This window comes from Pseudomonas lopnurensis (assembly GCF_015070855.1).
GTDB lineage: Bacteria > Pseudomonadota > Gammaproteobacteria > Pseudomonadales > Pseudomonadaceae > Stutzerimonas > Stutzerimonas lopnurensis.
This window is the reverse complement of sequence record NZ_JADDIX010000088.1, coordinates 1-48,780: the sequence shown is the minus strand read 5'-3', so window position 1 is coordinate 48,780 and position 48,780 is coordinate 1. Positions and strand designations below refer to the sequence as shown.

Below are 48,780 nucleotides of genomic sequence, written 5' to 3'. Positions count from 1 at the left end.
TTCGAACGTAACAAACCGCACGTCAACGTCGGCACCATTGGTCACGTCGACCATGGCAAGACCACTCTGACTGCCGCTCTGACTCGCGTGTGTTCCGAAGTGTTCGGTTCCGCTCGTGTCGACTTCGACAAGATCGATAGCGCTCCGGAAGAGAAGGCTCGCGGTATCACCATCAACACCGCCCACGTAGAGTACGACTCCAATGTCCGTCACTACGCGCACGTTGACTGCCCGGGTCACGCTGATTATGTGAAGAACATGATCACCGGTGCTGCCCAGATGGACGGCGCGATCCTGGTTTGCTCGGCTGCCGACGGCCCCATGCCGCAGACTCGCGAGCACATCCTGCTCTCCCGTCAGGTTGGTGTTCCTTACATCGTCGTGTTCCTGAACAAGGCCGACATGGTCGACGACGCCGAACTGCTCGAGCTGGTCGAGATGGAAGTGCGCGACCTGCTGTCCACCTATGATTTCCCGGGCGACGACACGCCGATCATCATCGGTTCCGCGCTGATGGCGCTGAACGGCGAAGATGACAACGAGCTGGGCACCACTGCGGTGAAGAAGCTGGTCGAGACTCTGGATACCTACATCCCCGAGCCGGTACGTGCCATCGACAAGCCGTTCCTGATGCCGATCGAAGACGTGTTCTCCATCTCCGGCCGCGGTACCGTGGTAACCGGTCGTGTCGAGCGCGGCATCGTCAAGGTCCAGGAAGAAATCGAGATCGTTGGTCTGCGTGATACCACCAAGACCACCTGTACCGGTGTCGAAATGTTCCGCAAGCTGCTCGACGAAGGTCGTGCCGGTGAGAACTGCGGCGTGCTGCTGCGTGGCACCAAGCGTGATGACGTCGAGCGTGGTCAGGTTCTGGCCAAGCCGGGCACCATCAAGCCGCACACCAAGTTCGAAGCCGAAGTGTACGTGCTGTCCAAGGAAGAAGGTGGTCGTCACACCCCGTTCTTCAAGGGCTACCGTCCGCAGTTCTACTTCCGTACCACTGACGTGACCGGTTCGTGCGAACTGCCGGAAGGCGTCGAGATGGTGATGCCGGGCGACAACGTGAAAATGGTCGTCACCCTGATCAAGCCGATCGCCATGGAAGATGGCCTGCGCTTCGCGATTCGCGAAGGTGGCCGTACCGTCGGTGCCGGCGTGGTTGCCAAGATCGTCGAGTAATATTTGACGATGATGAGGAAGGCCCCTTCGGGGGCCTTTTTCTATTGTTGATCATTTATTGACACCCTATGGGCGCATCCGTACAATTGCGCCTCCTTTTACCGGGGGTATTGCGCCTGGTAGGGTGGCTACTTGGAGTCTGAGGTCAAAATGCAAAACCAACAAATCCGTATTCGGTTGAAGGCTTTTGACCATCGCCTGATCGATCAATCAACCCAGGAAATCGTGGAAACCGCGAAACGTACTGGTGCTCAGGTGCGTGGTCCGATTCCGCTGCCAACCCGCAAAGAGCGGTTCACTGTGCTGGTTTCTCCGCACGTCAACAAAGACGCGCGCGATCAGTATGAAATCCGAACCCACAAGCGCGTGCTGGACATCGTTCAGCCGACCGACAAAACCGTCGATGCGCTGATGAAGCTCGATCTTGCGGCTGGTGTGGAAGTGCAGATCAGCCTCGGCTAAAACCTGAGAGTTTTAGTCGTGTAACGCTCTGAAATGGGCGGCCATAGCGGGTGAAAGCCCCGTACACTCAAGAGGTTTCAAAATGACTATTGGTGTAGTCGGTCGTAAATGCGGCATGACCCGCGTTTTCACCGAGGATGGTGTCTCTATTCCGGTTACGGTCATCGAGATCGAGCCGAATCGCGTCACTCAGTTCAAGAATGAAGAGAGCGATGGCTATCGTGCAGTGCAGGTCACTGTCGGCGAGCGTCGCGCGTCCCGTGTTACCAAGGCTCAGGCCGGTCACTTCGCCAAGGCGAACGTAGCTGCCGGTCGTAGCGTCTGGGAATTCCGCCTCGATGGCGAGGAGTTCCAGGTTGGTGACCAGATCAATGCCGAGATTTTCCAGGCGGGTCAGCTGGTGGATGTCACCGGCCAGTCCAAGGGTAAAGGCTTCGCCGGTACCATCAAGCGCTGGAACTTCCGCGGGCAGGACAATACCCACGGTAACTCCGTATCCCACCGCGTCCCGGGCTCTATCGGTCAGTGCCAGACTCCAGGTCGTGTATTCAAGGGCAAGAAGATGTCCGGGCACATGGGCGCCGAGCGCGTAACCGTGCAGTCCCTGGAAATCGTGCGTGTCGACGCAGAGCGTAACCTGCTGTTGGTGAAGGGTGCAGTGCCCGGCGCCACTGGCGGTGACGTGGTTGTGCGTCCGGCTGCCAAGGCTCGCGGTTAAGGGGGAGTTCACATGCAATTGAATGTAAATGGCGCACAGGCCATCGAAGTCTCCGAGCGCACCTTTGGCGGTGAGTTCAACGAGACGCTGGTGCACCAGGCAGTCGTCGCCTACATGGCTGGCGGTCGTCAGGGTAGCAAGCAGCAGAAGACCCGCTCCGATGTTTCCGGTGGCGGTAAGCGTCCCTGGCGTCAGAAGGGCACCGGCCGTGCTCGCGCCGGTACCTCGCGTGGTCCGATCTGGCGTGGCGGTGGCGTAACCTTCGCCGCGCGTCCGCAGAACCATGACCAGAAGCTGAACAAGAAGATGTATCGCGCCGCGTTGCGCTCCATTCTTGCCGAGCTGGTTCGCTCCGAGCGTCTGGTCGTTGTCGAGGATTTCGCCGTCGAAACCCCCAAGACCAAGATGCTTGCCAGCAAGCTGAACGGCATGGGCCTGAACGACGTGCTGATCGTTTCCGATGCTGTCGATCAGAACCTGTACCTGGCTGCGCGCAACTTGCCGCATGTCGACGTCCGCGACGTCCAGGGTTCGGATCCGGTCAGCCTGATCGCCTATGACAAGGTGTTGATCACCGTGTCGGCTGTGAAGAAATTCGAGGAGCTGCTGGGATGAACCAGGAACGCGTATTCAAAGTCCTGCTTGGTCCGCACGTCTCCGAGAAGGCTACCGTGCTGGCTGACAGCAAGAAGCAATTCGTTTTCAAGGTTGCTACTGATGCAACCAAGCTGGAAATCAAGAAGGCCGTCGAAAGCCTGTTCGGCGTGAAGGTCGCTGCCGTCAACACCCTGAACGTTCAGGGCAAGACCAAGCGTACCGCTCGCGGCCTGGGCAAGCGCAACGACTGGAAGAAGGCGTACATCGCTCTTCAGCCGGGCCAGGATCTCGATTTCTCCGGCAGTGCTGAGTAAGGAAGGGGTGCATCATGGCAATCGTTAAATGCAAACCGACTTCCGCGGGCCGCCGTTTCGTGGTCAAGGTGGTCAATCAGGAGCTGCACAAAGGCGCTCCGTACGCACCGCTGCTCGAGAAGAAGTCGAAGTCCGGTGGCCGTAACAACAACGGTCGCATCACCACTCGCCACATTGGCGGTGGTCACAAGCAGCACTATCGTCTGGTCGATTTTCGGCGCAACAAGGATGGCATTCCTGCCATCGTCGAGCGTATCGAATACGATCCGAACCGTACTGCACACATCGCGTTGCTGAAGTATGCCGACGGTGAGCGTCGCTACATCATCGCGCCGAAGGGTGTGAGTGCCGGCGATCAGCTGGTCTCGGGCATCAACGCGCCGATCAAGGCCGGCAACAGCCTGCCGCTGCGCAACATCCCGCTGGGTTCCACCGTTCACGGTGTCGAACTGAAGCCGGGCAAGGGTGCTCAGATCGCTCGCTCCGCTGGTGCCTCGGCTCAGCTGGTTGCTCGCGAGGGTTCCTACGTCACGCTGCGTCTGCGCTCCGGCGAGATGCGCAAAGTGTTGGCCGAGTGCCGCGCGACCCTGGGCGAAGTCTCGAACTCCGAGCACAGCCTGCGTTCGCTGGGTAAGGCCGGTGCCAAGCGCTGGAAGGGCATTCGTCCTACCGTTCGTGGTGTCGCGATGAACCCGGTCGACCACCCGCACGGTGGTGGTGAAGGTCGTACCTCCGGTGGTCGTCATCCGGTGTCGCCATGGGGCTTCCCGACCAAGGGCGCGAAGACCCGCACTAACAAGCGCACCGATAACATGATCGTCCGTCGTCGCAAGTAACTAGAGGGATACGACAGTGCCGCGTTCTCTGAAAAAAGGTCCTTTTATCGATCTTCACCTATTGAAGAAGGTCGAAGCGGCGGTGGAAAAGAACGATCGCAAGCCGGTTAAAACCTGGTCGCGTCGTTCGATGATCCTGCCGCAAATGGTCGGTCTGACCATCGCTGTACATAACGGTCGCCAGCATGTCCCGGTCCTCGTGTCCGAAGACATGGTCGGCCACAAACTCGGCGAGTTCGCTGCCACCCGTACTTATCGCGGGCACGTGGCGGACAAGAAAGGCAAGCGCTAAGGGGTAAGGAAAGATGGAAGTAGCCGCTAAGTTGTCGGGCGCTCGCATCTCCGCCCAGAAAGCCCGCCTGGTCGCCGACCAGATCCGCGGGAAGAAGGTGGGCGAAGCGCTCAACCTCCTGGCTTTCAGTAGCAAGAAAGCCGCCGAGATCATGAAGAAAGTGCTGGAGTCGGCCGTAGCCAACGCCGAGCACAACGAAGGCGCCGATGTGGACGATCTGAAAGTCTCCACCGTCTTCGTCAACGAGGGGCGTTCGCTTAAGCGCATCATGCCGCGTGCCAAGGGCCGCGCTGATCGCATCGTCAAGCGGTCTTGCCATATCACTGTCAAGGTTGCGGACAAGTAACGGAGTCGATCAGATGGGTCAGAAAGTACATCCCACTGGCATTCGCCTGGGAATCGTCAAGGAGCACACTTCCGTCTGGTACGCAGACGGCCGCACGTATGCAGACTATCTGCTTGCAGATCTGAACGTGCGTGAGTACCTCCAAGACAAATTAAAAAGCGCGTCCGTAAGCCGTATCGATATTCATCGTCCGGCGCAAACCGCACGCATCACCATCCACACCGCTCGTCCCGGCATCGTGATCGGGAAGAAGGGTGAGGATGTCGAGAAGCTGCGTCAGGACCTGACCAAGCAAATGGGTGTGCCGGTGCACATCAACATCGAAGAGATCCGCAAGCCGGAGCTCGACGCCATGCTGGTTGCACAGAGCGTTGCTCAGCAGCTGGAGCGTCGCGTGATGTTCCGTCGCGCCATGAAGCGCGCCGTACAGAACGCCATGCGCATTGGTGCCAAGGGCATCAAGATCCAGGTCAGTGGTCGTTTGGGTGGGGCTGAAATCGCCCGCACCGAGTGGTATCGCGAAGGGCGTGTGCCGCTGCACACCCTGCGTGCCGATATCGATTACAACACTTACGAAGCACACACCACCTACGGTGTGATCGGCGTCAAGGTATGGATCTTCAAAGGCGAAGTGATTGGTGGTCGCCATGAAGAGCTCAAGCCGCAAGCGCCTGCGCCTCGTAAAAAAGCTGCTAAGTAAGGGGTACGCCAAATGTTGCAACCCAAGCGTACAAAATTCCGCAAGCAGATGACCGGCCACAACCGTGGTCTGGCTCAGCGCGGTAGCAAGGTCAGCTTCGGCGAATTCGCCCTGAAGTCTGTCTCCCGTGGTCGCCTGACCGCACGCCAGATCGAGGCTGCACGTCGTGCGCTGACTCGCCACGTCAAGCGTGGCGGCAAGATCTGGATCCGCGTGTTCCCCGACAAGCCGGTTACCAAGAAGCCCCTCGAAGTTCGTATGGGTAAAGGTAAGGGTAGCGTCGAGTACTGGGTAGCCCAGATTCAGCCGGGCAAGGTGCTCTACGAGATCGAGGGTGTTTCCGAAGAGCTGGCGCGTGAGGCATTTGCCCTGGCTGCTGCAAAGCTGCCGCTCGCCACCTCCTTTGTTAAGCGGACGGTGATGTGATGAAAGCGAATGAACTTCGTGAAAAATCCGTTGAGCAGCTGAACGAGCAACTGCTCGAGCTGCTGCGGGACCAGTTCAATCTGCGTATGCAGAAGGCGACTGGCCAGTTGGGGCAGTCTCACCTGCTCTCGCAAGTCAAGCGCGACATCGCTCGTGTCAAGACTGTGCTCAACCAGCAGGCAGGTAAGTGATCATGGCTGAAGCTCAGAAAACCGTCCGCACGCTGACCGGCCGCGTCGTCAGCGACAAGATGGACAAGACCATCACCGTTCTGATCGAGCGTCGCGTCAAGCACCCGATCTACGGCAAATACGTGAAGCGTTCGACCAAACTGCACGCCCACGACGAAACCAACCAGTGCCGTATCGGCGACAAGGTCACCATCCGCGAGACTCGTCCGCTGGCCAAGACCAAGTCCTGGATGCTGGTTGACGTCGTTGAACGCGCCGTCGAAGTCTAAGGGCTAGGGGTCGGAGAAATTATATGATTCAGACTCAATCCATGCTCGATGTGGCGGATAACAGTGGCGCTCGTCGCGTCATGTGTATCAAGGTGCTCGGCGGTTCTCACCGCCGTTACGCCGGCATCGGCGACATTATCAAGGTTACCGTCAAGGAAGCGATTCCGCGTGGCAAGGTCAAGAAAGGCCAGGTGATGACTGCTGTCGTCGTCCGTACCCGCCATGGCGTTCGTCGTCCCGATGGTTCCATCATCCGCTTCGATGGCAATGCTGCTGTTCTGCTGAACAACAAGCAGGAGCCTATCGGCACCCGTATCTTTGGGCCGGTGACGCGTGAGCTTCGTACCGAGAAGTTCATGAAGATCGTCTCGCTCGCCCCTGAAGTGCTGTAAGGAGTAGCCGCATGCAAAAGATTCGTCGCAACGACGAGATCATCGTCATCGCCGGCAAAGACAAAGGCAAGCGCGGTAAGGTGCTCAAGGTTCTCGCTGACGACCGTCTGGTCGTTGGCGGGGTCAACCTGGTCAAGCGTCATACCAAGCCGAACCCGATGTCCGGCGTTCAGGGCGGTATCGTCGAGAAGGAGGCGCCTCTGCACGTCTCTAACGTCGCCATTTTCAACGGTGAAACCAACAAGGCAGACCGCGTTGGCTTCAAGGTTGAGGACGGCAAGAAAATTCGTGTCTTCAAGTCGACCCAGAAGCCGGTTGACGCTTGAGACTGCTAGGTAGATAACCATGGCACGACTAAAAGAAGTTTATCGGAAGGAAATCGCGCCCAAGCTGAAGGAAGAACTTCAGCTGAAGAACGTGATGGAAGTTCCGCGCATTACCAAGATCACCCTCAACATGGGTATCGGCGAAGCGATCGGTGACAAGAAGATCATCGACAACGCGGTGGCCGATCTGGAAAAGATCACCGGCCAGAAGGTCGTCGTGACTCACGCTCGCAAGTCCATCGCCGGCTTCAAGGTCCGCGAAGGCTGGCCGATCGGCGTCAAGGTGACCCTGCGCAGTGACCGTATGTACGAGTTCCTGGATCGTCTGCTTTCCATCTCCCTGCCGCGCGTGCGTGACTTCCGCGGCCTGAATGCCAAGTCCTTCGATGGTCGTGGCAACTACAGCATGGGCGTGAAAGAGCAGATCATCTTCCCGGAGATCGACTACGACAAGATCGATGCTCTGCGTGGCCTGGACATCACCCTGACCACCACTGCCCGGACGGACGATGAGGGTCGTGCACTGCTGCGCGCCTTCAACTTCCCGTTCCGCAACTGATTGGAGTAGGACATGGCTAAACAAAGCATGAAGAACCGCGAGCTGAAGCGTCAGCGCACGGTTGCCAAGTACGCGCAGAAGCGTGCGGCGCTGAAGGCTGTCATCGTCAGCCCCGACTCCACTGCGGAGCAGCGTTGGGAGGCTCAGGTCGCCCTGCAGAAGCAGCCGCGTGACGCCAGCGCCTCGCGCCTGCGCAACCGCTGCCGCCTGACCGGTCGTCCGCACGGCGTGTACCGCAAGTTCGGTCTGGCGCGCAACATGCTGCGCCAGGCCGCCATGCGCGGCGACGTGCCGGGTCTGGTCAAGGCCAGCTGGTAACAAGACGGACGGGGTGCTCGCGCCCTGTTTGTTTTTCGAACAAGCCCCTTCGGGGGCTTGATTCGTTTCTGGTGTGTCTCTAGAATGTCCGGCTCGCCTGAGCCTTGCATTTTCGTGCTTGCTCGCACATTGGCGACACGAGCCGTACAAAGGCTTATTTATTCGTATTAGGAGCTAAGAGCCCATGAGTATGCAGGACCCGTTAGCGGACATGCTAACTCGTATCCGTAATGCCCAGATGGCCGAGAAGTCCGTCGTAAGCATGCCGTCTTCCACTCTGAAGGTGGCTGTAGCCAACGTTCTTCAGGGCGAAGGCTATATCGCGGGATACCAGGTCAGCAGCGACGCCAAGCCGCAGCTGTCCATCGAGCTGAAATACTTCGAAGGTCGTCCGGTCATCGAGGAGCTCAAGCGCGTGAGTCGTCCTGGTCTGCGCCAGTACAAGTCCGTTGACCAGTTGCCGAAAGTACGTGGCGGCCTGGGCGTGTCGATCGTTTCCACCAACAAGGGTGTGATGACTGATCGTGCTGCTCGTGCTGCCGGTGTTGGCGGCGAAGTGCTCTGCACTGTGTTCTAAGGGGGGATAAGCATGTCTCGCGTTGCTAAGAACCCCGTCAAGCTGCCCGCTGGCGTCGAAGTCAAGATGTCCGGCCAGCAGCTTTCGGTGAAGGGTGCCAAGGGTGCTCTCGAACTGAACGTCCATCCGTCCGTGGAAGTCATCCAGGACTCGGGCGAGCTGCGTTTCGCCGGTCGCAATGGCGACCAGCAGACTCGCGCCATGGCCGGCACCACGCGTGCGCTGGTCAACAACATGGTCATCGGTGTCAGCCAGGGCTTCGAGCGCAAGCTCCAGCTGGTCGGCGTCGGTTACAAGGCGCAAGCCAAAGGTCAAGTGCTGTCCCTGGCTCTCGGCTTCTCGCATCCGGTGGATTACGAACTGCCGCAAGGCGTTACCGCTGAAACCCCCAGCCAGACCGATATCCTGATCAAGGGTGTCGACAAGCAACTGGTCGGTCAGGTGGCTGCTGAAATCCGCGACTTCCGTCGTCCGGAGCCTTACAAAGGCAAGGGCGTACGTTACTCGGATGAAGTAGTCCGTCGCAAAGAAGCTAAGAAGAAGTAGGGCATAGCAAATGAGCGTAAAGAAAGAAACTCGTCTGCGTCGCGCTCGCAAGGCACGCCTGAAGATGCGCGAGCTGGAAACCGTACGCCTTTGTGTGTACCGCTCTTCCCAGCACATCTACGCCCAGGTCCTTTCGGCCGACGGCGGCAAGGTCCTGGCCAGCGCCTCGACTCTGGACAAAGAATTGCGCGATGGGGCCACCGGCAACGTCGAAGCTGCCAAGAAAGTCGGTCAGCTGGTCGCTGAGCGTGCGAAAGCCGCAGGTGTCACTCAGGTGGCGTTCGACCGTTCTGGCTTCAAGTACCACGGTCGTGTGAAGGCACTGGCTGATGCTGCTCGTGAAGGCGGGCTGGAGTTCTAAGTTATGGCAAATAACGAGCAAAAGCGCGACGAAGGCTACATCGAGAAGCTGGTTCAAGTTAACCGCGTCGCAAAGACTGTAAAAGGTGGTCGTATCTTCACCTTCACCGCGCTGACCGTGGTGGGTGACGGCAAGGGGCGCGTCGGTTTCGGTCGTGGCAAGTCCCGCGAAGTGCCGGCTGCCATCCAGAAGGCCATGGAGGCGGCTCGCCGCAACATGATCCAGGTCGACCTGAACGGCACCACGCTGCAGTACCCGACCAAGGCCGCGCACGGCGCTTCCAAGATCTACATGCAGCCTGCCTCCGAGGGTACCGGTGTGATCGCCGGTGGCGCGATGCGCGCCATCCTGGAAGTCGCTGGCGTGCAGAACGTTCTGGCCAAGTGCTATGGCTCCACCAACCCGGTCAACGTGGTACATGCCACGTTCAAGGGTCTGAAGGCCATGCAGTCGCCCGAGTCGGTCGCCGCCAAGCGTGGCAAGAGCGTCGAGGAGATTCTCTAACCATGGCTAACGCTACTGTCAAAGTCACGCTGGTCAAGAGCGTGAACGGCCGTCTGGCTAACCACAAGGCTTGCGTCAAGGGTCTCGGCCTGCGTCGTATCGGTCACACCGTCGAAGTTCAGGACACTCCTGAGAATCGCGGCATGATCAACAAGGCCTATTACCTTCTCCGTGTGGAGGGTTAATCATGCAATTGAACGATCTACGTTCCGCGCCGGGTGCCCGTCGCGAGAAGCTGCGTCCGGGCCGTGGTATCGGCAGCGGCCTCGGCAAAACCGGTGGCCGTGGCCACAAGGGCCAGACCTCCCGCTCCGGCGGCAAGATCGCGCCCGGGTTCGAAGGCGGTCAGCAGCCGTTGCATCGTCGCCTGCCGAAATTCGGCTTCGTCTCCCTGAAGGCCATGGATCGCGCAGAAGTGCGCACTTCCGAGCTGGCCAAGGTGGAAGGTGATGTTGTGACGGTGCAGAGCCTGAAAGACGCCAACATCATCAACCAGAACGTTCAGCGTGTGAAAGTCATGCTGTCCGGCGAGGTTGGTCGTGCGGTTACTCTCAAGGGTATCGCAGCCACCAAGGGTGCGCGTGCGGCTATCGAAGCAGCTGGCGGCAAGTTCGAGGAATAAATGGCTAAGCAAGGTGCTCTCTCCGCGCTGAGTAATGGTGGGCTGTCCGAACTCTGGGCTCGTCTGCGCTTTCTGTTCATGGCGATCATCGTCTACCGGATTGGCGCACACATCCCGGTGCCCGGGATCAATCCCGACCGGCTGGCCGAGCTGTTCCGTCAGAACGAAGGGACCATCCTTAGCTTGTTCAACATGTTTTCCGGTGGTGCGCTGGAGCGCATGAGCATCTTTGCATTGGGGATCATGCCGTACATCTCGGCGTCGATCATCATGCAGCTCATGACCGCTGTCAGTCCGCAGTTGGAGCAGTTGAAGAAAGAGGGCGAGGCCGGTCGACGGAAGATCAGTCAGTACACGCGTTACGGTACGCTGGTGCTGGCGATCGTCCAGGCCGTCGGGATGTCGGTCGGGCTGGCGGGGCAGGGTGTCGCGTTCAGCAGCGATTTCGGCTTCTACTTCGTGGCCATCACCACCTTCGTGGCGGGTGCCATGTTCATGATGTGGCTTGGCGAGCAGATCACCGAGCGGGGGGTCGGCAACGGTATCTCGATGCTGATCTTCGCCGGTATCGTCGCCGGTCTGCCGGGCGCCCTCGGCCAGTCCTTCGAGTCGGCTCGTCAGGGCGATATCAACATCATCGCCTTGCTCGCGGTAGGTCTGCTGGCTGTTGCGATCATCGGTTTCGTGGTCTTCATCGAGCGTGGCCAGCGCCGCATCGCGGTGCACTACGCCAAGCGCCAGCAGGGTCGCAAGGTCTTCGCTGCGCAGACCAGCCATCTGCCGTTGAAAGTGAACATGGCGGGGGTCATCCCGGCCATCTTCGCCAGCAGTATCCTGCTGTTCCCGGCTTCGCTGGGGCAGTGGTTCGGTCAGTCCGAGAGCATGGGCTGGCTGGCCGATATCTCTCAGGCGATCGCCCCTGGCCAGCCTTTGAATATCCTGCTGTTCAGCGCCGGGATCATTTTCTTCTGCTTCTTCTATACGGCATTGATGTTCAATCCCAAGGATGTCGCGGAGAATCTGAAGAAGTCTGGTGCATTTATCCCGGGGATTCGTCCTGGTGAGCAGTCGGCGCGCTATATCGATGGTGTTCTGACCCGCTTGACCATGTTCGGTGCCCTGTACATGACGGCTGTCTGCCTGCTGCCCCAGTTCCTTGTGGTCGCAGCCAATGTGCCGTTCTACCTTGGTGGGACCTCGTTGCTGATCGTGGTGGTGGTTGTGATGGACTTCATGTCGCAAGTGCAATCACACCTCATGTCGCACCAGTACGATTCCCTGATGAAGAAAGCCAACCTGAAGGGCTATGGCAGCGGAATGCTCCGCTGAGGTGGTTCGTAAGGTTCTAGGAGTTGGTGATGAAAGTTCGTGCATCGGTGAAAAAGCTGTGCCGTAACTGCAAGATCATCCGTCGCGACGGTGTCGTGCGCGTGATCTGTAGCGCGGAACCGCGTCACAAGCAGCGCCAAGGCTGATTGTGTAAGGCGTTAGAACCCGGCAGCTAGTGCGCTGCCGGGTTGAATATTTGTTTTTACAGCGTTAATATCTCGCGCCCTTTTCTTGGCTTCCGGGGCGTAGGTAGCTGTCAACTGGAGTTTCACTGAATGGCCCGTATTGCAGGCGTCAACATTCCGGATAACAAGCACACTGTTATCTCGCTGACCTACATCTACGGTGTTGGTCGCACCCGTGCACAGGAAATCTGTGCCGCTACCGGCGTGAATCCGGCAGCAAAGATCAAGGATCTTTCCGACGAGCAGGTCGAACTGCTGCGCGGCGAAGTCGGCAAGTTCATCGTTGAAGGCGACCTGCGTCGCGAAATCAACATGAAAATCAAGCGCTTGATGGACCTGGGTTGCTACCGCGGCCTGCGTCATCGTCGTGGTCTGCCGGTTCGCGGTCAGCGTACCAAGACCAACGCACGTACCCGTAAGGGCCCGCGCAAGCCGATCCGCAAGTAATCGCGTAGGAATTTAGTCATGGCAAAACCTGCTGCTCGTCCTCGTAAGAAAGTCAAAAAGACAGTGGTTGATGGCATCGCCCACATCCACGCGTCTTTCAACAACACCATCGTGACCATCACCGACCGTCAGGGCAACGCATTGTCCTGGGCTACCTCGGGGGGTTCCGGTTTCCGCGGCTCGCGCAAGAGCACTCCGTTCGCTGCCCAGATCGCCGCAGAGCGCGCCGGCCAGGCTGCGCTGGAGTACGGCCTGAAGAACCTCGACGTCAACGTCAAGGGTCCGGGTCCGGGTCGTGAGTCCGCCGTGCGTGCATTGAACGCATGTGGTTATAAAATCGCCAGCATCACCGACGTGACGCCGATCCCGCACAACGGGTGCCGTCCGCCGAAGAAGCGCCGCGTGTAATCAGGAGACAGTGAAGAATGGCTCGTTATATTGGTCCCAAGTGCAAACTGTCTCGCCGTGAAGGCACCGATCTCTTCCTGAAGAGTGGTGCGCGCGCGCTCGAATCCAAGTGCAACATCGAAACCCCGCCGGGTGTTCACGGCCAGCGTCGCGGTCGTCTGTCCGACTACGGCACCCAGCTGCGTGAAAAGCAGAAAGTGCGCCGTATCTACGGCGTGCTCGAGCGTCAGTTCAGCGGTTACTACAAGGAAGCCGCCAGCCGCAAGGGCGCTACCGGCGAGAACCTGCTGCAGCTGCTCGAATGCCGTCTCGACAACGTCGTGTATCGCATGGGCTTCGGTTCCACCCGTGCTGAATCCCGTCAGCTGGTGTCCCACAAGTCGATCACCGTCAACGGTCAGACCGTGAACATCCCCTCGTACCAGGTCAAGGCCGGTGACGTGGTGGCCGTTCGTGAGAAGTGCCGCAACCAGCTGCGTATCGCCCAAGCCCTCGAACTGTGCGCTCAGCGCGGTCGCGTCGAATGGGTCGAAGTAGATGCCGACAAGAAATCCGGTGTTTTCAAGAATGTTCCGGCTCGCAGCGATCTGTCCGCCGACATCAACGAAAACCTGATTGTCGAGCTCTACTCCAAGTAAGGGCTAGAAAATAGGTGTATCCATGCAGAGTTCGGTAAATGAGTTCCTGACCCCCCGCCATATCGATGTGCAGGTGGTCAGTCCGACCCGTGCCAAGATCACTCTCGAGCCCCTCGAGCGTGGTTTTGGCCACACCCTGGGCAACGCGCTGCGTCGTATCCTGTTGTCCTCCATGCCCGGCTGCGCTGTGGTCGAGGTCGAGATCGACGGTGTGCTCCACGAGTACAGCGCTATCGAGGGCGTGCAGGAAGATGTGATCGAAATCCTGCTCAACCTCAAAGGTATCGCCATCAAGCTGCACGGCCGTGATGAAGTGACCTTGAGCCTGGTGAAGAAGGGCGCGGGCGCTGTGACCGCTGCCGATATCCAGCTGGATCACGATGTCGAAATCGTCAATGGCGATCACCTGATCGCCAACCTGGCGGCTAACGGCTCGCTCAACATGAAGCTCAAGGTCGCTCGCGGCCGTGGTTACGAGCCTGCTGATGCGCGTCAGAGCGACGAGGACGAAAGCCGTAGCATCGGCCGTCTGCAGCTCGACGCCACCTTCAGCCCGGTTCGCCGCGTGGCTTATGTGGTCGAGAACGCCCGTGTCGAGCAGCGTACCAACCTGGACAAGCTGGTCATCGACCTGGAAACCAACGGCACCCTGGATCCTGAAGAAGCGATCCGTCGTGCAGCGACCATCCTGCAGCAGCAGCTGGCTGCGTTCGTCGACCTGAAGGGCGACAGCGAGCCGGTGGTTGTCGAGCAGGAAGACGAGATCGATCCGATCCTGTTGCGTCCGGTTGATGACCTGGAACTGACCGTACGTTCGGCCAACTGCCTGAAGGCGGAGAACATCTACTACATCGGTGATCTGATCCAGCGCACCGAAGTGGAGCTGTTGAAAACGCCGAACCTGGGCAAGAAGTCCCTGACCGAAATCAAGGACGTTCTGGCTTCGCGTGGTTTGTCCCTCGGTATGCGCCTGGACAACTGGCCGCCGGCAAGTCTCAAGAAGGACGATAAGGCCACGGCCTGATCGTCCCCAGTAACCGAACTGAACGTTTGGTAAGGAATTTCAATCATGCGTCATCGTAAAAGTGGCCGTCACCTGAGCCGCACCAGCGCCCACCGCAAGGCCATGTTCCAGAACATGGCGGTGTCGCTGTTCGAGCACGAACTGATCAAGACCACCCTGCCCAAGGCCAAGGAACTGCGTCGCGTCGCCGAGCCGCTGATCACCCTGGCCAAGGAAGACAGCGTCGCCAACCGTCGTCTGGCTTTCGACCGCACTCGTTCGAAAGCTGCCGTAGGCAAGCTGTTCAACGACCTGGGCAAGCGCTACGCCACCCGTCAGGGCGGTTACCTGCGTATCCTCAAGTGCGGTTTCCGTGCTGGTGACAACGCCCCGATGGCTTACGTCGAGCTGGTCGACCGTCCGGTCACCGGTGAGGTGGAAGCCGCCGAGTAAATTCGGCGCTGTTGAAGAAAACCGAGCCTCAGGGCTCGGTTTTTTTATGCCTGAAAGATTTGCTCTATCGAAAGCGTTGACCTTCATCATTAGCCGACGTTGCGCTTGGTTCCTATGATGGCACTCAACCAGCCGGTGCCTACCGAACACCCCCTGGATTCGTTGAACGCCAAGGAGATTCAGCCATGACTGACAAGCCCAAGCTCACCACCGTTGCCGGTGCGCCGGTATCCGAAAATCAGAATTCGATGACTGCGGGCCGGCGTGGCCCGATGTTGCTGCAGGACGTGTGGTTCCTGGAGAAGCTGGCGCATTTCGATCGCGAGGTCATCCCGGAGCGCCGCATGCACGCCAAGGGCTCTGGCGCCTTCGGCGAATTCGTCGTGACCCACGACATCACCCGCTACACCAAGGCCAAGCTGTTTTCCGAGATCGGCAAGCGCACCCCGCTGTTCGCCCGGTTCTCCACCGTGGCCGGCGAGCGTGGTGCCGCCGATGCCGAGCGTGACATCCGCGGTTATGCCCTGAAGTTCTACACCGAGGAAGGCAACTGGGACATGGTCGGCAACAACACGCCGGTATTCTTCTTCCGCGATCCGCTGAAGTTCCCCGACCTCAACCACGCGGTCAAGCGCGACCCGCGCACCAACATGCGCAGCGCCAACAACAACTGGGACTTCTGGACTGGGTTGCCCGAAGCGCTGCACCAGATCACCTACGTCATGGGCGACCGCGGCATCCCGGCTTCCTACCGGCATATGCACGGCTTCGGCTCGCACACCTACAGCTTCATCAGTCCGGCGAACGAGCGCTACTGGGTCAAGTTCCATTTCCGCACCCAGCAGGGCATCAAGAACCTGACCGACGCCGAAGCGGCGGCGATCGTCGCGAATGACCGCGAAAGCTCGCAGCGCGATCTGTTCGAGGCGATCGAACGGGGCGAGTACCCGCGCTGGACGATGTACGTGCAGATCATGCCGGAAGCCGATGCGGCCAAGGTGGCGTACCATCCGTTCGACCTGACCAAGGTCTGGCCGCATGCCGACTACCCGCTGATCGAGGTCGGCTACTACGAGCTGAATCGCAACCCGGACAACTACTTCCAGGATGTCGAGCAGGCCGCATTCACGCCCGCCAACGTGGTGCCCGGCATCAGCTTCTCGCCGGACCGCATGCTGCAGGGGCGGCTGTTCTCCTACGGTGATGCGCAGCGCTACCGCCTCGGGGTGAACCACCACCAGATTCCGGTGAATGCACCGCGTTGCCCGGTACACAGCTATCACCGCGACGGCGCCATGCGCGTGGATGGCAACCACGGCGGTCGGCTGCACTACGAGCCGAACACCTATGGCGAGTGGCGCGAGCAGCCGGACTTCAGCGAGCCGCCGCTGGCGCTGGAAGGCGCGGCCGATCGCTACGATTACCGTGCGGACGATGCCGACTACTTCACCCAGCCCGGTAACCTGTTCCGCCTGATGAAGGCCGACGAGCAGCAGCGCCTGTTCGAGAACACCGCCAGGGCCATGACGGGTGTGGAGCGCCACATCAAGCTGCGCCACATCAAGCACTGCTACCTGGCCGATCCAGCCTACGGCAGCGGTATCGCCAAGGCCCTGGAAATTCCGGTGGAAGACGCGCTGGCCTGATCCAGCCCCCAAACGTCGCTCAGCGGCGGTCCGGCGGGTAACCGCCAGGGATGGCAGGTCACGAAAAGCCCGCAGCATGCTGCGGGCTTTTCGTTTCAGGATGCCGGGTGCAGTGTCAGTCGCCGGGGTGGGCGTCGCGCTCCAGCAGTGGCTTGAGGAAATGCCCGGTATGCGACTGGGGCATCGCCGCCACTTCTTCCGGGGTTCCGCTGGCGATGATCTGGCCGCCCTTGGAGCCACCTTCCGGGCCGAGATCGACCAGCCAGTCGGCGGTCTTGATCACGTCCAGATTGTGCTCGATGACCACCACCGTATTGCCGTGATCACGCAGGCGATGCAGCACGTCGAGCAGTTGCTGGATGTCGGCGAAGTGCAGGCCGGTGGTCGGCTCGTCGAGAATGTAGAGGGTCTTGCCAGTGTCGCGCTTGGACAGCTCGCGCGACAGCTTGACCCGTTGCGCCTCGCCGCCGGACAGGGTGGTCGCACTCTGCCCCAGCTTGATGTACGACAGGCCGACGTCCATCAGTGTCTGCAGCTTGCGTGCAACCGCCGGCACCGGGTCGAAGAATTCCCGCGCTTCCTCGATGGTCATGTCGAGCACTTCGGTGATGCTCTTGCCCTTGTACTTCACTTCGAGGGTTTCGCGGTTGTAGCGCTTGCCCTTGCACACGTCGCAGGGCACGTAGATGTCCGGCAGGAAATGCATCTCCACCTTGATCACGCCATCGCCCTGGCAGGCCTCGCAGCGCCCGCCCTTGACGTTGAAGGAGAAGCGCCCCGGACCGTAGCCGCGCGAACGCGCTTCCGGCACGCCGGAGAACAGCTCGCGGATCGGCGTGAACAGCCCGGTGTAGGTCGCCGGGTTGGAGCGCGGTGTGCGGCCGATCGGGCTCTGGTCGATGTCGACCACCTTGTCCAGGTGTTGCAGTCCGTCGAACGAGTCGTGGGGCGCCACTTCCAGCGTGGTGGCGCCGTTCAGCGCCGTGGCGGTGATCGGGAACAGTGTATTGTTGATCAGCGTCGACTTGCCCGAACCGGATACGCCGGTGATGCAGGTGAGCAGGCCCACCGGGATCTCCAGATCGACGTTGCGCAGGTTGTTGCCGCGTGCGCCCTTGAGTTTGAGCAGTTTCTTCGGATCGCGGCGGGTGCGCTGCGGCGGATAGTTGATCTTCACGCGGCCGGACAGGTACTTGCCGGTCAGCGAGTCCGGATGCGCCATCACCTCGTCGGGGCTGCCCTCGGCGACGATGCGGCCGCCGTGCACGCCCGCGCCGGGGCCGATGTCCACCACGTAGTCGGCGAGGCGGATGGCGTCCTCGTCGTGCTCGACGACGATCACCGTGTTGCCGATGTCGCGCAGATGGCGCAGGGTGCCGAGCAGTCGTTCGTTGTCGCGCTGGTGCAGGCCGATCGAGGGCTCGTCGAGGATGTACATCACGCCGACCAGGCCAGCGCCGATCTGGCTGGCCAGGCGGATGCGCTGGGCCTCGCCGCCGGAGAGGGTGTCGGCGCTGCGGTCCAGGGTCAGGTAATCGAGGCCGACATTGACCAGGAACTGCAGGCGTTCGCGGATTTCCTTGAGGATCTTGTCGGCGATCTCGCCGCGGCGCCCGCTCAGCGACAGGCCGCCGAAGTATTCGGTGGCATCGCCGATGGGCAGCCCGGTGACCGCCGGCAGCGTCTTGTCGCCGACCCAGACGTGGCGCGCCTCGCGGCGCAGGCGCGTGCCGCGGCATTCCGGGCAGGGCTGGGTGCTGAGGTACTTGGCCAGCTCTTCGCGCACCGAGTTGGATTCGGTTTCGCGATAGCGGCGCTCGAGGTTGGGGATGATGCCCTCGAAGGGGTGCGAGCGTTTGACGATGTCGCCACGGTCGTTGAGATAGCGGAACTCGACGCTTTCCCGGCCGCTGCCGCGCAGGATGAACTTCTGATGGTCCGCCGCCAGCGCGTCGAACGGCTCGTCCAGGCTGAAGCCATAGTGCGAGGCCAGCGAGCCGAGCATCTGGAAGTAATAGACGTTGCGCCGGTCCCAGCCGCGTATGGCGCCTTCGGCGAGGGTCAGCTCGCCGTTGACCAGGCGCTTGGCGTCGAAGAACTGCTTCACGCCCAGGCCGTCGCAGGTCGGGCAGGCGCCGGCCGGGTTGTTGAAGGAGAACAGCTTGGGTTCCAGTTCGCTGATCGAATGGCCGCAGATCGGGCAGGCGAAGCGCGCCGAGAAGATCATCTCCTCGCTGTCGTCGTCCTCTTCCATGGAGGCGACCAGGGCGATGCCGTCGGCCAGCTTGAGCGCGGTCTCGAAGGATTCGGCCAGGCGCTGCTGCAGGTCGCCGCGGACCTTGAAGCGGTCCACGACCACGTCGATGGAATGCTTCTTCTGCTTGTCCAGCTTGGGCAGTTCGTCCAGTTCGAAGAGCTTGCCGTTGACCCGCGCGCGGACGAAACCCTGGGCGCGCAGCTCGTCGAATACCGCCAGGTGCTCGCCCTTGCGCTCGCGGATGACCGGCGCCAGCAGCATCAGCTTGCGGCCTTCGGGCAGCGTCAGGACCTGGTCGACCATCTGGCTGACCGTCTGCGCCTCCAGCGGCGCGTCGTGGTCCGGGCAGCGCGGCGTGCCGACCCGCGCATAGAGCAGGCGCAGATAGTCGTAGATCTCGGTGATGGTGCCGACGGTGGAGCGCGGGTTGTGCGACGTGGATTTCTGCTCGATGGAGATCGCCGGGGAGAGTCCCTCGATGGTGTCGACGTCGGGCTTTTCCATCATCGACAGGAACTGTCGGGCATAGGCCGAGAGGGATTCGACGTAACGGCGCTGGCCCTCGGCATAGAGCGTGTCGAATGCCAGCGAGGACTTGCCGGAGCCGGACAGACCGGTGATGACGATCAGCTTGTCGCGCGGCAGGGTGAGGTCGATGTTCTTCAGGTTGTGGGTGCGGGCACCACGAATCAGAATCTTGTCCAAAACAGCCTCGCATGGCGGGCGGAAACCCGAAAGTATACGGCCGCGGTGGTGGTCGCGGCAAAAGCGCGCGCCTGTGCCGAGCAGGTGATGGCTGCTAGAATCGCCGCCGGTTCATACAAGCGAGACCCTCCATGCAGGACCCCTACAGCGAGCGCATGAGCGCCAGCGAAGCACGTGCAGCCTCCGGGCTGGCCCTGGTTTTCGCGTTTCGCATGCTCGGCATGTTCATGGTTTTGCCGGTGTTGGCGACCTACGGCATGGATCTCGAGGGTGCCACGCCCACGCTGATCGGCCTTGCCATTGGTGCCTATGGTTTGACCCAGGCGCTGCTGCAAATTCCCTTCGGCATTCTTTCCGATCGTATCGGCCGCTTGCCGATCATCTATTTCGGCTTGCTGATCTTCGCCGCCGGGGCGGTGCTGGCGGCCATGTCCGACAGTATCTGGGGCGTGATCGCCGGGCGCATCCTGCAGGGTGCCGGAGCGATTTCCGCAGCGGTGATGGCGTTGCTCTCGGATCTCACGCGTGAGCAGCACCGGACCAAGGCGATGGCCCTGATCGGCGTGAGCATCGGCTTTTCCTTCGCCGTGGCGATGATCGTCGGGCCGCTGCTGACCCGGGCGTTCGGGCTTTCCGGGCTGTTCTGGGTGACGGCGGCGATGGCGGTGCTCGGTGGCGTCATCGTCGCGCTGCTGCCGCGCGCCGAGGCGCACGTGCGCCATCGCGAGTCCGGTGTCGCCCGGCAGGCGCTCGGCCTGACGCTGCGCCATCCCGACCTGTTGCGCCTGGACTTCAGCATCCTGGCGCTGCACGCGATCCTCATGGCCAGCTTCGTCGCTCTGCCACTGGCGCTGGTGGAGCAGGGTGCGCTGCCCAAGGACGAGCACTGGTGGGTCTATCTCACGGCGCTGATGATCGGCTTCTTCGGCATGATTCCGTTCATCATCTATGGCGAGAAGAAACGGCAGATGCGCCGGGTGCTGCTGGGCGCGGTCGCTGCGCTGCTGCTGTGCGAGCTGTTCTTCTGGCTGCTCGGCAACGGCTTGTGGATGCTGGTGGTCGGCATGGTCGCCTTCTTCATCGCCTTCAACCTGCTGGAAGCCTCGCTGCCCTCGCTGATCAGCAAGGTGGCGCCGGCCGGTGGCAAGGGCACCGCGATGGGGGTCTACTCCACCAGCCAGTTCCTCGGTGCCGGCCTGGGCGGCGTGCTCGGTGGGCTGCTCTACCAGCAGGGTGGGCTGGCGCTGGTGTTCATCGGCTGTGCTGCGCTCTGCGCGCTATGGCTGTGCGTCGCCTACAGCATGCGCGAACCGCCTTACGTCACCAGCCTGCGCCTGCCGCTTTCCGCCGGCGCCCTGGCGAATGCCGAGCTCGAGGCTCGCCTGCGTGGGGTGCCGGGCGTCAGCGATGTGCTGATCGTTGCCGAAGAGGCGGCCGCCTATATCAAGGTGGATACGCAGCGGCTCGATCGTGATGCGCTGGATCGTCTGGTGGCCTAAGCCTGCAATTGCCTGGTCGGGCACAACTTGAAGGTGCGCCGGTTGGCCGGCCAGGGGCGGCTGAGGTAAGATGCTCGGTCTTCGGGTGTTCCTGCAAGCAGGATCTACGCATCGCGAGCCCGTTCAAATCATTGATTCAGCAAAGGAGTTACCCATGGCCAGAGGGGTGAATAAAGTCATCTTGATCGGCAATGTCGGCGGCGACCCGGAAACCCGCTACATGCCCAATGGCAATGCGGTGACCAACATCACGCTGGCCACCACCGACAGCTGGAAGGACAAGCAGACCGGCCAGTTGCAGGAACGCACCGAATGGCACCGCGTGGTGCTGTTCGGCAAGGTCGCCGAAATCGCCGGCGAATACCTGCGCAAGGGTTCGCAGTGCTACATCGAAGGCCGCCTGCAGACCCGCGAATGGGAAAAGGACGGCGTCAAGCGCTACACCACCGAAATCGTGGTCGACATGAACGGCACCATGCAGCTGCTGGGTGGCCGCGGCGGCAGCGCCGACGACGCTCCGCGTCAACCGCGCCCGCAACGCGAGCCGCAGCAGGCGCCGCGTCAACAGGCCCAGCCGCAGCAGCCCGCGCCACGGCAGCAGCCGGCACCGGACTATGACAGCTTCGACGACGACATCCCCTTCTAGAGTTCTCTGAATGCGAATGCGCCTGATGCTGTTGGGCGGCGGTAATGCCCTGGGGCAGGCGCTTATCCGCCTCGGTGCCGAGGAAGACATCGGCTTCCTCGCGCCGCGTCCGCCCGCGCAAGGCTGGGACGCCCCCAGCCTGACCCAGCTACTCGACGACAACCGTCCGGATGTCGTGATCAATCTCGCGTATTACTACGACTGGTTCCAGAGCGGGCAGGTCAACGAGGCGGCGCTCGCGGCCCAGGAGCGGGCCGTCGAGCGCCTGGGCGAACTCTGCCAGCACCACGATTTCGTGCTGTTGCAGCCCTCGAGCTATCGCGTCTTCGATGGCGCGCGGACCACCGCCTACAGCGAGAAGGACGAGGTGGCGCCGCTGGACGCCCGCGGCCGGGCGCTGTGGCGCTTCGAGCAGAGCGTGCGTGCGCTCTGTCCGCGGCATGTGCTGCTGCGCTTCGGCTGGCTGCTCGACGACAGCAGCGACGGCGTGCTGGGCCGGGTGCTGCAACGACTCGAGCAGAGCGAACCGATCCTCCTGGCCGACGACCGTCGCGGCAACCCGACGCCGGTGGACGATGCGGCGCGGGTGATTCTCGCCGTACTCAAGCAACTGGACTGCCAGGCGCCGCTGTGGGGCACCTATCACTATGGCGGGCATGAAGCCTCCACGCCTCTGTTGGTCGGCCAGGCGCTTCTCGCCGAGGCGAGCAAGTATCGCGACGTGGCGACCGCCACCCTGACGCCGGTCGCCCACGCCGAGTGTTCGGATGCGGCCGACGAGCCACAGCATGGCGTGCTCGCCTGCAAGAAGATTTTCACCACCTTCGGCATCAAGCCGCGTGCCTGGCGCACCGGTCTGCCGAGCCTGCTGGAGCGCTATTACCGTCATGGCTGAGTGCCCGATCCTGGTAACCGGCGGTGCCGGCTTCATTGGCTCCAACCTGGTCGATGCGTTGCTCGCGCGTGGCTACTCGGTTCGGGTGCTGGACAACCTCTCCACGGGTAAGCGCGACAACCTGCCGGCGGATGCACGCGTCGAGCTGATCGTGGGTGACGTCGCCGACGCCGACTGCGTGCGGCAAGCCGTGAGCGGCTGCCGGGCGGTCGTCCATCTGGCTGCGGTGGCTTCGGTGCAGGCGTCGGTGGACGATCCGTTCGGCACCCATCAGAGCAACCTGATCGGCACGCTGAACCTGTGCGAGGCGATGCGCGAGGCTGGCGTGCGTCGGGTGCTGTTCGCCTCGAGTGCGGCGGTCTATGGCAACAACGGCGAAGGCCAGGCCATCGACGAGGACACGCCGAAGGCGCCGCTGACCCCTTATGCGGCGGACAAGCTGGCCAGCGAGCACTACCTGGGTTTCTATCGCCGCCAGCACGGGCTGGAGCCGGTGGTCTTCCGCTTCTTCAATATCTTCGGGCCGCGCCAGGACCCCTCGTCGCCGTATTCCGGGGTGATCAGCATCTTCACTGAGCGGGCGCAGAAAGGCCTGCCGATCGCCGTGTTCGGTGATGGCGAGCAGACCCGCGATTTCGTCTATGTCGGCGATCTCGTCGAGGTGCTGGTGCAGGCGCTGGAATCGCCTGGGGCGCAGGAGGGGGCGGTGAACGTCGGCTTGAACCGGGCAGCGACCTTGAATCAATTGCTCGAGGCGATCGGCGATGTGCTGGGCGGGTTGCCGCCGGTGAGCTATCAGGCTCCACGGCCGGGGGATATCCGCCACTCGCGGGCGAATAATGCGCGGCTGCTGCAGCGCTATCGTCTGCCGGAACCGCCGACGGGCATGCGCGAGGGGTTGGCGAAGCTGCTGGGGCTATGAGCGGTTCCCGGAAACAGGAAAGGCGCCGATCGGCGCCTTTCTCTTGTCTGCGATTCGGCGATTGCCGGTTTCGTCAGAACTTGTAGCCGAGACCGACCATATAGACGAATGGGTCTACGTCTACGTCGACTTTTGTTTTTCCGATAGTGAGTGCAGTTGGGCCGTCGACCGTGGCCTCGGTGTTAATGTCGATATAGCGGACCTGGGCGTTGAACATCAGGCTGTCGGTCAGCATATAGTCCAGGCCAATCTGGGCCGCAAGGCCGAACGAATCGTCAAGTTCTAAGTTGCTGAAGCCCTGCCCTTTTCGGGTACTGGTCAGATCTTCTTGGAAGAACGTGGTGTAGTTGATGCCCAGTCCTACATAGGGCTGAAAGGCCGATTGGCTATCCAGCGGATAGTAGATAACGCTCAGCGTCGGCGGCAAATGCTTGATGTCGGCGAGTTTTCCATCCAGGCCTGCGCCCAAGCCTTTCACTCCAACCTCGTGGCTGAACGGAGTGGCTGCCAGCAGTTCAATACCAACTTTGTTAGTCAGCATATAGGCGAAGTTCAGACCCAACTGAGTGTCGCTGTCCAGAGTGGCGCCAGTGCCGCCAGCGCGGGCGCCATCAAACTTGAGGCTGCCGCTATCCTCACGCGGATCAACGGTAACCGCACCAGCGCGGACGATGATGTCCCCGGCCTCGAAAGCCTGGGCGAAGGGTGCGGCCAGCGCCAGGGCCAGCGCGGAAGCGGTGAACAGGGTCTTGCGCATGATGATGCTCCGTTTGTTGGGATGCGACTGGGGGCAATGGTAGGGGGTGGGGGTAGGGGGTTTTTGATCCAGCTCAATGAAAGCCACTGGCTACGCTGCGACGTATTGCCCTGCTTGCTTTGCGTCAATTCACAGATGATAATGTTTCTCTTTTGAGTTAACGCCCGTCTGCAAGGATCTTTCAAATGCCTTCCTTCATCCCTCGCCTGCTGGCGGCTGCCGTGCTGCCGTGCCTTTACGCTGCATCGCTGTCGGCCGCCCCGCTGGATGCCGCGCTGGACGAGAGCGAGCGTCTGGCTGCAGAGGCGAAAGCTTCGCAAGCGCGGATCGACCAGCTCGATGACGCCACCCGAGAGATGCTCAACGAATACCGCAATGCGCTGCAGCAGGCCGAGGCGCTGAAGGCCTACAACAACCAGCTGCAGGCGCTCACCGCGGCGCAGCGCAAGGAGCTTGAAGGCTTCCAGCGGCAGTTGGACGGCATCGAGCGCACCCAGGAGGCCGTGACTCCGCAGATGGGGCAGATGGTCGAGGTGCTGGGTGAGTTCATCGCCGCCGATCTGCCGTTCCTTCCGGATGAGCGCGCCGACCGTCTGGCCGGCCTGCAGGATCTGCTGCCTCGCGCCGACGTCAGCCTGGCCGAGAAATACCGGCGCATCCTCGAGGCCTACCAGATCGAAAGCGACTACGGACGTACCCTGGAAGCCTGGCGCGGCGAACTGCCGATCGAAGGCGGCTCGCGTAGCGTCGAGTTCCTGCGCCTGGGCCGGGTGATGCTCTATTACCAGACCCTCGATGCCCATGAGAGCGGCTGGTGGAATCCGCAAACGCGCAGCTGGCAAGTGCTCGATGGCGGCGCCCGCCGGCCGCTGACCCAGGCCATTGCCATCGCGCGTCAGCAGCAGGCGCCGGCCTACCTCCATTTGCCCCTGGCCAAGGAGGCCGTGCAATGAGTCGTCTGCTTTGCTTGTTTATCGTCGCCCTGCTGCCCGTTGCGATCAGTGCTGCCGAACCACTGACCCCCGATCAACTGCTCGAACGCATCCGCAGCGATCGGGCTTCCGAAGCCAGTGCCATGCAGGCCCGCGAGCAGGCCTTCGTTCGCGATCGCAGCGAGCAGGCGCAACTGCTGGCCCGCGCCCGCGCCGCGCTGAACGAACAGAAGGCCGAGGCCGAGCGGCTGAAGGCTCAGTTCGATCGCCAGGAGGCGGAGCTGGCCGAGCAGGAGAAGCTGCTGGCCCAGCGGGTCGGCCATCTCGGCGAGCTGTTCGGCGTGGTGCGCCAGAGCGCTGGCGACATCGCCGGGCAGTGGCAGGACAGCCTGCTCAACGCGCAGTACCCCGAGCGCCTGCAGCAATTGCGCAGCCTGGCGGAAAGCCGTGCGCTGCCGTCCGCCGAAGACCTGGATGGCTTCTGGATGACGCTGCTCGAAGACCTGGCTGCCAGTGGTCGGGTCGAGCGACTCGAGCTTCCGGTGGTAGGGGCTGATGGGCATCGCAGCGAGATGCCGGTATTGCGTGTGGGCAGCTTCTCGGCGTTCACCGACGATGCCTTCCTGCGTTACGACGCCGATGCCGGCGAGCTGCTGGTGCCTGCACGCCAGCCCGCCGGCCAAGGGCTGGTCGAGGATTATCTGAACAGCAACGACGCGCTGGCGACGCTGCCGGTCGATCCCAGCCGGGGCACCTTGCTGGCTCAGCTGCAGCGCCAGCCGGACCTGTGGGACCGTGTCCAGCAGGGCGGCCTGGTTGGGTGGGTGATCCTGGTGCTCGGTGCCGCCGGCCTGTTGCTGGCGATCTGGCGCATGGTCTACCTGAGCGGTATCGGGCGCCAGATGGGCAGCCAGATGCGCGAACTCAATCATCCGCGAGACGACAACCCGCTCGGGCGCATCATCGGCGTGCTGGGTCCCAAGCCGCAGCTGTCCGACCTGGAGACCCTGGAACTCAAGCTCGATGAGGCGATTCTCCAGGAAACCCCGCCGCTCGAGCGCGGCCAGCCGTTGCTCAAGCTGCTCGCCGCCGTGGCGCCGCTGCTGGGCCTGCTGGGCACCGTGACCGGGATGATCATCACCTTCCAGGCCATTACCCAGAGCGGTGGCGGTGATTCGCGGCTGATGGCCGACGGCATTTCCCAGGCGCTGGTGACCACGGTGCTGGGCCTGGTGGTGGCGATTCCGCTGTTGTTCCTGCACAGCCTGTTGGCCAGTCGCAGCAAGGCGCTGATCCAGTTGCTGGAACAGCAGAGTGCGGGCCTGATCGCCCTGCACCTCTCGGGGACGCCGCGCCGTGACTGACCTGCGCGCCCACTGGCTGAGCCTGGTCGACAGCGCTTATGCACTGCTCGACTTCATGGCTGCTGGCGGGGTGGTGATGTGGGCGTTGGCCGGGCTCTGCGTGCTGTATTGGACGCTGGTCTTCGAGCGCCTGTGGTTCATGCGCCGGGTCTTCCCGCACTGGGTCGAGGCGCGTCGGCAGGCTTGGGCGCAACTGGGCGACGAGCCCGGCAGTTGGCAGCGCGCGGTGCGCGCTGCCTGGCTGGCACAGGCGCAGCAGCAGTTGTCCGGTCCGCTGCGCTTGAGCAAGACGCTGGTGGCGATGTATCCGCTGCTCGGGCTGCTCGGCACGGTCAGCGGCATGATCGCGGTATTCGACGTGCTGGCGCTCAGTGGTACCGGCAATCCCCGTGGCATGGCCGCGGGGGTCTGGCAGGCGACCCTGCCGACCATGGCCGGCATGGTGCTGGCCATTACAGGACTGTTCAGCCTGGCGCGCCTCGAGCGGATCGCGCGCCAGTCTCTCGACCGGCTGGCCGACCAGCTGCGTCACGACTGAGGATTTGCGGATGCGTATGCGTCGTCATCACTACCAGCAGGAAGAAGATACCGGCATCGACCTCACGCCGATGCTCGATGTGGTCTTCATCATGCTGATCTTCTTCATCGTCACCAGCTCCTTCATCAAGGAGTCCGGTGTGGAAGTCCAGCGTCCGCAGGCGGACACGGCCAGCGCCCAGGACAAGGGCAACATTCTCATCGCCGTCACGGCCGACGGCCAGGTCTGGATCGACAAGCAGGCGGTGGACGTGCGCAGCGTGCGTGCCCACGTCGAGCGCCTGCGCGTGGACCAGCCGGAAGGCGCCGTGGTCGTGCAGGCTGACCAGGATGCCCGCACCGGGCTGGTCGTGCAGGTGATGGACCAGGCGCGCCAGGCCGGCGTGCAGGACGTGGCCCTGGCCGCCAGCGCGGGGGGCCGCTGATGCGACCGCGGCTGGCCCGTTTCAGCGTGTCGTTCATCGCCGCGTGCGTGGTGGCGCTGCTGCTGTTCGCGCTGATGCTGAGCATGGTCAGCCCGCCGCAGAGCAAGATCCAGGAAGACCCCCTGGCGATCGCCAACTTCGTGCGCATGGACGGGCGCAACGAGGACAGCGCCACGCGCTCGCGCCAGCAGGCCCCGCAGCCACCGCAGCCGAAGACGCCACAGCCACCGACCCCGCCGACACCGAACATGGCTACCCCGGATGCCAACCTGCCGAAGCTGGACCTGGATTTGCCGAGTATCGATGCCGGCATCTCCGTTGCGACCGCGCCGGCCCCCAGTCTGTCCGGCCTGACTGCCGCGCAGAGCGCGCCGGCGGCGGCTCCGGCACCGGCCAGCGCTGCCGTCGAGGCCGCTGGCCGGCCCGGTGGCCCGGAGCAGGAAGTGATGCCGCTCAACGATGTGCGCCCGGAGTATCCCTATCGGGCCCGTCAGCAGGGCATCGAGGGCCATATCAAGCTGGCCTTCACCATCAACCCGCAGGGCCGGGTGGAAAACATCCGCGTACTGGAAGCCTCGCCGCGCAACGTATTCGACCGCGAGGCCCGCCGTGCCGCTGCCCGCTGGCGCTTCGCCCCGCGCACCGAGAGTGGCGTGGCGGTATCCCGCGAAGCCGTGAAAACCCTGCACTTCCGCCTGCAAGGAGAACGCTGAGATGCCTCGTCTGCTGCTCGTGCTGACCCTTTTCCTGGCTGCCTCGGTACAGGCTGCCCAGGCGATTGATCCCGCGGTATTCATGGCGCTCGAGCGAGCGCAGAGTGCTCAGGCGAAGAAGGACTACGCCGGGGCGCGCAAGGTGCTGGAAAGCGTCAAGGCGAAGGCCGGCAGCAGCGAAGAGGCGTTGCTGTGGCGTAGCCGCGGCTATCTGGCCTGGGCTGAAGGCAACAATCGCCAGGCGCTGGAGTGGCTGGACAAGGCGGTCGCCAGCGGCAAGCTGGATGAGGAGATGATCGCCAACGAGCGACTCAACCTGGCGCGGCTGAATCTCGTCGAAGGGCGCTACGCCAAGGTCGTCAGCCTGCTGGGCTCGGCCAACCAGGCAGACGAAGAAATTCTGCAGATGCTGGTGCAGGCCTACCAGGGGCTCGGCCAGCATGCCAAGGCGCTGCCGCTGGCCGAGCGCTACGTGCAGGCCAATCCCCAGGCCGGCGATACCTGGCTGCAGTTCCTGGTCGGCGCCAACGCCGAGCTCAAGCGTTACCAGGCAGCCGAGCGCTGGCAACGCAGGTTGCTGGCGCGCCATCCCGAGCAGGCGAAGGCCTGGCGCCAGCTGGCCGGCCTGCAGCAACTGGCCGGGTCGGAAGACAAGGCGCTGGCGACCCTGCGCGCCGCACATGCCAAGGGGCTGCGCTTCAGCGAGGCCGAGCTGGACAATCTGGTGCTGCTGGCCAGCGCCGCCGGCCAGCCCTGGCAGGGCGCCAAGCTACTCGAAGGCATGCTCGAGTCGCGCCTGTTGGCGAGCACCGCCACGCGCCAGGAGCGCATGGGCATGCTCTGGTGGCAGGCGCGCGAGCGTTCCGCGGCGGCGAGCATCTATCGCCAACTGGCGACGCAGTCGGGCGGTGCCAAGTTCTGGATGAACGTGGCCCAGCTGGAACTGGAGCAGGCTCATTGGCAAGCCGGGCTCGAGGCCCTGAAGCAGGCCGAGCGGGCCGGGGCGGAACGCCGCCGGGTGCGCGAATGGCGCGAATGGGCCGAAGGCGAACTCAGCTTCGAGCGCGAACGGCAGATCGCCCGGGCGAACTGATCGGCTCCTCCTTGGCATGCGCTGCAGGTAGGTCGCTGCGGAGGGTCGTTCCCGTAGGAGCGGGCCATGCCCGCGAATATTCAGCGCACAGGAGCTTCGCGGGCATACAACCAAGGCGGGCTACGCATCGTCTTGCGCGCTCAGTCCAGTTCGTACACGTAGATTTTCTGTGCTTCCATCCGATAGCCGGCCTCGGCCAGCTCGCTGCTGGCGTGCTCGACCTTCAGCGGTCCTTCGATCCAGAACGGCTGGTAGAGCGCATCGACCCTGACGCCCAGCTCGCTGATGGCATGCACGATCTGGTTCGAGGGCGGCGGCGGTACGTGGATGCAGGCGCCGAAGTAGGGCACCAGCAGAAACTCGGTGACGCGGCCGTCCTCGCTCAGGTCCAGCGGCACGATATACCCCGGCAGCTTCACCTGGGCGCCGTCCAGGGCCTCGACCACCGGCGCGGCGGGGGACTGCTGCGTGGCGGCGGTGCCGCTTTCGGCGGCGAGCATGTCCGCCAGCTGCGACAAGTCATGGACCGCCACTGGCGGCGGTGGCGGCGGGGCGTCCGCGGGAACCAGGTCCGACCACTGCAGCTCGCGCACCTCGGCGATCGCGAAAGGCGCCGCAAGGGCGAACAGCGTGGCGAGCAGCAGGCGCGACATGGCGTTCCTCACAATCGGATCGACAGGCCATCGGCCAGGGACTGCCGGTAGGCGCGCCAGGCCGGCACGCCGCCGATCAGCAGTCCGGCCAGCAGTATGCCCGCGAGCAGCGACCCTTCGTAGAGGCTCGGCCAGGCCAGCGGGAGATAGAGCCCGTACTGGGCCTGCAGCGGCACCTGCGCGATGGCGATGGCGGCATAGAGCAGCAGCAGCCCGAACAGCACGCCGGCCAGCGCCAGGCTGAAGGCCTCGGCCAGCAGCAACCCGGCGATATGCCAGGGCCTGGCGCCCACCGAGCGCAGGATGGCCATTTCCCGGCGACGTTCGTTGAGGCTGGTCAGGATCGCCGTCAGCATGCCGATCAGGCCGGTCAGCACGACGAACAGCGAGACCACGAACAGCGCTTTCTCCGCCGTTCCCATCAGGCTCCAGAGTTCCTGCAGGGCGACGCCGGGCAGGATGGCCAGCAAGGGCTCGCCACGGTACTGGTTGATCTCGCGTTGCAGGCTGAAGGTGGCCACCTTGCTGTTGAGCCCAAGCAGGAATGCGGTGATCTGCTCGGGCTGCAGATTCATCTGGCGCGCCTGCTCGGCATCGATGCGCGCCGCGCCGCGGGCCGGCATGCCGCTGTGCCAGTCGATGTGCAGCGCCTCCATGCCGGCAAGGCTGATGTGCAGGGTACGGTCGACCGGCGTGCCGGTGCGCTGCAGCACGCCGACCACGCGAAACGGCTTGTCGTCGTGCTGGACCAGGCTGACCCGGGCGACGCCGTGGGCGAGCACGATTTCGTCGCCCAGCCGGTAGGCCAGCGCCCGGGCCACTTCGGCGCCGAGCACCACCTCGAACGGGGCGCTGGCGAAGGCGCGGCCCTCGGCCAGTTGCAGCGGCTGTTTGCGTCCGTAGCGGTAGTGTTCGAAATACGCGGCGCTGGTGCCCATCACCCGGTAGCCGCGGTGCGAATCGCCCAGCGAGATCGGAATCGCCCAACTGACCTGCGGGTGTTCGGCGAAATGCCGGTAGCTGTCCCAGCGGATGTTGTTGGTGGCGTTGCCGATGCGGAATACCGAGTAAAGCAGCAGGTTCACCGAGCCGGAGCGGGCGCCGACCACCAGGTCGGTGCCGCTGATGGTGCTGGCGAAGCTGGCGCGGGTTTCGTTGCGCACCCGTTCGACGGCGAGCAGCAGGCACACCGACAGGGCGATGGCGAAGATCGTCAGCAGGGCGGTGAAGCGGCGGTTGTTCAGGCTCGCCAGGGCCAGACGCAGGAGATACATCGCTCAGGCCTCCGGCGCGCGGGCGGCACGGTTGAGGTCGCCCAGGGCCAGGCTGCGGTCGAACAGCGGCGCCAGGCTCTGGTCGTGGCTGACGAACAGCAGGCTGGCGCCCGCCGCGCGGCATTCGGCGAACAGCAGCTGCAGGAAGGCCTCGCGGCTATCGGCATCCAGCGCCGAGGTCGGTTCGTCGGCGATGACCAGTTCCGGCTGGCCGATCAGCGCGCGGGCAGCCGCGACGCGCTGCTGCTGGCCGATGGACAGCGCCCCGGCGCGGCGTTCAAGCCATTCGGCGCGCAGACCAAGGTGGTCGAGCAGGCCGGCAGCGGCGGCATCGATGCTGCCGTGGCGCTGGCGTGCGCGTTCGGCACGCTGGCGCGAGAAGCGGCAGGGGAGTTCGACGTTCTCGCGCACGGAAAGAAAAGGCAGCAGATTGAACTGCTGAAAGATGTAGCCGGTGTGATCGGCGCGCAAGCGATCGCGGGCGCCTGCAGACAGCTGGCCGAGATCCTCATCGAGCAGGCGGATATGCCCGCGCTGGGCCTTCTGCACGCCGCCGAGCAGGCCGAGCAGGGTGGTCTTGCCGCTGCCCGACGGGCCTTTGAGAAACAGGCTCTCGCCGCGTTCCAGAGTGAAGCTGGGAATGTCCAGCAGTTCGGCCTGGCCGGGCCAGGCGAAGCCAAGGTCGGTGAGTTCGATCAGAGGTTGGGTCATGGGCCGGTTATTGCGTGATCCGTGGTTTGCGCTGGCGCTGTGGGTGCCGTCCTGGCCGTGAATGCCCACGGGCCGAGCAGCGCCTGGCGTATCAGCGTGCAGGATGGCTGGCGCTCTGTTCATCCACCGCGCGATCACACTGGTGGATGGGTGAGGCGTCATCCACCCTACTGGTTAGAGGCTCAGGCGTGGCTGGGCGGGGGTCAGCTCTGCGCCCTGTTGGCCGTTCGGGCCGATCACCTGTACCTGAATCTTCTCGGTGCCGGGAAAGCGCTCGAACAGCCCCCATAGCTCCAGGGTTCGCAGCGCCTCGGGGTGGCTGCAGTCGAACTGGTAGTGGGCCTCGATATCGCTGTGGCCGCCGTGCTGTTGCGCGCTGGCTTCGTCGTGGTCGTGGCCTTGCCGGTCCTGGCGCTGGTAACCGGCATGGCTGGCACCGAGCAGTTCGCCGGCAAGGCGCTGTTCGCTCACCGTGCAGCCTGCCGCGGACGGCAGACCGAACAGCCCGTGCGGCCGTTCCAGCTGCGCCCGGGCGCTGGCGATCCGGGCCTCGTCCGCTTCGCTGGCAGGCGCGTGCTCGAAACCGAGCAGGTTGATCGCCGGGCTGTTGAATGCCAGTTCCAGGCGATCGCCGTCCAGTGCGACATCGAGGCGGGCCGCGCCGTGTTCGTGCGCACCCAGGCTCGAAGCGTGTTCATGGTCATGGTGGTGGTGATCGTCCTGTGCTTGGCTGTAGCTCAGGGGCAGCAGGATCACGGGCAGGGCGAGCAGCAAGTGGCGCATGGTCGACTCCGAATCGAGAACTGGTTACGTTATAACAAATTCGCTGCTCGGCTGGCCAGTCCGCTGCTGCCATGTGAGCATGGGCGCATACATTCGGGAGGACGCAGCATGATTCGAATCCATGGCCGCATCGGCGACTGGCCGGTCGATCTGAATATCGAACTGGACGAGCACGACTGGGAGCGGCTGGCGCAGCAGGCACCGGGCGTTGTGCTCGAGGCGGGCAAGCGAGACGGGGAGGGTGTTGCGCAGCCCGCCGATGCGCTATGGCACAGCGCCCGCGAATGCCTGCGCAGCGCCGGCAAGCTGGATGGCCCGCAGTTGCTCGCCGAACTCGAGGCGCTCACCGGCAGCATGCAGATGGCCAAGCGCTTGCTGGTGCGGCTGCGCCATTGTGATCAGGTGAAAGTCGAGAAGGGGCCGGATGCGGCGCATTATCATTGGGTCGGTGAAGGGTGATGACGGCTGGGGCGGTTGAGGTAGCGAAGCGTAAACGATGAGGCTGTCGTTCGTGCTTGGTCGTTTGCTCAGATTTGCTCAGTTTTAGCGCGGCAAATTTCAGTAGGTTTAATGGCGATGAGCCATCAACTGTATTGCCGGGACTTCATATCCAAATGTTCCCCCGAGACAGAGAAAACTCGCCAAACGGGCCGTTTTTCATGGAATCGCCGAGGTTTACGAGCGCCCAGGCAAGGCGTTTAGTCATCATCAGTACGCCAAGCGCATTGTACGAAAATAAGCACGGGGCTCATGGATTCCCGAGCCTTTCAGGCTCGTCCCGCCATGACCTGACGTCTTCCTGCCAATCGGCCCACTGAAATTGTCCTGAACCGATGTCGCCCTTTCGGGGCCTGGCGGCGGGTATTGATGACCGAAAAAACTATCTCGTAGCAGATGTTTGCTCCCTGCCTCACCGGTGGGCCGGCGGGAAAGTTGTGCCCGCAAGAAGTTATTTGCAATCGATTTCGCTCTGAAAGCAGACGAAAAAATCCCTTCATAACAGAAAGATAAGGTTCCTATGTCGTATCTGTATGCCCCCGGTCGGGCCCTGTTCTGTGCTCTTGGTCTGGCTGTGGCCGCAGCCAATATGGCAATGGCCGCCGAGACAACCGAAACCGCTCCTGCCTCTGCTGCAGCCGAAAGCAGCGTTATGGTCAGCAAGGTGAGCTTCAGCGGTAACAAGGTATTTACCAGCGAACAATTGAGTGCCCAGATCGCCAACGATGTAGGTCATCCGCTGACATTGCCGGAAATGCGCGCGCTGGCCGAGAAGATCCAGGCTTTCTATCACCAGTCCGGCTATCGGCTGGCCAAGGTGGTGGTGCCACAGCAGGACTTCGCGCATATGGAGTCCCTGCAACTGGTCGTGCTGGAAGGTTGGCTGCGTGATATCCAGATCCGTGGCAACTCGCGTTATTCGAGCGAGCGCATCGTCGAGATGCTACGCATGAACGGTATCGTTGTCGGCCAGCCGTTCATCGTCGGTGATATCGAACGCGCTCTGACGCGCTTGAACCGGCAGTCAGGGATCAAACTCAGCTCCACCCTGCAGGCTGGCACGGAAACCGGTTCCACCGATCTGATCGTCGATGTGGAGGAAGCCAACCGCATCCAAGGCTCCATCGAAGCGAACAACTACGGTAGCGAGAGCACCGGCGAGAATCGCGTCATCCCTACACTGACCCTGGCCAACGTCACCGGGCATGGCGATGAGATCAACCTGATGGCCATACGCTCCATCGGCGATGGCGACGTTCGCTACGAATACGTGGGCTATTCCACTCCGGTGAACAACCTGGGAACCCAGCTGCATGCCTACTACGCCCAGGGCAACGTCGATGTCGGCAGCACCTTCCGCGTGCTCGAGATCGAGGGCGACAACAAGAGCTTCGGTGTTGGCGTGTCGCAGGACTACATTCGCTCCGCACGCACCATCTTCAGCGCCGAAGCGTGGCTGGAGTCGCAGGATCTGGAGCAGAAGATGCTCGGGACCATGACCACCGAGGACAATATCCGCAAACTGCGTTTCGGTATCAGCCTGGACGACTCCGATCTCTACGGTCGTACACTGATATCGGTCGGTCTGCACCATGGTCTCGGCGAAGCCCTCGGTGGGATGGACGACGAATCGCAGTTGTCCAGCCGCAGCGGCGCCAAGGCCGACAACGATTTCACCAAGATCACCTTCGATCTCGCGCGCCTGCAGCAGGTGACCGAGCGCCTGCTGGTGATTCCGCGCCTGTACGGCCAGTACTCCTTCGATTCATTGGTTTCCAGCGAGCAGTGGGCCATCGGCGGCTTCAACTCCGTCGCCGGTCACGAGCCTTCGGCCTATTCCGGGGACAGCGGCGTCACGGCAAGCCTGGAAGGACGCTATTCGCTGTTCAAGAACGACCACCGCTATCAGTTGGTGGCACGCCTGGATCACGGCCAGATATTCATCAAGGACCCGCTCTACGGGCAGGACGATAGAGAGGATCTGACCGGCGCCACGCTGGGCATCCTCGCCCAGCCGATCAAGAGCGTGGACCTGCGCCTCGACTGGGGTGTCCCGGTTGGCGACAAGACTGAGGACAGCTCGTACGTCTACGCCCAGGCGCGTTATCGCTTCTGATCCCACCGACTCGAAAAAATTCAGGACAGTACTCATGGCTCGCAAGCAGAAAAGCAGCAAACAGTCGGTGATCAAGGCGATCTCCGTATCGGTCATCGGCGCCAGCAGTTCGATCGCGCTGGCCGCGCCCACCGGCGGCAGTGTCGTGGCCGGTACGGCCAGCATCGACCAGACCCAGGCGCTGCAGACCATCATCAACCAGGCCTCGCAGAAGGCAGTGATCAACTGGACCGATTTCAACATCTCACCGAATGAGCTGGTCCAGTTCATTCAGGCCGGCGGCGCCAATGCGGTGACCCTCAACAAGGTGTTCGGCAGCCAGGTATCGAACATCCAGGGCGCTCTGGAGGCCAACGGCAATGTCTTTCTGATCAACCCCAACGGCATCGTCTTCGGCGCCAACGCGCGGATCGACGTCGCCGGCCTGCTGGCCACCACGCTGAACATCGACAACGACTCGTTCATGAACGGCAACAGCTTCAGCTTCGCTCAGGAGGCCTCCAAGGACCTGGCGAAGGTGTCGGTCCAGCAGGGGGCCGAAATCACCCTCAACCGCGACGGCTTCGTCTATCTGATTGCGCCGCAAGTGGACAATGCCGGCAACATCACCGGCTACGGTGCCGCCAACGTCGGCCGCGTGACGCTGGCCGCCGGCAATACCTTCAATGTCGACCTGACCAACAACCAATTGGTCAACTTCGCCGTTAGCGGTGAACAGCTGTCGGCCGTCACCGACACCAACCAGTTGGGTGTGAGCAATAGCGGCGAGATCAAGGCGACCAATGTGCTGCTGGCCGGCAATGCGGCGTCCGAGCTGATGTCTTCGGTGGTCAATAACAGTGGCGTGATCGAGGCGACGACCCTCGATATCAGCGGAGCCAAGATCGAGCAGGACGGCGAAGTAACCGCAACCACTGCCACCCTTGCTGCCACCGACAACATCACCACCGGCAGCAACAGCAGCACCCGGGCAAACACCCTGAACCTGAGCGTCACCGCGGACGGCGCGTCGGTGGGTGCCGAAGGCGTTGCCCTGCGCGTGGATGCCGACGTGCTCAACGCCAGCGCCAGCAATGGCCACGTGATCGTCACCGACGTAGACGGTGGCGTTGCACTGGGTGAGATCACCACTGGCATCACCGATGCCTCGGTGCAGAACCGCGCGATCATCACCGCGCAGAACGGCAGCATCACCAGTGCTGACACCAGCAAGAGCAACGTTGCCGCCTGGTCGGCGAACCTGGTCTCCGACGGCTCCGTGGGCGCTGCTGGCGCAGCCATTCAGACGGAAGTCGACGTGCTGACCGCCTCGACCCAGGACGGTGGAATCTATGTGCAGGACCGCGATGGCTCGCTGATCGTCGGTGACGTCACCGTCCGCGAAAAAGTGACCGTCAGCGGCGTGACCAGCTCGGTTACGGCACTCAGCGACAGCAGCGGCAACATCCGCCTGTCCAATGGGGCCATCGGCAGCAAGGACATCGTCATCGGTGCTCAGGACAGCCTGATCGTGTCGGGTAACGTGACCGCCACCAAGGACCTAACCCTGTCTTCGCAAGAGGGTTCGGTACTCAACGCCGGAAGCGGCAATCAAATCATTGGGCAGACCATCAGCCTCGACGCTGCGGGTGGCGGCGTTGGCACCAACGGCGCCGCCTTCAGTCTGCAGAGCGAAACCGTGAATGCCGCAGCAGCGGACGGCGGCGTCTACCTGACCGAAAACAACGGGCTGACCATCGGCACCATCAGCGCTTCCGGCAGTGATAGCAACGTCTCGGTCGGCGTCACCAGCGGCAACCTGAATCTGGGTCAGATCAGCGCCGACGGTGATGTCGCTCTGACGGTTTCCGCTGGCACGGTCACCGACAACAACGCTAGCGCGAATAACGTGACGGCAGATGCGCTGAGCATTACCTCGCAAGGCGCTATCGGCACCGCGGCGAACGGACTGGAGCTAACGGTCGATCGCCTGACGGCGGTGACCAAGGCGGTCCAGGCGGGGGTCTTCGCCAGTAACAGCAAAGCACTGGATGCGCTCAGCGTCACCACGCCCAATGGCGACGTCAACGTCGATTTCACCGGAGGCCAGCTGCTGTTCAACCGCAACACCGGTTCGCTCTCGCTGACCAGTGCGCAAGCGTTGGCGCTGAATTTCAGGAACACCGCGGGCAACCTGATCCTCAATGGCGTCAATGCAGGCGCCCAGGGAAGCGTTGTCCTCGATGCTTCCAGTGCAATCACCCAGGGCAGCGGCAATCTGGTGGCAGGCGATGCCAAGTTGCTCGCTTCCGGCAACATCGGCAGTGCCGACACCGCATTGCGGACCCAGGCCGGTTCGCTGGACCTCACCAGCAAGCAGGGTATCGTCAACGTCGCCAACAGCGGCGGCAGCCAACTGACTCTCTCGGCTCAAGCCAATGGCACCACCGGTGCCGTCACCGTGCAGCACGATGGCGACCTGCAGGTCGATTCGGTCATCGCCAAGAACGGCGTGCAATTGACCACCACCGGTGCCATCACCCAGGCCGACGATGCCGTTGGCGCCGCGGTGAGCGCAGCGTCCGTGAACCTTTCTGGCTCGGCCATCGGCAGTGACCAGAAAGCCTTCGCCACCAGTGTGGCCGGCAACGTCGAACTGAATGCCAGCACTGGCGATATCAACTACAGCAACGCCGGTACGGTCACCCGCCTCGACGCGACCGCCGCCGGTAAGATGACGATCGCCAACGCCGGCGACGTCGGTGTCGGCACGCTGCAGGCAGGACAGTCGATCAGCTTCGCCATCTCGGGCAACGCCACTGATGCCAATGGCACCGGCGTGAACTTCACCGCGACCGGCCTGAATGCGTCCGCCAAGGGTTTCGGCAGCAGCAGCGATGCGCTGGAAATCAACGTCGATACGCTCTACGTGAATACCCTCAACGGAGGTATCTACGCGCGTCAGGCCGACGGCCGGACCTTGACCCTGGTCGCTGCAAAAAGCGGTGGCTCGGGCAGCCACATCGACATCGCCACGGCTGGAAACATGGGCCTTGGCGTCGTCTCGGCTGGCGGCAACAACGTCACCCTGGCGGCCGGCGGCAGCATTGAGGACGCCCGCGCCGACGGTGACAGCAGTGCCAACGTCACCGCTCGTTCGCTCGACATCAGCGCGCCCGGCGGTATCGGCATCAATGGCGACCTGGATTTGGACGTCAGCTTCCTCTCCGCAGCTGGCGGCGAGCACGGTGTCAGCGCATCGAATGCCGGCGCCATCGCCGTGGACAGTGCCACGCTGAGCGGCAAGGGGGCGAGCAAGATCACCATCATCGCCACCAGTATCACGATACTGAACAACAACGGTGGCATCACCACTATGGATAGCGGCGGCGAGCTCACGCTGACCGCTACCGACGGCAACATCGTCTTTCTCAACCGTAATGACACCATCTACCTGCCGGGGGGGGGCAGCATCACCCTGACCGCGCTGTCGAAGTCCGCCCTGGACGGCTACAGCGGCGTGATCATCGTCGGCAACCTGAGGACCGACGGCGGTGACATCAAGCTGCAGGCCGAATCCAACATCACCATCGGCATGCTCGACACCAGTGGCAACGGCGGGCTTGGTGACGTCTCGGTACTTTCGCGCAACGGGGTGATCCTGGATGGCAACGGTACCGCGCAGAACATCGTTGGCGACCACGTCACGCTGGAGGCCAGCACGCCGTCGCTGAGCACGGCGGAGTTGACGCGCGAGACCGCTATCTCCGAGTATGCTGCGAAGCAGGCCGAGCTCGCCGCCAAGCTGCTCCAACTGCAGATTCTCCAGCAGCAACTGGAAAGCTATGAGGCCCTGGTCACCTCCGCGTCGATTCAGCAGCAGTTGGCCGACTTGAACCAGCGCATCGCCGCCGCTTCGGCAAGAGCCCAGCAGGCAACGGTCGATGACCTCTCAGCGACCTTTGACACCCTGAACACGGTTCTCGCTGCCGCCACCGTTGTACGTAACGCGGCTGCCGTGATCGCGGGTGCCGCGCAGGCCATTCCGTTTTCCGGCGACGCTGGCGCGGATGCCGCCTTCGCTGTCGTAGACCTGGCCATGTCGGCTGCCGAGCTGGCCGTCTCCGAGTTCGAGAACGCCATACTGTCTCCGGCCGAGGATACCCTGGCCGAGCTGTACAACACCTTCGACCGCGCCGATGCGGCGCTGACTGATGCCGCGACCAACCTGGCGACTGTCACCGTGATCCGCGACACCACGCAGACCTCGAAGGAAATGGCCGATCTAGCCGTATTCAAGGCTACCGTGGCGCGCGATGCCTCCGAGCAGGTGCGTCAGCAGGCGATTTCCGCCTACCAGTTGAACAAGGACATCGATAGCTCGGCGGAGAAGCCGCTTGGCATCTCTTCCAACACGCTGGACGTGAACAAGGGCGGCACGCTGAATACCGACCTCTACCTCGACTCCACTGGCAACCTCGGCCTAGGCGATATCAGCGTCGCGGACGGTAAGAAGATCGTCGCTTCCGCGACGGGCAACGTGAGTGTGATTGGCAGCGTCGTCAGCGACACGTTCATCGGCCTGACTGCCGGCAGCGCCATTCTTGGCGGTGGCGGAACGCTGTTCTCGCCGGACATGCTGCTGGTGGCCGGCAACGGTATCGGTGAAAACGACACGCTGAATACCCAGACCGATCGGCTGGCGGCGAATGCCGGCAGCGGCGGGGTGGACATCACCAACCGCAATGCAGGCGCACTGCTGAGTATCTCCCAGCAGGGGGCAGTCAAGGGCATTACCGCCGCACGTGACATCAGTGTGGACACCGATGGCTCGCTGTCCATCGACCAACTGATACAGGGCAGCTCCGGTGTGCATGCGGTCAACCTCACCAGCGGCGGCGCCATCATCGATGGCAACGATGCCGCGCGCAACGTGCAGGGCGGCACGCTGAACGTGGTGGCTGAAAATGCCATCGAGCTGGATACCGAAGTTTCCGAGCTGAACGCCCAGGTTGTCGGTAACGGCGACATCACCGTGCGTGAGGCCAGTGATTTGTACGTGAACACGGTTTCCACGCCGGATGGCAACGTGGACATCGCTGCCGAAGGCAGCATGACCGTCGGCAGTATCAGCGCAAGCAGCCTGTCGGACCACGGCCTTCACCTGTCGAACCTGACTGCGCCGCTCAGCAAAGGCAACGTGACGCTCACCGCTCAGGGCAATATTGACGACGATCAGGATAACAGCACCCTGATCGAAGCCGATCGCCTCTCCCTGCAGGCCACCGGCTCAGTCGGCGCCAACGGCGCGGTCGCCACGCGTGCGCTGGACCTGTCGATCAACACCGTGGCGGTGGCCGCCAGTGGCGAAGTCAACCTGTCCGAAGCGGACGATCTGCACGTCGAAAGCATCGACACCGACCACGGTAACGTGACGGTATCCAGTGCGGCGGGCTCGCTGAACATCGGTACGCTCGAAACTCGCGGCACCGGTGCCACCGTGACCCTGATCGCGGACCAGCGCATCGACAACGCCAGCCTCGATGGCAGCAGCAACGTCAATGCCAGCAACCTGGCGATGATCGCCGGCAGCGGTGTTGGTACCAATGGTGCGCTGAACATCCAGGCCCACCGCCTGGAGGCGTCCGGCGGCACGGGTGGCATCGACGTGCTCGATCTGGCTGATGGTCTGATCATCGGTGGCACCACCACCAACCTCGACCTGGACGCCATCAGTGGTCTGCAGGCAAGTGGCGGCAATATCCGGGTGCGGGCCACGGGTGGCAATCTCACCGTCGAAGAGACGGTCAACAATGCCGCCAACACCGGCAGCATCGACCTGATCGCGGATCAATTGGTCACGCTCGATGCTGTCGTCAGCGGCCAGGCCGACATCGGCGTTGACGCCGGCACCAGCGTCGCGCAGAACGCCGACATCCGCACCGCCAATGGCGCGGTGGCGGTGAATGCCGGTGGCGACATCGTCATGGCCGATGTGACCACCCAGGTCACCGGTGCTGGTTCCATCGCCTACAACGCGGGCGGCAATGTCGTTGCCGACCGTCTCGACGTGGTCAGCGGCAGCGTGGTGGTCGGCGCCGAAGAGGGCGACGTCAGCCTGAACGACGTGGTCAGCGCTTCTGGCAACGTCACCGTCGGTGCCGGCGCAGACGTCGCGCAGAACGCCGACATCCGCACCGCCAATGGCGCGGTGGCGGTGAATGCCGGTGGCGATATCGACATGCTTGCTGGAATCGCAACCGAGGTAAGCACGGCAGGAGACGTTAGCTACACCGCCGGTGGCAATGTGCTCGTCTCGGAGATCGCCACGGCCGACGGGGATGTGCACCTGACCGCGACGGAAGGCACCATCAACGTCACCGGCAACGCGGCGCAGAACGTCCAGGCCAACGGGCTCTTCGCCACGGCGGCCAATGGCATCGGTCAACTGCTCAAGGCGGTGCTCACCAAGGTCGATACCCTGGTCGCCGAAGTCACCGGTTCCGGTTCGATCCATGTCAACGAAGCCGATGCACTGCGGATCGACAAGGCCAAGGCCGATGGCCTCGTCGCGATCACTGCGGCGGGCAATATCGAAGCGCACGGCGTGCAAGCGGGTACTGCGAGCCTGCTCAGCGCCGATGGCACGCTGACTACCACCAGCGACGGTGCGATCATTGCCGGCGAGCTGCTGGCCAGTGCCAGGCAGGGCATCGATGTGCGTACCCAGGTAGGCAGCGTCGAAGCCGCCGTCACTGGCAACGGTGATCTGCGCATCGACGAAGCCGACGGTATCCAACTGACCAGCCTGACGACTGCGAATGGCGACATCGACGTTTCGGCGGGGGGTGACATTGCCGTCGACCGCGTCGTCGCCAGCGCAGGCCAGGACGATGTCAGCCTGAGCTCGGCAGGTGCCATCGTCGCCCAGCGTGGCGCTGTGGTCGCTGACGAAACCATTCGAGCCAACAATGTCGTGCTGAATGCCGCCCAGGGTATCGGTAGCGGCACTCAGGGTGCACTGAGTCTCGACGTCAACCACATCGATGCGCTGACCACCTCCGGCAATCTGGTTCTGGTCCAAAGCAACGAAGTGGTGCTGGATTCGGTCGTTGCTCAGTCGGGCAATGTCGACGTGAGCGTACTGAACGGTGATGTGACCCTCGGCGACGTAACCGCCAGCGGTTCGGCCACTCTGGCCGCGACCAATGGGGCGCTACTCGACGATGGCGACAGCACGAGCCGGGTGAGCGCGAGCAACCTGGTTCTCGATGCAGCCAGCGGCATCGGCGGCACCGATGGGCTGCAGACCGCGGCCGGCTCCCTGGTTGCCACCGTCCGCCAGACGGGCGATGTGGTAATCAACGAGCTGAACGGTCTGTCCAACCTAAGTGTCACTGCCGCCGATGGTGATGTGCGGGTGACCAGTGCCAGCGGCAACATCGGTGTCAACACCATCCAGGCTGGCGGTCACCAAGTAACGCTGAATGCCGCCACGGGGGCGGTGCACGATGCGCTCAACAACAACGCCAACAACATCACTGCGGCGCGCCTCTCGGTGAGCGGTGCCACCGGTGTCGGCCAGTCGAGCAATGCTCTGGAAGTCACTGTCGACAGCTTGCAGGCTGCCGGCGGTAGCGGCGGGGTATACATCCGCAATCTCGGCACCGGTCCGCTGACGCTGGAAAATGCCGACAACCAGAGCGCTGCGCTTCTGGCCAGTGGCGGTAACATCCAGCTGACCACTGCAGGTGACCTGAATGTGGTCGGCGATGTAGTCAACACCGGCGGCGCTGCCATGCTGACGGCTACCGGCGATATCGATCAGGACGGCGACATCAAGGCGCGTGACAAGGTCGCGCTGCAAAGCGGCGGCGCCATCACCATGGGCGACGGCACTCTGACCAGCTCCAGCAATGGCGACGTCAGCTATGCGGCGCAAGAGCAGATCGCGGTCAGCCAGATCGAGACCCGTACAGGCGTGGGGGGTGGTATCGTCACCTTCGTCGCGCCGACGATTCTCGATAACATGCCTGGCGTAGCCAACGTCAAGGCATGGGTGATCGACCTCGGTGGCACTTCGAGTTCCACCGCCCTGGCTCAGGAACTCGTCGGGGAGATGGCGGAGTCTGCGCTGGTTCGTCTGAACTACCGGGTGATCGGCGGCAGTCTGGCCGAAAGCCGTCGGTTCATGGACCAGCTGTTGACGCCGGTTCCGATGCAGCGGACGAGCGCTGCGCTGCTGGCCGACATGGCCGGTCCGCCCCAGCAACTCGTGACCCCCACGCGCAGCTTTATGGAAGATAAGGACGGCAACCTGATCTACGGCAAGTAAGTCGAAGACCGTCCAGGAAAACCGCCAGGGTTGATCAGCCCTGGCGGTTTTTTTTTCGTCCAGGCCAAAGGACTCGCCCAGCAGGGCGAAACCAGAAAGTTTCTATGCCCTCGGTAATCAGTTCGGCATTGAGACTTCAGGCCAATCCCTGATCCGAACCAATACCCAGCCTTGCCACTCCGGTGTTAGTTGGGCTTCGGCGCGCCGCCGTCCGACCAGCCTGCCTCTGCCCGACCGGCCGAGCGGTCTTCAATAGATCGCCTGATACAGCTTGCGCCGATAAACGGTAACCAGCGGGTGGTCGTTGCCCAGCAGATCGAACACCTGCAACAGGGTCTTGTGCGGCAGCCCTTCGGCGTAGCCGCGGTTGCGCACGAAGAGTTTCAGCAGCCCGTCCAGCGCGGCTTCGTATTGCTGGCGGGCCAGTTGCTGGACCGCCAGCTGATAGGCCGCTTCGTCATCTTCGCCGTTCTGCGCCAGGCGGCTTTTCAGCGTGGCGACTTCCGGCAGGTCGTTGGCCTGGCGCAGGAAGGTCAGTTGCGCGAGAGCACCGGCCAGGGCCTGTTTGTGCTCCTCACCCTTCACGGCGTTGAGTACCGTCTCGGCCTCGCCCAGCTCGCCGCGCTCGGCCAGGCAGCGGGCATAGAGGATCAGCGCGGCACCATTCTCGTTGTCCTCGGCCAGCAGCTGCTGCAGCTGGGCTTCGGCCTCGGCGAAGCGGCCTTCGGCGAATAGCGCCTGGGCATTTTCCAGCAGATCGCCTTCTGGCGTGGACGGCGCCTGTACATGGGGTTCGAGCATGGCGCGGATGGCCGACTCCGGCTGCGCGCCGGCGAAGCCGTCCACTGGCTGGCCATCCTTGAACAGCACCACGGTCGGCAGGCTGCGGATGCCGAAGCGGGCGACGATGTCCTGCTCGATGTCGCAGTCGACCTTGGCCAGCAGCAGCTCGCCCTGGTACTCCTCGGCGATCTTCGCCAGCAGCGGCATCAGCGCCTTGCACGGGGCGCACCATTCGGCCCAGAAGTCGACCAGTACCGGCTTGTGGAAGGAGTTCTCGAGAACCAGCTGTTCGAAGCTGGTGGTGGTGACATCGAAGATATAGGGCGTCTGGCTCATCGGGATTCTCGTGGGCGACGGATGGCGTGAAAGCTGAGCATGGTATGTGGGGGCGCTCACGGCGGGAAGCAAGGGCTCGCACGATGTGTGGTGCCGGGCTCAGGTGGTCGCCTTGGGCGCCTGCAATGGCCAGCGTCCCTTTTCCACGTAGCGCGCGCCGTCCGGGGTATTCTGCGACAGGTAGAGCACGAAATGCTCGGCCCGCCAGCTGAACGCTGGCGCGGGGCCGTGCGGGCGGTTGCGGGCCTGGCGGGTCAGGGTCAGGTGCGGCAGGAAGGGCCGGCTGTCGAGCACCACGCCCTGGGCGGCGAGCCGTTCGTTCAGGGTTGCGACGAGATACTCCAGCGCCGCCGGCGTTTCGCTCGGCCGCAGGCAGACGAAGCCCTTGCCGATGGTGGTCAGCCGGTCCAGAGTCAGCTGGAACGCCGGGCATTGCACCGCGGCGCCCAGGGCGAGTAGCGCCTCGAGGCGGTCGACGGGCTGCGCGCCGAGAAAGGCCAGGGTCAGATGCAGGTTGGCGCGGGAGACCGGCCGGCCGTCCAGCGCCCGTTCGTCGCGCCAGGTGCAGATGGCCGCGGCCTGCTCGGTGGGGCAGGGCAGGGCGAAGAACAGGCGCAGGGTTCCCTCGCTCATTATGTCCTCCGGTACCTATCGCACGGCATGGTAGAGGCTGACCTGGCGGAACTCCGCGGGCTCGGCCAGATCCGGCCAGGTACAGGCGTCCAGCACGTCCAGCCGGCGATACAGCGGATGGGTGAAGTCGCGTATCCGCGAGTCGGCCACCAGCGCCTCGCGCCCGCGGCCGAGAAAGTGATCCAGCAGCGGCAGGTTGGCGCGGTCGTAGAGCACGTCGGCGACGATGATCAGGTCGTAGCGATCGTCCTCGCCGAAGAAGTCATCCGAATAGCGCAGCTCGACACCATTGAGCGCGGCATTCGCCCGGCAGGCCGCCAGCGCCAGCGGGTCCAGGTCGCAGGCCACGACTTCGGCGGCGCCCGCCCGGGCGGCGGCGATCGCGGCGACGCCGGAGCCGGCACCGAAATCCAGCACGCGCTTGCCACGCACCCACTCCGGCCGCTCGGCCAGCCAGCGCGCCAGCACCAGGCCGCTGGCCCAGCAGAAGCTCCAGTAGGGCGGCTCTTCGAGAATCCGCCGGGTCTCCTCGGGGCTGAAGGCGCGATCCATGTTCGCCGCATCGATCAGCCACAGGCGCAGGTCGGTGCCCGGCAGCGCTTCGGCCACCAGCCGCGCATCGCCCAGCAACCCGTTCAGCGCCGCCTGCAGCTGCGCGGGTGGCGTCACGGTGCGGGGACCAGTTGCAGCGGTCCCAGTGCCTGGCTGGCCGGGCTGGCGATGGTGCGCGGCGGCAGGCGCATGATCAACTGGCCGGCGCGCGTGACCCGGCCGCGCAGTTCGACCCGCTGGTTGGGCGGAAAGGCGTCGGGGTTGAACTGCAGGATGAATGGCAGCTCCGAGCCGCGGCCCTTGAGCCGCACGTTGCTCAGCAGGCGGTCGGGCTGGTCGCGGCGATCGACCTCGAGCAGCGCCAGTTCGACCTCGCTGTCGACCGGCGCGCCGAGCAGGCTGCCGCTCAGCTCGTTGAGCAGCTTCGAATGCGGGGCGGCGCTCAGTTCGATGGCGGGCGTCGGCGGCTCGCTGGGCGGGCTGCTACAACCGGCGAGCACGGCCAGCAGGGCGAACGGAAGGGCGGGGCGTAGCGGCACGGAGGGCTCCTGGACAACGGCGAATGCGGGCTTGTATAGCAGCAAAGCCGCCGCCTTGTCTTGCCGGTCGGATGCGCTACCATGGCCGTCCCGACGTACGACCGATTCCAGCCCATGCATTGTCCCTTCTGCAGTGCCCACGACACCAAGGTCATCGATTCCCGCCTGGTCGCCGAGGGCGATCAGGTCCGCCGTCGCCGCGAATGCCTGGCCTGCGGCGAACGCTTCACCACCTTCGAAACCGCCGAGCTGGTGATGCCGCGGCTGATCAAGCAGGACGGCAGCCGCCAGCCGTTCGACGAGCAGAAACTGCGCGCCGGCATGCAGCGCGCGCTGGAGAAGCGCCCGGTCAGCGTCGAGCGCCTGGAAGCGGCCATCGCCCACATCAAGCATCAGCTGCGTGCCACCGGCGAGCGCGAGATCAAGTCGCGGGTGCTCGGCGAACTGGTGATGGCCGAGTTGCAGAAGCTCGACGAGGTCGCCTATATCCGCTTCGCCTCGGTATACCGCCGCTTCCAGGACCTCAACGAGTTCCGCGAGGAAATCGAACGGCTGTCCCGCGAGCCCGCGAAGAACGAATGAACGCCGCCGATCACGCCTGGATGGCCCGCGCGCTGCAGCTGGCGCGCAAGGGGCTGTATTCGACGCATCCCAACCCGCGGGTCGGCTGCGTCATCGTCGCGGACGGCGAACGGGTCGGCGAAGGCTGGCACCTACGCGCCGGCGAGCCGCATGCCGAAGTCCACGCGCTGCGCCAGGCCGGCGAGCGCGCGCGCGGCGCCACCGCCTATGTCACCCTCGAGCCCTGCAGCCACCACGGGCGCACGCCGCCCTGTGCCGAAGCGCTGGTCGCGGCGGGCGTCGGCCGCGTGGTAGCAGCGATGCAGGACCCCAACCCGCAGGTCGCCGGCCGTGGCCTGGCGCGGCTGCGCAGCGTTGGTATCGAGGTCGCCAGCGGCGTGCTGGAGACCGAAGCGCGCGAACTCAACGCGGGCTTCATCAAGCGCATGGAAAGCGGCCTGCCGTTCGTTCGCGCCAAGCTGGCGATGAGCCTCGATGGTCGCACCGCGATGGCCAGCGGCGAAAGCCAGTGGATCACCGGTGCGGCGGCGCGCGCCGAGGTGCAGCGCCTGCGCGCCCGTTCCAGCGTGGTGCTGACCGGTGCCGACACCGTGTTGATGGACGATGCTCGGCTGACCGTCCGTGCCGCCGAGCTGGGACTGGATGCACAAACCACCGCGTTGGCGCTGCAGCGTCCGCCGCAGCGGGTGTTGATCGATGGACGCCTGCGCGTGCCGCTGGAGGCGCCGTTCTTCCAGGCCGGAGCGGCGCTGGTCGCCACCACTGCCGCCGGGCGCGAGGAGGCCTACCGCGACGCCGGCCATGAACTGCTGGTGTTGGGGCAGGAGCGTGTCGATCTCGCCGCGCTGCTGCACGAGCTGGCCGCGCGTGGCGCCAACGAAGTGCTGGTCGAGGCAGGGCCGCGGCTGGTCGGCGCCTTTGCCAGCCTCGGGCTGATCGACGAGTACCGGATTTTCGTCGCCGCCAAGTTCCTCGGCTCCTCGGCGCGGCCGTTGCTGGAGCTGCCGCTGGAACGCATGAGCGAGGCGCGCGAGCTGAAGATCGTCGACATCCGCGCGGTGGGCGAGGACTGGATGATCGTGGCGCAGCCGCGAGGCTAGCCAGCCCCCTCTCCCCCCCCCCGGNCCCTCTCCCGCCAGGGGAGAGGGGCGTCGGGACAAACAAAAAGGCTCTATCCCACTTGCGTGTTGCTCGAATTGTCGAGGTGTTCTGAGCGTCCGTAGACATCATGGATTGACCTGCCCCACCTCGAGAACGCGGGTTATGTTTTCGGAGTGGGAAACACCTTCAACACAGAGCCGCATCGAGGGGGACAGGTCATGAATGAGTTTAACCAAGTCTATGTGGGTTTGGACGTACATAAAGCGACGATTGCCGTAGCGGTGGCGCGTCCTGGGCGCGGAGAGCCGGAGTATCACGGCACTATCGTGAACAGTGACGCGGCGGTGCGCAAACTGCTCAAGCAGTTGAGCCGGCCGGGTGAGTCGCTGAGTTTTTGCTACGAGGCAGGCCCCTGCGGCTACGGCCTTTACCGTGATCTGACAGCACTGGGCCATGGCTGCGCGGTGGTGGCGCCCTCGCTGATTCCGCGCAAGGCGGGCGAGCGGTTGAAAACCG

Annotated in this window: 55 protein-coding genes and 1 pseudogene; 46 read left to right on the top strand and 10 right to left on the bottom strand. The window is 63.3% G+C overall.

The genetic code is table 11. The features are described from left to right. From tuf to IN820_RS18170, 30 genes are all read left to right on the top strand, one after another. On the top strand, positions 1-1,179 hold a 1,179-nt coding region (gene tuf / locus IN820_RS18315; protein WP_193681378.1), incomplete at its 5' end, for an elongation factor Tu. 150 nt (positions 1,180-1,329) lie between these two features. Beyond that, the gene (gene rpsJ / locus IN820_RS18310) at positions 1,330-1,641 is read left to right on the top strand and encodes a 30S ribosomal protein S10 (RefSeq protein WP_003186070.1); all 312 of its coding nucleotides are present in this window, start codon (positions 1,330-1,332) and stop codon (positions 1,639-1,641) included. Positions 1,642-1,723: 82 nt separating this feature from the next. After that, a complete protein-coding gene (gene rplC / locus IN820_RS18305) occupies positions 1,724-2,359 on the top strand; it encodes a 50S ribosomal protein L3 (RefSeq protein WP_193682332.1) in 636 nt (211 codons plus the stop codon). Between the two features lie 12 nt (positions 2,360-2,371). Continuing rightward, positions 2,372-2,974: a 50S ribosomal protein L4 gene (rplD, locus tag IN820_RS18300; protein ID WP_193682331.1), complete on the top strand. Its 603-nt coding sequence runs from the start codon at positions 2,372-2,374 to the stop codon at positions 2,972-2,974. Next, positions 2,971-3,270: a 50S ribosomal protein L23 gene (rplW, locus tag IN820_RS18295; RefSeq protein ID WP_037043274.1), complete on the top strand. Its 300-nt coding sequence runs from the start codon at positions 2,971-2,973 to the stop codon at positions 3,268-3,270. The genes rplD and rplW overlap by 4 nt, the downstream gene beginning before the upstream one ends. A 14-nt stretch (positions 3,271-3,284) precedes the next feature. Continuing rightward, a complete protein-coding gene (gene rplB / locus IN820_RS18290; protein ID WP_063544057.1) occupies positions 3,285-4,106 on the top strand; it encodes a 50S ribosomal protein L2 in 822 nt (273 codons plus the stop codon). 16 nt (positions 4,107-4,122) lie between these two features. After that, positions 4,123-4,398 carry a 30S ribosomal protein S19 gene (gene rpsS, locus IN820_RS18285; protein ID WP_003293029.1) on the top strand — a complete coding sequence of 92 codons (276 nt, stop codon included), beginning with the start codon at positions 4,123-4,125 and terminating at the stop codon, positions 4,396-4,398. A gap of 13 nt (positions 4,399-4,411) precedes the next feature. Next, the gene (gene rplV, locus IN820_RS18280; protein ID WP_003103908.1) at positions 4,412-4,744 is read left to right on the top strand and encodes a 50S ribosomal protein L22; all 333 of its coding nucleotides are present in this window, start codon (positions 4,412-4,414) and stop codon (positions 4,742-4,744) included. A 13-nt stretch (positions 4,745-4,757) separates the two neighbouring features. Beyond that, positions 4,758-5,444 (top strand): 30S ribosomal protein S3, encoded by a 687-nt coding sequence (rpsC, locus tag IN820_RS18275; RefSeq protein WP_003289210.1) that lies wholly within the window; start codon positions 4,758-4,760, stop codon positions 5,442-5,444. Positions 5,445-5,456: 12 nt separating this feature from the next. Then, positions 5,457-5,870, top strand: coding sequence for a 50S ribosomal protein L16 (gene rplP / locus IN820_RS18270; protein WP_003281836.1), 414 nt, complete (start codon positions 5,457-5,459; stop codon positions 5,868-5,870). Continuing rightward, positions 5,870-6,061, top strand: a complete 192-nt coding sequence (rpmC, locus tag IN820_RS18265) for a 50S ribosomal protein L29 (protein WP_003281834.1) — start codon at positions 5,870-5,872, stop codon at positions 6,059-6,061. Before rplP ends, rpmC begins: the two co-directional genes overlap by 1 nt. A gap of 2 nt (positions 6,062-6,063) precedes the next feature. Next, positions 6,064-6,330 carry a 30S ribosomal protein S17 gene (rpsQ, locus tag IN820_RS18260; protein WP_003293030.1) on the top strand — a complete coding sequence of 89 codons (267 nt, stop codon included), beginning with the start codon at positions 6,064-6,066 and terminating at the stop codon, positions 6,328-6,330. Positions 6,331-6,353: 23 nt separating this feature from the next. Beyond that, positions 6,354-6,722, top strand: a complete 369-nt coding sequence (gene rplN, locus IN820_RS18255; RefSeq protein WP_003281831.1) for a 50S ribosomal protein L14 — start codon at positions 6,354-6,356, stop codon at positions 6,720-6,722. 11 nt (positions 6,723-6,733) lie between these two features. Continuing rightward, the gene (rplX, locus tag IN820_RS18250; RefSeq protein WP_193682330.1) at positions 6,734-7,048 is read left to right on the top strand and encodes a 50S ribosomal protein L24; all 315 of its coding nucleotides are present in this window, start codon (positions 6,734-6,736) and stop codon (positions 7,046-7,048) included. Between the two features lie 19 nt (positions 7,049-7,067). Beyond that, on the top strand, positions 7,068-7,607 hold the full coding sequence (gene rplE, locus IN820_RS18245) for a 50S ribosomal protein L5 (protein WP_011911991.1): 540 nt from the start codon (positions 7,068-7,070) through the stop codon (positions 7,605-7,607). A 12-nt stretch (positions 7,608-7,619) separates the two neighbouring features. Then, a complete protein-coding gene (gene rpsN, locus IN820_RS18240; RefSeq protein ID WP_193682329.1) occupies positions 7,620-7,925 on the top strand; it encodes a 30S ribosomal protein S14 in 306 nt (101 codons plus the stop codon). Positions 7,926-8,109: 184 nt separating this feature from the next. Then, a complete protein-coding gene (rpsH, locus tag IN820_RS18235) occupies positions 8,110-8,502 on the top strand; it encodes a 30S ribosomal protein S8 (RefSeq protein WP_003289202.1) in 393 nt (130 codons plus the stop codon). Between the two features lie 12 nt (positions 8,503-8,514). Further along, entirely contained in the window at positions 8,515-9,048 is a 534-nt protein-coding gene (gene rplF / locus IN820_RS18230) for a 50S ribosomal protein L6 (protein WP_037043284.1), read from the top strand. A gap of 10 nt (positions 9,049-9,058) precedes the next feature. Next, complete coding sequence (gene rplR, locus IN820_RS18225; RefSeq protein ID WP_037043286.1) at positions 9,059-9,409, top strand: 50S ribosomal protein L18; 351 nt, start codon at positions 9,059-9,061, stop codon at positions 9,407-9,409. A 3-nt stretch (positions 9,410-9,412) separates the two neighbouring features. After that, positions 9,413-9,913: a 30S ribosomal protein S5 gene (gene rpsE, locus IN820_RS18220; RefSeq protein ID WP_037043288.1), complete on the top strand. Its 501-nt coding sequence runs from the start codon at positions 9,413-9,415 to the stop codon at positions 9,911-9,913. Positions 9,914-9,915: 2 nt separating this feature from the next. Further along, positions 9,916-10,098: a 50S ribosomal protein L30 gene (gene rpmD / locus IN820_RS18215; protein WP_003289195.1), complete on the top strand. Its 183-nt coding sequence runs from the start codon at positions 9,916-9,918 to the stop codon at positions 10,096-10,098. 2 nt (positions 10,099-10,100) lie between these two features. Next, the gene (rplO, locus tag IN820_RS18210) at positions 10,101-10,535 is read left to right on the top strand and encodes a 50S ribosomal protein L15 (RefSeq protein WP_038663361.1); all 435 of its coding nucleotides are present in this window, start codon (positions 10,101-10,103) and stop codon (positions 10,533-10,535) included. Further along, positions 10,536-11,864 (top strand): preprotein translocase subunit SecY, encoded by a 1,329-nt coding sequence (gene secY, locus IN820_RS18205; protein WP_193682328.1) that lies wholly within the window; start codon positions 10,536-10,538, stop codon positions 11,862-11,864. Positions 11,865-11,893: 29 nt separating this feature from the next. Beyond that, complete coding sequence (gene rpmJ / locus IN820_RS18200; protein ID WP_003281814.1) at positions 11,894-12,010, top strand: 50S ribosomal protein L36; 117 nt, start codon at positions 11,894-11,896, stop codon at positions 12,008-12,010. A 129-nt stretch (positions 12,011-12,139) separates the two neighbouring features. Next, a complete protein-coding gene (gene rpsM / locus IN820_RS18195) occupies positions 12,140-12,496 on the top strand; it encodes a 30S ribosomal protein S13 (protein ID WP_058063743.1) in 357 nt (118 codons plus the stop codon). A gap of 18 nt (positions 12,497-12,514) precedes the next feature. Further along, the gene (gene rpsK / locus IN820_RS18190; RefSeq protein ID WP_003281811.1) at positions 12,515-12,904 is read left to right on the top strand and encodes a 30S ribosomal protein S11; all 390 of its coding nucleotides are present in this window, start codon (positions 12,515-12,517) and stop codon (positions 12,902-12,904) included. Positions 12,905-12,921: 17 nt separating this feature from the next. Beyond that, positions 12,922-13,542 carry a 30S ribosomal protein S4 gene (gene rpsD, locus IN820_RS18185; RefSeq protein WP_011911999.1) on the top strand — a complete coding sequence of 207 codons (621 nt, stop codon included), beginning with the start codon at positions 12,922-12,924 and terminating at the stop codon, positions 13,540-13,542. Positions 13,543-13,564: 22 nt separating this feature from the next. Then, on the top strand, positions 13,565-14,566 hold the full coding sequence (locus IN820_RS18180) for a DNA-directed RNA polymerase subunit alpha (RefSeq protein WP_193682327.1): 1,002 nt from the start codon (positions 13,565-13,567) through the stop codon (positions 14,564-14,566). Positions 14,567-14,611: 45 nt separating this feature from the next. After that, positions 14,612-14,998, top strand: a complete 387-nt coding sequence (gene rplQ, locus IN820_RS18175; RefSeq protein ID WP_003304056.1) for a 50S ribosomal protein L17 — start codon at positions 14,612-14,614, stop codon at positions 14,996-14,998. 185 nt (positions 14,999-15,183) lie between these two features. Further along, positions 15,184-16,644, top strand: a complete 1,461-nt coding sequence (locus IN820_RS18170) for a catalase (RefSeq protein WP_193682326.1) — start codon at positions 15,184-15,186, stop codon at positions 16,642-16,644. Positions 16,645-16,759: 115 nt separating this feature from the next. On the opposite strand, the gene uvrA is transcribed toward IN820_RS18170, so the two are convergent. Further along, positions 16,760-19,606 carry an excinuclease ABC subunit UvrA gene (gene uvrA, locus IN820_RS18165; RefSeq protein ID WP_193682325.1) on the bottom strand — a complete coding sequence of 949 codons (2,847 nt, stop codon included), beginning with the start codon at positions 19,604-19,606 and terminating at the stop codon, positions 16,760-16,762. Positions 19,607-19,737: 131 nt separating this feature from the next. Between uvrA and IN820_RS18160 the strand changes: the two genes are divergently transcribed. From IN820_RS18160 to IN820_RS18145, 4 genes are all read left to right on the top strand, one after another. After that, on the top strand, positions 19,738-21,105 hold the full coding sequence (locus IN820_RS18160; RefSeq protein WP_193682324.1) for an MFS transporter: 1,368 nt from the start codon (positions 19,738-19,740) through the stop codon (positions 21,103-21,105). Between the two features lie 154 nt (positions 21,106-21,259). Further along, the gene (locus IN820_RS18155; protein ID WP_193682323.1) at positions 21,260-21,751 is read left to right on the top strand and encodes a single-stranded DNA-binding protein; all 492 of its coding nucleotides are present in this window, start codon (positions 21,260-21,262) and stop codon (positions 21,749-21,751) included. Between the two features lie 10 nt (positions 21,752-21,761). Then, positions 21,762-22,646: a sugar nucleotide-binding protein gene (locus IN820_RS18150; protein ID WP_193682322.1), complete on the top strand. Its 885-nt coding sequence runs from the start codon at positions 21,762-21,764 to the stop codon at positions 22,644-22,646. Then, positions 22,639-23,568 carry an NAD-dependent epimerase/dehydratase family protein gene (locus IN820_RS18145; RefSeq protein WP_193682321.1) on the top strand — a complete coding sequence of 310 codons (930 nt, stop codon included), beginning with the start codon at positions 22,639-22,641 and terminating at the stop codon, positions 23,566-23,568. Before IN820_RS18150 ends, IN820_RS18145 begins: the two co-directional genes overlap by 8 nt. Before the next feature lie 73 nt (positions 23,569-23,641). Here the strand turns inward: IN820_RS18145 and IN820_RS18140 are convergent, their stop codons facing one another. Continuing rightward, complete coding sequence (locus IN820_RS18140) at positions 23,642-24,325, bottom strand: OmpW/AlkL family protein (protein WP_193682320.1); 684 nt, start codon at positions 24,323-24,325, stop codon at positions 23,642-23,644. Positions 24,326-24,510: 185 nt separating this feature from the next. Between IN820_RS18140 and IN820_RS18135 the strand changes: the two genes are divergently transcribed. Genes IN820_RS18135 through IN820_RS18110 form a run of 6 tightly spaced genes read left to right on the top strand, consistent with a single transcriptional unit; the run spans position 24,511 to position 29,389 of the window. Then, a complete protein-coding gene (locus tag IN820_RS18135) occupies positions 24,511-25,278 on the top strand; it encodes a DUF3450 domain-containing protein (RefSeq protein ID WP_193682319.1) in 768 nt (255 codons plus the stop codon). Then, complete coding sequence (locus tag IN820_RS18130) at positions 25,275-26,621, top strand: MotA/TolQ/ExbB proton channel family protein (protein ID WP_193682318.1); 1,347 nt, start codon at positions 25,275-25,277, stop codon at positions 26,619-26,621. The genes IN820_RS18135 and IN820_RS18130 overlap by 4 nt, the downstream gene beginning before the upstream one ends. After that, entirely contained in the window at positions 26,614-27,159 is a 546-nt protein-coding gene (locus IN820_RS18125; RefSeq protein ID WP_193682317.1) for a MotA/TolQ/ExbB proton channel family protein, read from the top strand. The genes IN820_RS18130 and IN820_RS18125 overlap by 8 nt, the downstream gene beginning before the upstream one ends. 10 nt (positions 27,160-27,169) lie before the next feature. Continuing rightward, positions 27,170-27,583 carry an ExbD/TolR family protein gene (locus IN820_RS18120; protein WP_193682316.1) on the top strand — a complete coding sequence of 138 codons (414 nt, stop codon included), beginning with the start codon at positions 27,170-27,172 and terminating at the stop codon, positions 27,581-27,583. Further along, complete coding sequence (locus IN820_RS18115) at positions 27,583-28,296, top strand: energy transducer TonB (protein ID WP_193682315.1); 714 nt, start codon at positions 27,583-27,585, stop codon at positions 28,294-28,296. Before IN820_RS18120 ends, IN820_RS18115 begins: the two co-directional genes overlap by 1 nt. Before the next feature lies 1 nt (position 28,297). Next, entirely contained in the window at positions 28,298-29,389 is a 1,092-nt protein-coding gene (locus IN820_RS18110) for a tetratricopeptide repeat protein (protein WP_193682314.1), read from the top strand. Between the two features lie 140 nt (positions 29,390-29,529). Here IN820_RS18110 and IN820_RS18105 read toward each other — a convergent pair whose 3' ends face one another. The 4 genes from IN820_RS18105 to IN820_RS18090 all read right to left on the bottom strand — a co-directional run bounded on the left by IN820_RS18105 (position 29,530) and on the right by IN820_RS18090 (position 32,810). Further along, positions 29,530-30,042 carry a DUF3299 domain-containing protein gene (locus tag IN820_RS18105; RefSeq protein ID WP_193682313.1) on the bottom strand — a complete coding sequence of 171 codons (513 nt, stop codon included), beginning with the start codon at positions 30,040-30,042 and terminating at the stop codon, positions 29,530-29,532. 8 nt (positions 30,043-30,050) lie between these two features. Then, on the bottom strand, positions 30,051-31,316 hold the full coding sequence (locus IN820_RS18100) for an ABC transporter permease (RefSeq protein ID WP_193682312.1): 1,266 nt from the start codon (positions 31,314-31,316) through the stop codon (positions 30,051-30,053). Positions 31,317-31,319: 3 nt separating this feature from the next. Continuing rightward, positions 31,320-32,027: an ABC transporter ATP-binding protein gene (locus tag IN820_RS18095; RefSeq protein ID WP_193682311.1), complete on the bottom strand. Its 708-nt coding sequence runs from the start codon at positions 32,025-32,027 to the stop codon at positions 31,320-31,322. 174 nt (positions 32,028-32,201) lie between these two features. Beyond that, the gene (locus tag IN820_RS18090) at positions 32,202-32,810 is read right to left on the bottom strand and encodes a DUF2796 domain-containing protein (protein ID WP_193682310.1); all 609 of its coding nucleotides are present in this window, start codon (positions 32,808-32,810) and stop codon (positions 32,202-32,204) included. Between the two features lie 108 nt (positions 32,811-32,918). Between IN820_RS18090 and IN820_RS18085 the strand changes: the two genes are divergently transcribed. The 3 genes from IN820_RS18085 to IN820_RS18075 all read left to right on the top strand — a co-directional run bounded on the left by IN820_RS18085 (position 32,919) and on the right by IN820_RS18075 (position 43,738). Continuing rightward, positions 32,919-33,269 (top strand): hypothetical protein, encoded by a 351-nt coding sequence (locus IN820_RS18085; protein ID WP_193682309.1) that lies wholly within the window; start codon positions 32,919-32,921, stop codon positions 33,267-33,269. Between the two features lie 691 nt (positions 33,270-33,960). Further along, the gene (locus tag IN820_RS18080) at positions 33,961-35,424 is read left to right on the top strand and encodes a ShlB/FhaC/HecB family hemolysin secretion/activation protein (RefSeq protein WP_235989193.1); all 1,464 of its coding nucleotides are present in this window, start codon (positions 33,961-33,963) and stop codon (positions 35,422-35,424) included. A gap of 34 nt (positions 35,425-35,458) precedes the next feature. Continuing rightward, positions 35,459-43,738, top strand: coding sequence for a two-partner secretion domain-containing protein (locus tag IN820_RS18075; protein WP_193682307.1), 8,280 nt, complete (start codon positions 35,459-35,461; stop codon positions 43,736-43,738). Positions 43,739-43,987: 249 nt separating this feature from the next. Here the strand turns inward: IN820_RS18075 and trxA are convergent, their stop codons facing one another. From trxA to IN820_RS18055, 4 genes are all read right to left on the bottom strand, one after another. Beyond that, positions 43,988-44,857 carry a thioredoxin gene (trxA, locus tag IN820_RS18070; protein WP_193682306.1) on the bottom strand — a complete coding sequence of 290 codons (870 nt, stop codon included), beginning with the start codon at positions 44,855-44,857 and terminating at the stop codon, positions 43,988-43,990. A gap of 99 nt (positions 44,858-44,956) precedes the next feature. After that, positions 44,957-45,490, bottom strand: a complete 534-nt coding sequence (gene thpR / locus IN820_RS18065) for an RNA 2',3'-cyclic phosphodiesterase (protein ID WP_193682305.1) — start codon at positions 45,488-45,490, stop codon at positions 44,957-44,959. Positions 45,491-45,505: 15 nt separating this feature from the next. Next, positions 45,506-46,159, bottom strand: a complete 654-nt coding sequence (locus IN820_RS18060) for a class I SAM-dependent methyltransferase (RefSeq protein WP_193682304.1) — start codon at positions 46,157-46,159, stop codon at positions 45,506-45,508. Next, on the bottom strand, positions 46,156-46,581 hold the full coding sequence (locus IN820_RS18055; protein ID WP_328822107.1) for a YbaY family lipoprotein: 426 nt from the start codon (positions 46,579-46,581) through the stop codon (positions 46,156-46,158). The genes IN820_RS18060 and IN820_RS18055 overlap by 4 nt, the downstream gene beginning before the upstream one ends. Before the next feature lie 114 nt (positions 46,582-46,695). Here IN820_RS18055 and nrdR point away from each other — a divergent pair, with 114 nt between their 5' ends. From nrdR to IN820_RS18040, 3 genes and pseudogenes are all read left to right on the top strand, one after another. Then, positions 46,696-47,163, top strand: coding sequence for a transcriptional regulator NrdR (gene nrdR / locus IN820_RS18050; RefSeq protein WP_193682302.1), 468 nt, complete (start codon positions 46,696-46,698; stop codon positions 47,161-47,163). Further along, entirely contained in the window at positions 47,160-48,263 is a 1,104-nt protein-coding gene (gene ribD / locus IN820_RS18045; protein WP_193682301.1) for a bifunctional diaminohydroxyphosphoribosylaminopyrimidine deaminase/5-amino-6-(5-phosphoribosylamino)uracil reductase RibD, read from the top strand. Before nrdR ends, ribD begins: the two co-directional genes overlap by 4 nt. A gap of 219 nt (positions 48,264-48,482) precedes the next feature. After that, a pseudogene (locus IN820_RS18040) lies at positions 48,483-48,780 on the top strand (IS110 family transposase); the annotation flags it as partial.

Bases quoted from the DNA above. Each gene is read 5' to 3' on its own strand.
- rpsJ (WP_003186070.1), top strand. From the start codon at position 1,330: ATGCAAAACCAACAAATCCGTATTCGGTTGAAGGCTTTTGACCATCGC.
- rplC (WP_193682332.1), top strand. From the start codon at position 1,724: ATGACTATTGGTGTAGTCGGTCGTAAATGCGGCATGACCCGCGTTTTC.
- rplD (WP_193682331.1), top strand. From the start codon at position 2,372: ATGCAATTGAATGTAAATGGCGCACAGGCCATCGAAGTCTCCGAGCGC.
- rplW (WP_037043274.1), top strand. From the start codon at position 2,971: ATGAACCAGGAACGCGTATTCAAAGTCCTGCTTGGTCCGCACGTCTCC.
- rplB (WP_063544057.1), top strand. From the start codon at position 3,285: ATGGCAATCGTTAAATGCAAACCGACTTCCGCGGGCCGCCGTTTCGTG.
- rplV (WP_003103908.1), top strand. From the start codon at position 4,412: ATGGAAGTAGCCGCTAAGTTGTCGGGCGCTCGCATCTCCGCCCAGAAA.
- rpsC (WP_003289210.1), top strand. From the start codon at position 4,758: ATGGGTCAGAAAGTACATCCCACTGGCATTCGCCTGGGAATCGTCAAG.
- rplP (WP_003281836.1), top strand. From the start codon at position 5,457: ATGTTGCAACCCAAGCGTACAAAATTCCGCAAGCAGATGACCGGCCAC.
- rpmC (WP_003281834.1), top strand. From the start codon at position 5,870: ATGAAAGCGAATGAACTTCGTGAAAAATCCGTTGAGCAGCTGAACGAG.
- rpsQ (WP_003293030.1), top strand. From the start codon at position 6,064: ATGGCTGAAGCTCAGAAAACCGTCCGCACGCTGACCGGCCGCGTCGTC.
- rplN (WP_003281831.1), top strand. From the start codon at position 6,354: ATGATTCAGACTCAATCCATGCTCGATGTGGCGGATAACAGTGGCGCT.
- rplX (WP_193682330.1), top strand. From the start codon at position 6,734: ATGCAAAAGATTCGTCGCAACGACGAGATCATCGTCATCGCCGGCAAA.
- rplE (WP_011911991.1), top strand. From the start codon at position 7,068: ATGGCACGACTAAAAGAAGTTTATCGGAAGGAAATCGCGCCCAAGCTG.
- rpsN (WP_193682329.1), top strand. From the start codon at position 7,620: ATGGCTAAACAAAGCATGAAGAACCGCGAGCTGAAGCGTCAGCGCACG.
- rpsH (WP_003289202.1), top strand. From the start codon at position 8,110: ATGAGTATGCAGGACCCGTTAGCGGACATGCTAACTCGTATCCGTAAT.
- rplF (WP_037043284.1), top strand. From the start codon at position 8,515: ATGTCTCGCGTTGCTAAGAACCCCGTCAAGCTGCCCGCTGGCGTCGAA.
- rplR (WP_037043286.1), top strand. From the start codon at position 9,059: ATGAGCGTAAAGAAAGAAACTCGTCTGCGTCGCGCTCGCAAGGCACGC.
- rpsE (WP_037043288.1), top strand. From the start codon at position 9,413: ATGGCAAATAACGAGCAAAAGCGCGACGAAGGCTACATCGAGAAGCTG.
- rpmD (WP_003289195.1), top strand. From the start codon at position 9,916: ATGGCTAACGCTACTGTCAAAGTCACGCTGGTCAAGAGCGTGAACGGC.
- rplO (WP_038663361.1), top strand. From the start codon at position 10,101: ATGCAATTGAACGATCTACGTTCCGCGCCGGGTGCCCGTCGCGAGAAG.
- secY (WP_193682328.1), top strand. From the start codon at position 10,536: ATGGCTAAGCAAGGTGCTCTCTCCGCGCTGAGTAATGGTGGGCTGTCC.
- rpmJ (WP_003281814.1), top strand. From the start codon at position 11,894: ATGAAAGTTCGTGCATCGGTGAAAAAGCTGTGCCGTAACTGCAAGATC.
- rpsM (WP_058063743.1), top strand. From the start codon at position 12,140: ATGGCCCGTATTGCAGGCGTCAACATTCCGGATAACAAGCACACTGTT.
- rpsK (WP_003281811.1), top strand. From the start codon at position 12,515: ATGGCAAAACCTGCTGCTCGTCCTCGTAAGAAAGTCAAAAAGACAGTG.
- rpsD (WP_011911999.1), top strand. From the start codon at position 12,922: ATGGCTCGTTATATTGGTCCCAAGTGCAAACTGTCTCGCCGTGAAGGC.
- IN820_RS18180 (WP_193682327.1), top strand. From the start codon at position 13,565: ATGCAGAGTTCGGTAAATGAGTTCCTGACCCCCCGCCATATCGATGTG.
- rplQ (WP_003304056.1), top strand. From the start codon at position 14,612: ATGCGTCATCGTAAAAGTGGCCGTCACCTGAGCCGCACCAGCGCCCAC.
- IN820_RS18170 (WP_193682326.1), top strand. From the start codon at position 15,184: ATGACTGACAAGCCCAAGCTCACCACCGTTGCCGGTGCGCCGGTATCC.
- IN820_RS18160 (WP_193682324.1), top strand. From the start codon at position 19,738: ATGCAGGACCCCTACAGCGAGCGCATGAGCGCCAGCGAAGCACGTGCA.
- IN820_RS18155 (WP_193682323.1), top strand. From the start codon at position 21,260: ATGGCCAGAGGGGTGAATAAAGTCATCTTGATCGGCAATGTCGGCGGC.
- IN820_RS18150 (WP_193682322.1), top strand. From the start codon at position 21,762: ATGCGAATGCGCCTGATGCTGTTGGGCGGCGGTAATGCCCTGGGGCAG.
- IN820_RS18145 (WP_193682321.1), top strand. From the start codon at position 22,639: ATGGCTGAGTGCCCGATCCTGGTAACCGGCGGTGCCGGCTTCATTGGC.
- IN820_RS18140 (WP_193682320.1), bottom strand. From the start codon at position 24,325: ATGCGCAAGACCCTGTTCACCGCTTCCGCGCTGGCCCTGGCGCTGGCC.
- IN820_RS18135 (WP_193682319.1), top strand. From the start codon at position 24,511: ATGCCTTCCTTCATCCCTCGCCTGCTGGCGGCTGCCGTGCTGCCGTGC.
- IN820_RS18130 (WP_193682318.1), top strand. From the start codon at position 25,275: ATGAGTCGTCTGCTTTGCTTGTTTATCGTCGCCCTGCTGCCCGTTGCG.
- IN820_RS18120 (WP_193682316.1), top strand. From the start codon at position 27,170: ATGCGTATGCGTCGTCATCACTACCAGCAGGAAGAAGATACCGGCATC.
- IN820_RS18115 (WP_193682315.1), top strand. From the start codon at position 27,583: ATGCGACCGCGGCTGGCCCGTTTCAGCGTGTCGTTCATCGCCGCGTGC.
- IN820_RS18110 (WP_193682314.1), top strand. From the start codon at position 28,298: ATGCCTCGTCTGCTGCTCGTGCTGACCCTTTTCCTGGCTGCCTCGGTA.
- IN820_RS18105 (WP_193682313.1), bottom strand. From the start codon at position 30,042: ATGTCGCGCCTGCTGCTCGCCACGCTGTTCGCCCTTGCGGCGCCTTTC.
- IN820_RS18100 (WP_193682312.1), bottom strand. From the start codon at position 31,316: ATGTATCTCCTGCGTCTGGCCCTGGCGAGCCTGAACAACCGCCGCTTC.
- IN820_RS18095 (WP_193682311.1), bottom strand. From the start codon at position 32,027: ATGACCCAACCTCTGATCGAACTCACCGACCTTGGCTTCGCCTGGCCC.
- IN820_RS18090 (WP_193682310.1), bottom strand. From the start codon at position 32,810: ATGCGCCACTTGCTGCTCGCCCTGCCCGTGATCCTGCTGCCCCTGAGC.
- IN820_RS18085 (WP_193682309.1), top strand. From the start codon at position 32,919: ATGATTCGAATCCATGGCCGCATCGGCGACTGGCCGGTCGATCTGAAT.
- IN820_RS18080 (WP_235989193.1), top strand. From the start codon at position 33,961: ATGGTCAGCAAGGTGAGCTTCAGCGGTAACAAGGTATTTACCAGCGAA.
- IN820_RS18075 (WP_193682307.1), top strand. From the start codon at position 35,459: ATGGCTCGCAAGCAGAAAAGCAGCAAACAGTCGGTGATCAAGGCGATC.
- trxA (WP_193682306.1), bottom strand. From the start codon at position 44,857: ATGAGCCAGACGCCCTATATCTTCGATGTCACCACCACCAGCTTCGAA.
- thpR (WP_193682305.1), bottom strand. From the start codon at position 45,490: ATGAGCGAGGGAACCCTGCGCCTGTTCTTCGCCCTGCCCTGCCCCACC.
- nrdR (WP_193682302.1), top strand. From the start codon at position 46,696: ATGCATTGTCCCTTCTGCAGTGCCCACGACACCAAGGTCATCGATTCC.
- ribD (WP_193682301.1), top strand. From the start codon at position 47,160: ATGAACGCCGCCGATCACGCCTGGATGGCCCGCGCGCTGCAGCTGGCG.